Raw genomic sequence first — 57,671 nt, forward strand, 5'->3', positions numbered from 1 at the left:
TCAGGGCGATTGAGTTGTTCGCTGCAACCCCAAAAACACGAAAATTTAAATGTTGAATTGACCCTGATTTCCATATTTATCGCATAATTAAAGACGCTGGGGAATAAACCATTTATTCGAGATTCCCTTAAGTAATTGTCTTTGTCGGTTCAAATCAGACGAAAATCCCTCTTGAGTTTGCCACGGCTATGCAAAGCATGGGGGAAAATGTTTAATATATTCAACTAGCAGGAAATGGGCCCAATGCTTTAGATTTTCATATCATATCAAAAGATATTGGGTTCGATCCGCTCATTAAACATCTGAGAGGAAGAAAGTTCCGTGTTCTTAGAGAGAAAGACTTGGCAGAAATCCCAATTTTAAAAATATCGAATGCAACGAACGATGATGAAAGGAAAATTGCTATTGTTGAAAAATTATCTAGTAGGGGCCAATCTAAGCCTCGAAAGGTGAAGACGTTGAGCAATACGATTCATTCTTTGTTCACCCAAAAGTTAAAAGACGATGAATTAGCATCACTAATAGAAGTGATGAAAAAAAAATATATAATGGTAAATTAAGATCGGGTTTCTTGCAAGTTGCCGGTCAGCTTGTAATAGTGAGCTATAAATAAAGGTTAATAAGGATCAAACACTCCCATCCCGAGCAGTAAAAAAGGGGGCTTACAACTTATATTGTAAGCTCCCTTTTTTTGTATGTAAACAGGCTTATAATAGAATTGGGAAGGATCAAATCCCCGTATCCGCTGATTAATAGAGAGGTGTTTATGATGTGGAGAATATTGCTCTATGCTCTGATTGGGTATGTAACCGTGTTGGCGGTTGTTTTTCTCCTGCAGCGGAAGATGCTGTACCTCCCTAGTGATTATCGGCCTTCCGGCAATGAGCTTGGCCGGGACGGCCTGAGCTATTGGCCATCTCCTGATCAGTATCGTGGGTTTGTTGGTCAGTCTCGATCGGGAGAGGGTAAGGGAACCATTATTGTTTTTCATGGTAATGCCGGGACTGCCTACCATCGGAATTTTTACGTTAACGCATTATCGCAATACGGCATTCGGGTACTCCTGGCAGAATATCCAGGTTATGGGGGGAGAGTAGGGCAGCCCAGCGAAGATGTGCTTGTCAAGGATGCGATCACGACCATAGAACTCGCGTACCGACAATACGGGCAGCCCCTTTTTTTATGGGGTGAATCGCTTGGATGTGGAGTTGTCGCCGGTGCCGTCAGCAAAATACAAGTCCCCATACAGGGGGTAGTTCTTTTTTTGCCATGGGACACGCTACCGGACTTAGCACAAACCCATTACTGGTATTTTCCTGCCCGCTGGCTGGTGCATGATGCATATAACAATATTGAAAATTTGCGTCAATTTGAAGGTCGGATCGCTGTCGTGTTGGCGGAAAAAGATGAAGTAGTCCCTGTCCAGCATGGCATTAGACTGTATGAGTCGATTAACACGGACAAAAAACTATGGGTGTTTAAACAAACGACGCATAATGAAGTGCCTGTCCATGCCGGATTGCCATGGTGGCAAGAGGTGGTAGCCTATATAACAAAATAGTGAGGGGACTTTGCAATTAGAGGGGCGGTAGGTCGAATTCTTCAGTCGTGGCCAGTAATCTCATGCGGTCTTCCCTGAAGGGCGATTGAGGTTACGCTAACAAGCAGGCCTGTTTTCCTGTTCAAAGTCGTTCCACTGCACCGGTAAGCGGCACAAAGGCCACCGGAAGGATTTCATGGGTCGTGAATGCATCCTCATTGTTTTTCATTAAGAGTAGTAGTTGCTGAGGCATGTAGGGATGCCCGACCGGGATGACCAACCTTCCGCCCGGTTTGAGCTGCTCTTTGAGCGGAGGCGGGATGCGGTCGGCTGCGGCCGTGACAATGATGGAGTCAAACTGGGCCTGTTCAGGGAAACCCTGGTAACCGTCACCCTGGTGAACAGCAACATTATCATATCCCAGTCGTGCTAACCGTTCCGCTGCTTCAGCAGCAAGCGAGGGAATGATTTCGATGGTATATAGTTGTTTTACCAGTAGGGAAAGGACTGCCGCCTGGTAACCTGATCCTGCGCCGATTTCTAAAATCTTATGGTCCTTTTCCGGATGCAGCAAATCGGTCATCAGAGCAACTATGAATGGTTGTGAGATAGTCTGCGCTTTCCCTATGGGTAGTGGTGTGTTGTCATAGGCTGCGGCCCGCATGGAGGGAGGAACAAATTGTTCTCTGGGTACCTGCCGCATGGCTTCGATAACTCGAGGACGTATTTCTGACTGTCCGGTGAATTGTTTGGTTAACCGGCACTCTGCAGCAATGGTTCGCAGCATCTGCTCAACAGGATGTTCAGCCATTCTGATCTCCTCCTTGCCTTATAAAGATAATCATAATCTAGACAGGTTCTGCACATTTTTTGAAATAGAGATACTTGACGCGGTATAATGGTGGCTTGGTTACACTGTTCAGCCCTTTATCTCATTATAATAGGGTATTGAATCTGGTTGTGTCGCTCAATAATCAACCGGGAGGAGACATGTGGTGACCGCCCTTTTTAACTGGTATAATCGTAAATGATCAGCAGCACCCCAGCTCGCCACGATCTGCCCAGCCGGCATACAGATGTATCGAAGTCGGGGCTTACCTGCTAAATGGTTTAGCTTGTGAACATTTGGAGCACTGCTGAACAGTCACAGTTCGGGATGGATTGACAGTTTTTAGATCTTCGCTGAAAGCAACGTATAATCCACCTTTTGGGTCCAAGTGCATCACGATACTCAACAACAGGCAGCAGCATGTATAAAGGCGAAAAATTTAATTCTATTTCCCATCTGGCAGGTTCGATTGCGGCCATTATAGGTCTTGTGGTGTTGATTGTTACTACTGGTCGACAGGGGGAGGTGCTGCCAATTGTCAGCGTCACTATTTATGGCATCACCCTTGTTTTGCTCTATGTATTCTCAACCCTCAATCACAGCCTTCGAGGAAAGGCGAAATATATCTTTCAAAAATTAGATTTTCTTGCAATTTACCTCCTTATTGCGGGCACGTATACACCTTTTGCCTTAATTACTTTGCGGGGGGGATTAGGTTGGACCATTTTTGGTCTTGTGTGGGGGCTTGCAATCCTTGGGATAATATTGGAATTATTCCATCATGCAAAAAATAGAAGCAGATCAATAATTATTTACCTGGTTATGGGGTGGGTAATTTTATTAGCCATCAAACCATTAGTTTATACAATCGGCATTAGCGGCTTTTGTTGGCTATTATTGGGAGGCCTGTTCTATACCTGTGGGGTCTTTTTTTATGTCAACGAAGATCGAGTCAAACACTTCCATGGCATCTGGCATCTATGCGTTTTAGCAGGTAGCACCACGCAGTACTTTACCGTTTTTTACTATGTATTGTAGCTTTTCATAACCTTGGATAGAGAGCCTGAGTCCACTCAATCGGTCACCTTATTGTTGAACCGCAAAAAGCCTTTTTACAAATTCTGTGAAAAGGCTTTTTGTTTATGAATTATACGCCGGAGGAATATTTACCAGCGTTCTGTACCAACTATCTGACTCACATCCATACATTTTGCTTTTTCTTCTTCAGTGAGTTCTTCTTTGGTTTTGATTCCTTTTACATCTTTGACATAACAGGCATACTCTTTCCCGTCTTTGTCTCTTACCCAGATCATTGATTCGTATCCACCGCCATCACTTTTCATGTTTTGATAGTTTTCGTTGGTTTCGGACATTATATTCACCTTTTGTATAGGTTTTAAATGGTGGACCTGTTGGCGTCTGATTGGTAGCAGAAGTGTTTACCAGCGTTCAGTGCCAATAATCTGATTGACATCCATACAATGCTCTTGTTCTTGCTTGGTGAGCTCTTCTCGATCATTAAGGTTTCCGTTAAGTCCATCTACTGAGCAGACATATTCTTTTCCGTTTTTATCTTTGATCCAAGCGAGTGATTCGTATCCGGACATGATGTCCTCCGTTGATGTAAGGTTTAAGGCTTAGTATATCTCCTTTCTTGCTTTACAAAATAAACATCAATGGCTGGAAATCAATAAGGTGGAAAAGGGGGTTTAATGGTAGCAGAAACTATTAATTGTGCTTTTTTGACACAGCTCCTGTTCAAATTCATTGACATTATTTGGCAGTCAGTTGGTGTCCGCCATGCGGCCGAGAATATTGTAACAACAAGCATTGATGACCAGCGTTTTGAAAAATACGGCCAGTGGCGTATCCTTCGCTTGCGCTCTGTGTGTTTCTCCGGGCAAAAGAGAAAAAACGCTTGTTTTGTAACGTAGCACAGCTCGCATCCTACAACATGCTGTTGACGATAAACAAATTCCTCTGGCTAGCCGGGAGAGTGCATTATGATACGGAAGTAGAAAATTTTGAATTTCGCCACTCGGATCACTTATACATTATTTTATCATCCTCTTCTCGGGCTGCTTTTACAATGGTTTTTGCAAGATCTGTAAACACAAAATAATGAATCGGCAGAATAGCATACCAGTAGAGTCTGCCAAGAAGCCCCCGAGGGATAAAGTGGGCTGTTTGCACGAGCTGCTCAGGTTGAACGTCAAATTCTAGCCATGCCTGACCTGGTAATTTCATCTGCGCGTACAACAGGAGCCGTTTTCCTGGTTTAATATCTGCAACCTTCCAGAAATCAAGCGCATCGCCAACCCGTAATTCTTTATCCTGGCGACGCCCTCTATTCAGTCCGTAGCCACCGATAAGTTTGTCCATCAAACCGCGAAGGCGCCAGAGGATATCATATCGGAACCATCCATTTGGTCCGCCGATAGAGCATGCTGCTTGAAAAACCGATACCTGCTTTTCCCCATGTTGATAGCCAACAACACGTATGTCGCGTAAAATAGCCCCGGTTGGGTCATCAAAATCTTTAATATCACATGCTTTTTGGCCACTGCTGTCGCACCAGCGACTGATAACATAATTCTGCTCAAGTTCATCCATTGCGCGACGAACCGTTTCGCGAAAAGGAAGAGGGTGTATATCGCTGTAATATCGTGCTGCATTGTCATTTTGGAGGATGGTCTCACTTTTTAGCCCTTCAACCAGGGCTGCAGCCAGTTTGTATGGGATGGGTGTAAAAAGAATTAACCAGTAGGAAGATAACCGAGGAGAGAGCACCGGAACAGGGATAAGTTTTCTCTTTAGTCCCATTGTTGCTGCAGCCTGCTGCATCATTTGTTGAAAACTGAGCTGTTCTGAACCAATATCAACCACAAGGTCATCAGGATGTGTCAGCGAGATAGACGATTCCAGATAGGCTAGGACATCGTCTACACCAATGGGTTGGGTTTGGGTTCTTACCCACAGCGGGGTTATCATCAACGGCAGTTTCTGCGTTAAATTGCGGATAATTTCAAAACTGGCACTGCCTGAGCCAATGATAACACCTGCCCGCAGCCAGATGGTTTGGATACACTCCGGACGTGCGCTGAGGATTTCTCCGGTTTCGATACGACTGAGCAGGTGTTTGCTGGCATTTTGTTTAACCCCCAGGCCGCCCAAGTAGACGACCCTCCTTACTCCTGCTTCTATACATGCGTCGCGGAAATTTTCAGCACTTAAACGGTCAAGCTGCTGATAATCCTTGTCTGAGCCCATGGAGTGGATCAGGTAAAATGCAGTGTCAACTCCCTCCAGACTTTTTACCAGCAGGTCTTTTTCAAAGGTGCTTCCCTCCCAGACGTCGACCTGATCGGCAATGGATTGTTGGACTTTGGCGCGATTCCGTACCAAAATGCGTATATCATAATGTGCAGAAGCGAGCAGCAGCCTGGTGAGTCTTCTACCGATATACCCGGTGGCACCAGATATAAATATTTTTTTTGTGGGCGTAGTCTCAGGCATGGTTACGGAGTCTCAGCTCAATAGGATGAGGTTTTAGGTAGTATTGCTGTTGTAAATACTGTTCATCGTATTTCCTTACGTAGTGGTTCATCAGGGTTATCGGTACAATGAGGGGCACATGGTGTTCCTTGAAATTGTCAATGACCTCAAGAAGCTCCTGTTTTTCATCTTTAGAAAGCAGTTTTTTAAAGTGTCCCATTATGTGCAAGAGGACGTTCACATGCTTTTTGACCGTTGGCTTGAGCTTCATTGCCGCCATAAGGGAGGTTTGGTAAGCGGCAAGCAGGGAATCAGAATCAAGGCTACCTGCCTGAGCGACCACATGCCCGAGTTCTCGATAATGCTTTTCACTGTGTGCGCGGAGAAGCATTTTATGGTGCGTGTGAAAGTTGACGAAATTACCAGGGGTGGGGTCGGCAAGGGTATCGCGCCATCGTCGGTAGACAAAAACTGATTCTATGAAATTTTCACGGAGGATCATGTCATGGAGGCGACCTTCTTCCTCAACTGGCAGTAGAGGAAAATGGTCCATAAAGGCTCTGGCAAACATCCCAACGCCTACATTTTGAGGGCTGTTGTTTTTCCCATATACCTTAACCCGCTCCATCCCTGAAGAGGGCGATTTACTCTTAAAGATAAATCCGCAGAGGCCCTCTTTTTCCAGCTCTTGAACACGTTTTGCAGCCCATTTCAGCATTCTTTCTGTATGGTCAACTCCGGTTTTACTGGTCAGCAGACGAGGGGCTTCCGGATTACCGACAAGGCGCATAGATTCACGGGGGACCGGCAATCCGCATTCTACTTCCGGACAAATAGGGACAAAGTCAAAATAGTTGGACAGGGTGTCCGTTATGTATCGGTCCCGTTGATGACCACCATTATAACGAACTTCGTTGCCCAGAAGGCAGGAACTGATCCCAATCCGTATTTTTTCTTGCTCATTTGTCATCATCATTTTCTCCTTTGGTATGAAAACTCTCGATATCATACAGTAAACCACGAAAGAGGAAGAAACAAGAATTCCATTAACGAATACTGATTAACGTAAAAGGAAAAAAATGGGATATCGAAAATGTTTACTTCGAGATTTGTCGCCATTGTTGTGGGCAATGGATAAAAACAAGAGAATGAGCAAACTACGGGGCCCTTCCTTCAGATGTGAAAATTATTCACAACCATTTTATATTCGAATGTGGCGGTTCGGGCGTATATTGTAATAAAAAAGAGATGCCGGTGGAAAAAATGAGGGTTTGTCACTCCATGATATACCATGTATGGCAAAATAGACTGCACTGTGAGCAAGATTTGAATATCCACACCAACACTGCCAGTGTTACACACTGAAAAAATGGTGCATGAAGATAGCAGATAAAATACAAATTTTGGCAGATGCCGCAAAGTATGATGCATCATGCTCCTCAAGCGGGAGCAGCAGAACATCTGCGCCTGATGGAACCGGTAATGCGGCCATGAGCGGTATCTGCCATAGCTGGTCTGCAGATGGCAGGTGTATATCGTTGCTCAAAATTTTGATGTCCAATGCATGTGTATACGATTGTGGTTATTGCATTAACCGTCGATCCAACAATCTGGCCCGCGCCACATTTACCCCAGAAGAAATTGCTGATCTCACCATCAATTTTTATTTGCGCAACTATATTGAAGGGCTTTTTTTAAGCTCGGCAGTTTATGCGTCTCCGGATAAAACCATGGCGGATATGGTTGAGGTCTGCCGACTTTTACGTCAAAAGTATCGATTTAACGGCTATATTCATCTTAAAGTTATCCCAGGAGCTGCCAACGATTTGGTGCAACAGGCGGGTTTTCTAGCTGATAGGATGAGCGTCAACATAGAATTACCCTCAGAGGCATCACTCAAACGGCTTGCTCCTCAAAAGTCGAAACAGGGTATACTTGCCCCGATGAAGCAGATCGGCGAGAATTTTAACGGTTTTAAGCTTGAACGGAAAAAGACGAGAAATGCTCCACATTTCTGTCCGGCAGGACAAACTACCCAGATGATAGTCGGAGCATCAGCAGAGAGTGATTTGCAGATCCTTAATTTGACCGAAAATCTCTACAATAAAATGAGTTTAAAGCGAGTCTACTATTCAGCCTACATTGCTGTAAATGACGGCCCTTTGCTTCCTGCTGTATCAACAGCGCCTCCTCTTGTGCGGGAACATCGCCTTTATCAGGCTGACTGGCTACTCAGGTTCTATAAATTTCAAGCGCACGAGATTCTCTCCCCAGCCTTTCCCAATCTTGATGAGCGACTAGATCCAAAAGCGGCTTGGGCTCTGCGCAATTTTGACCTCTTTCCCATTGATATTAACCGTGCAAGTTATGAAGAGTTGCTTCGCGTTCCAGGTATCGGAATTACGTCAGCGAGACGTATTATCAAGACTCGCAGGGTCGCTGCCATTCGCGAACAAGACCTGAAGAAGATTGGCATGGTTTTTAAAAGGGCCAGATTCTTTATTACTTTAAATGGCAAGTACCTTGGAGATGCTGGTTTATCCCATCAACATATCGTTAGTGCAATGTGCAAGGCTGAGCCACCCAGCTCAAAGAAGTTGCAGTACAACAGTCGCCAGCTACGGCTCTTTTGAAATGAATCCGGTCGTTTACCTGCACGATGGCTCCTTTGAAGGGCTGTTGCACGCTGTTTCGGCAGCAGTAAAATCACAACAAAAAATTCACGGAATCTATGCTGAGCAATGCTATTCGCCACAGATTTTTGACTCACTCGTTCAAATACAGACTGACAGCCAGCAAGCCCTTCGACTTTTTGAATATTTAAAAAATCTTAAAGGAGCCGCAGCCCGTTTTGCGGTGAACGGTTTTTTGAGCGATGACCGTAAGGTTGGGTTCCACCTTTACCAAATGGTTCGGGAGTGTCTGGTACATGGGGCTAAAGCTACACGGCTCTACACCCATGATTCAATCAGGTACCTTGATAATCTGTCCCATAAAGTTAATGTTGAAGCCCATAGATTTACAGGCCTTATTCGTTTTCGAATACTTGAAGACGGCCTGCAATATGCTCCGTTTGCACCTGATTGCATGGTAATTGGCCACTGTGCTCTCCATTTTAAACAGCGGCTGAAAAATAGACGGTGGATTCTTCATGACATCCGCCGTAATCACGCCATGTATTGGGATGGTAATGTATTGCAATCAATTGATATTGACGATGACTTCACCAATCATGTACGACAACATGGGGAAATTCCGGAATCAAGATTGAGCGTAGAAGAACGACATTATCAGCAGCTTTGGAAAGTTTTCCATACAGCCATTGCAAATAGGGACAGAAATAACCTAGATCTCCAGCGGCAGTTTATGCCCAGGCGTTACTGGAAGTATCTTGTCGAGATGAGATAGTCCCACAACAACGTACGCGCAATGCGGTCAGCAGGAGGAACCGCTTGTAGTTGCTTTTTGTCTGATTGGTATTGCTAAGAAAGACCTTAGTCAACGCGAATTGTTCTTGGCCCGACAACTTTAATTCCCGGTACTTCGACGCTCAGGTACAGGTTGCTGTGGTATTTTTTTGCTGTTCCATTCTTCAGAGACATAGAGTGCACAATAACAGGCGCCGAACTCCTTAACATCCGGCTTACGGTATGCACATGGACAGATGATATCCCGGTCAGTTTCCCTGTTGCCTGATGCCAACCTGCAGGGACAAGACATATACCCATACCGATCTTTGTTGGTTAAAAGGCCTCTAAGGAGGTCAAAGGTTCGCTCTTTATCCTGATTAAAATAATATCCTTTGGGTTCATTGATCTTTTGTAATTGTTCGTAAAGAAGGTCTACCTCGGTACGTATACCGATGGTTTCTTTGATCTCCTGGATTTTGTACCCGGTTATAACTTTTTCTCCGATCAAGATGGTGGGAAAAGAACATTGTGGGTTGATCGATCGCAATTCATCGAGCAGATTTTGTTGAGCCTCGCCATCAAGCAGATCCGCATCCACAAATTCATGAGCGACCTCAAGAGACTCAAGCATTTTTTTTATAGCAGCACAATAGCTGCATGTTGTCAAGCTGTAGAGTTTAATTTTCTTTTCCTGCATAATTGTGCCTCAGTTGAATTGTTTACGGGTAACTGCTCACTGGCACCCCTGGGAGTCTCCCGTTGGTCGCGTACCTCTTTTGACGGTCACGATCCTCCCGTATTGGGCGGCTACCGGAGTCTTCGTTTACCTGCGAAAAAACGCGCCTGTCAAAATATGAAGCTCCTGGGAGATTTTACAAGTTTTGATAAAATAAATCAAATAGTTACCAACCCGTAATGGTTACGTTTACGGTTGACTTTGTTTGTGCGCATTTGTGGGGAGTTTTCCGAAATATGAGTGATCCTGTAAGCCGGCCACTATATCCCATTGCACGGGTATGATTATAATCGTCAGGACTGTTGCTGTACAGAGCCCTGTAACAAATGTCATGGCCATGCTTCCCCATACATTTGAATATTCCGGTATACCCAAGGCCATTGGCAAGAGTCCCAACGTGGTGGTTAATGTTGTGAGGAGAATCGGGCGAAGGCGAGTATTGGTAGCCAATAAAAGCGCCTGGCGCCTTTTGCGACTTTTTGCATAACAGGAATTAAGGAAGGCCACCAAGACAAGAGAGTCGTTCACCACCACACCGGTCACGCCTATGATAGCCACAAAGCTGTTAATGGTAAAGAGGGTGCGGGATAAAAAAGTACCAAAAATTACCCCTGTGAGGGCAAAGATAACGGCAGAAATAATAATCAACGGCTGCAGATATGATCTGAATTGGGCTGCTAGAATCAGATAAATAAGCAGGGTGGCGACAACAAAAGCAACAGACAGGGAGAGAAAAGATTTTTGAGTCGATTCGTGCTCTCCAGCAAAAATGAGTGTAGCACCGGGGTATTGGTGACGAATGGTATTGTAATATTCTTGGGTTTGATTGACCACCATAGCCGGAGAGTAGGGCGCAGCCGGTTGAATATTAGCAGTCAGGGTTATGGCTCGTTGTTGCTGGAACCGATTAAGAATCCCCGGTTCCTGGGTGTATTCAAATGAACAGAGATCGCGCAACCTGATAGAACCGCTGGGGTGGTCAATAACGGGTATGTCCAAGATGTTAGCCAGTTCAACTGTTTTCGGTTGAGCAACTTTGACGAGCACATCAACCTGTTCTTCAGGTAGTTTCATGGTGCCGACAATTTGCCCGTTGACAATGGTCGCAGCAAGACGGGCAATTTTAGTGTGGTCCAGGCCCAGCTCCGCAGCTTTTTCACGGCGTACCTGTATTCGGAAAATTTTATTACTTTTCCCCTGGTCATTTTTCAAATCCATGAGCCAGGGAGCGACGCTCTTCTCGCTCTTCAGGTAGGAGTTAATACGCTGCGCAAGCAGCGAAACATTCTGGTCATTGGTGCCGAGGATGCGGATGCTGATGTCTTTGCCGGTTGGTGGGCCGTCTTTTTCAGGACGGACGACCATGGTGAAATGTTCTGGTATGTGGGGACGGAGCATGTCTCTGATGTATTGCAGGTGAGCAATAACGTCATTTTCCGGGAAATCCGCAAATTTTCTTTGCCCTGATGACGGCAAGGTCACTGCAACATGGCCCAGCGTACTTCCGTACTGTGGGGTGAAATCGTCATCGATATAGTAGCCGGCAAACCCTAGAGCAGACTCTGTCATGCCGCGGCCTTCATCGTGGAGTATTTTGGCGATTTTTTTGAGGAGTTTGTTGGTTTCAAAAATCGGGGTTCCGGAAGGTCCAAAAAGTTCGACGTAGTAGAGGGAATAGTTGTCAGGGAAGAACTGGATACGAACAAGATTCGATTTACCTTGAAAAGAGAGCGCGAAAATAGTCACTGCAGCCACAAAAAAGAGAAGCAGCAGGCATTGTGAGGTGAAACGAAAGCGAAGCGCCAGGAGAATGAGTCTGTTGAGCAGGGAGCGGGTTGCGCGCATTATCGGTCCCTCAGAACTTTTCCATGGTGATTCGATATGGTCTTGGTTGGCCGTTTTCTCAGTTGGGGTTCGATGGCCGAATTCAAGGTAATGGCAGGGAAGAATAATCAGGCATTCGAGCAGGGACGCGAGCAATGCAAAAACAATGGTCTTGGGGATGATCGCAAAAAAATCGCCGACCATGCCGGTCATTAACAGCATAGGTAAAAAAGCGGCAACCGTTGTCAGCGTTGCAGAGACCACAGGTAAAAAGACCTCAGAGGTTCCTTTGATGATGGCATCATTTACAGACCGGCCCATCTGAATATGACGATAAATATTTTCAACAACCACTATTGCATCATCAACGATAATTCCAGAAACCAGTACAAAGGCAAAAAGAGAAACCTCGTTTACTGAGTTTCCTGTAATGGCCATGAAAATCAGGGTAACAAGGAACGCGAAAGGGATACCTATGGTTGTTAGCGCAGCATTACGAAATCCCATAAATATCCAGATCATAGCACAGACCAAAACCGTACCAACCAACAGGTTCACTCCCAATACGCGCATGGAATCTTTTATTCGGGTGCTTGAGTCCTGGGTAACGGTAAGGGTAACCTCCTCTGTTGCATACAACGGCTGGAGCTGCTTTATCATCTTTTTTACTTGCTTGGCAATCTGCAGCGCATTGCCGTTATCACTTTTTAGGACCTGCAGCGTCACGCATTCTTCCCCATTGGTTGACGCCAGTATATAGGGCTCCCGGGAGGTGAGAAATGCATCCTCTATAATATCGCCGATACGTATGAAAGAGCCGTCTGCATCAGTTCGAACAATTGTGTCAATAACATGGCTACTGGTTTTAAACTGTTCGTCAACCCGGATGGTAAATTCCCCACCGCCTGTGAGTACGTGACCAGCGGGAATAGAGACATTAGCCAGGCCCAGGGCACTGGTAACTTCTGCAAAGGTAATTCCGTATCGATTGAGCTTGTCGGCATCAAGGAGAATATGAAACTCTCTTGTGTATGCTCCCTGCAGCTTGACTTTGCTGACGCCTGGAATAAGGGAAAGAGGAATTTTAATTTCTTCTGCAACCAGCTTGAGGGTCGCGTTTGTGTGCAGTCCGGATATGTTGACACTGACGGTAGGAAACCAATCGCCTACATCAAGGAAGTTAAATACCGGAGGGTCTGCCAGTTCGGGGAGTTTTTTTGCGGTTGCCAGGACTTTGATACGTACGTCATCAAAGCGTTTGAGATAATCACTGTCATCAGTAAATTTAATAACAATGTTTGAGCGCTCCCGATAGCTTCCCGATCGGATATATTCGATATCTTCAAGATCTTGCAGGGCTGTTTCTATTTCTTTGGTAATGAGCGTCTCTACTTCTTCCGGAGAACCACCGGGAAAGAAGGTGTTGATATACATTTTACCAAAATGGATGTTGGGATAACGGTCGACCGGTACTTTGAGCAGTGTAAGTGCACCAACGACAATAAGCAGAACAAACAGCAGGTTGACAACGACTTTCTGTTTCAGGGTAAACCGGATAAAGTTATCCATGCTTGTTTTACCTTTGGCATCTGAAAAAATACAGGTATGGAGGGGTGAGCTGTATCACGGCTTAAAATCTGGTGGTATGGTTTTGAGCAGTTTGTCTTGTGTGCTCAGGTCTTTAGCAGAAATGATGGCGGATAAACCATCTTGCGAGGTCCCAAGAAATATTACTTTTTCTCTTTTCCCGTCGGATCTGACCACCCAGTGTGCATCGTAACGTTGGATTATTGCTGAAAGCGGCAGGAGAAAAACGTTGCTTTTCTCTTGCAGGTTGAGATGGAGTTGAACCCGTAGCCCGCCGCGAAGAATCTCTGGAGTAATCACTTCAGAGGTTTCGAGGATCAATTCGACCGGAATTTTTTTTATTTTTGCATCAAATCCCGGTGAGATTCGATATATTTTTCCGCTGACAGTAGTGTTTAAGTCTGGCAGCAAAAGTGGAATATCTTGAGTCTGTCGTAACGACTCCAGTTCGTTGATGCTCAACGCGAGGGGGACAATAACCTGCCGGTAGTCTCCAAGCCGTGCTATTGATTGTCCCGACTGGACAAATTCTCCAGGTTCAACCAACCGTTCAAGAACCTTCCAACCTGGAGGTGCTTGTATAATATATCGTGTCTGCTGCTCTTCAAGACGGCGCTGTTCATTACGGAGATTTTCCAAGGCGATTTGGTGCAATTCCGCATTAAGGCTTACCTCGTCAAGGGTAGCCTGGGGCACTGATTTCTGTCCGTGTAAAGTGGTATACCGCTCCAACGTCTTTCTTTCGTTGGCGAGCTGTAGTTGTATTTTTTCTTGAGCCAGTTTGTTTGCGCGGAGATCAAGGACTAAGAAGGTTGAATCAATAGCTGCCAGTTGTCCTGATGGGGGGATGTTGTCTCCTTTATCGACAAAGACTTTGAGGCATTTTCCTGCCACCTCGCTGCTTACTGTCATTATTTGCTTGGCCCTGGTAAAACCGGTAAGGAGAATTTTTCGTTGATATGGCCGGGGATGTATAATGTCGTCTGCCAACGCCATTGTGGGCAGGTGAAGAAAAAGGACGAGCAGCCCCACAAGCATGTCGAGCGCATTTGGACTTCTTGGTGGTAGCTGGGGAGGTATCATGACGAATGTCCTGGACTGTACTTTTCCTATAAAATTGTGTTCACGGGAGCTGAGATATTGCTCTTGCTTATAGAGAGAAGAATGAGGCGCTTGCCATCTGTGTACCAGATTGTGATGCCTTTGGTTTCAATGATAGAATCTATTCTCTGCAAATTGTCATTTTTTTGTATGGGGTACAATAATAAGTTCCTCTGTTGGGAATCCCATAGCCTGAGCTTGAGCTATCAGTTGTGAGAGAACATGTTTATCAAGAGTGGGCTGTCTTGAAAGTATCCAGAGATACTCCTTGTTTGGACCGCAGACAAGAGCGTATTGATAGGTTTCTTTGTCTATATCAAGTATAATATATGATCCGTAAAAAGGGCCGAAAAAACTCACCTTGAGGTGTCCAATATTTGGGGATTGGACGAACTTAGCCACTCCTTCAGCGGTTTTCCATTTACCCTTTTGCACTGAGTACCCGCGATTTACAACCCGGATCGTATCGTTGGGCGCCATGCTGTATTCCGCACTCACATCGGTGAGGCCGCGTTCAAAAGAGTGATCCAGCCTGGCAATTTCATACCATGTGCCCAGGTATCGGTTGACCTCAAAGTTCTGGATGGGAGCTAGATTGCCTGGTATTCCTGTACAGCCGCCAAGGAATAAACAAAAAAGGAGTTGCAGTTTCTTTTTCAAAGGAAAACCTTGAGTGGAAATTAGTGATAAGAAACGTAACTCTTCAGCAACACGCCGACTATTAAGATCTGCCCGCCCAGGATAGCGATATACCGAAGTCGGGGCTTATCTGCTAATCAGTCAGCTTGTAAACATTTGGAGCACTCTTGAAAAGTTACAGTACGAGGTAAATTGACAGCTTTTATACCTTCGATGAATAATTACTAAGAAACAATAAAAATCAAAATACATTAACGCTTGTTTACGTGTAAGTAAATCTTTGGTTACGTTTTCATGAACCTCAGAAATAGCAGAGTTTTTTAATCGAAACCTCGGTGGTTACAAGACAACAACTACCTTAAACCGGGATCTCGTTTAATCATTTATTGCAGTTCTCCTCTTTTTTTGTTTGCACTCATCATCTCTTGGCGGCAAGGTCACTACAAATGAGGGTTGCCCACAGCCGCAGCATCGTTTTGAAGGTTTGATCGTACGGCAAACGTTCTCCGTATCTTACTTGATTGAATACAAAAAAAGCGGTTTCCCCTGTTTTGAGAAACCGCTTTTTGTAGAAAATCTGTTAAGAAGGGAGGCTACTTCATGCTAAAACTCCATAAAATACCTGCACATATGGCTGAGCCGATTACACCGGAGGAGTTGCAGGCCATAGCATGCATTAACAGGTAGTTGGTCGGGTCGGATTTCAATCCCATCATGTGGACTTCACGAGCAGATCCGGGAACCGCGGAAACGCCTGAGGCTCCGAGCAGCGGATTGATTTTTTGTTTGAGAAACAGGTTCATTATTTTGGCAAAGATGACTCCGGATGCGGTGGCGATACTAAAAGCGACTGCGCCGAGGATAAAAATACCAATTGATTTAGGATTGAGAAAAACATCACCCTGGGTACTTGCACCAACCGTAAAACCCAAAAAGATTGTTGCGGTATCTATGACAGCTGTGCGGGCAGTCTGGGCCAGGCGTTCTACCACACCACTTTCTTTCATCAGGTTACCGAAGAAGAACGGGCCAAGCAATGGAATGGATGCAGGTGCGAGAAAGCAGCACAGGATGATACCCACCACAGGAAAGATCAGGCGTTCCTTTTTGGAAACCTCGCGAAGGTCCGGCATGCGAATGACCCGCTCTTTGTGGGTTGTGAGCAGTTTCATTATCGGCGGCTGGATAATGGGTATCAGAGCCATATACGAATAGGCAGCAATCGCTATGGGACCGATAAGTTCAGGAGCGAGCTTAGCTGTCAGAAAGATGGAAGTTGGACCGTCTGCACCACCAATAATAGCAATGGACGAGGCTTCATTGGGGGCGAATCCAAGTGCCAACGCACTTAACAGGGTAAAGAAAATGCCCATCTGAGCAGCCGCTCCCAAAAGCATCAATTTGGGATTGCTGAGTAAAAATGAAAAGTCGGTCATGGCACCAAGCCCCAAGAAAACTATTGAGGGGTAGACACCTGAAGTAACACCAAAGTACAGATAATGGAGAACACTGTTTGCCTCATAAATACCGATGCCGAAACCTTTGAAAAAAGGAATGTTGCCGACAATAACTCCAAAGCCAATGGGCAATAGCAGCAGTGGTTCGTATTCTTTGGCGATGGCAAGATAAACAAAGACAATGCCGATTACCAGCATGATGATATTGCGATAATCAGCAAGGAAAAATCCGGTGTTGCTAAAAAATTGTAAAAACAGTTCCAGAAGCTCCATATATTCGTTCCTCCCTTAAACAGATACAGAAAAAGAAAAAATTTACCCTACCAAGCGGAAAAAGCCATCGCCTAAGGATTCGAGTGTGCCGGAATCACGGAGACACCGAATCGAAAGATGGGGGTGGTGCAGATGATATTTTTTAGCAAGCGCATAAAGGTCGGCAAGTTGGAACTGTTCATCAAGTTCCTCGATTAAAGGTCGATATAATTCCAGCGTAACTTCGATGTTAGCGGGGCAATTTTCAGCAGAAGCTGATTCTTTTAAATTTTCTTCGGGAATCTCAACCACAGGAGCTTTATTTTTCTTCTCCAATAAGCCGATGACTTTATGTAGTTGAGAAATAATAAGGGACAGGATGGCAAGACCGGATATTACAATCGTTGCACCCACTACTGCCATAGCCCATCCATTATGGTGTGTAATAGCTTCAAAACCAGTCAAGCGAGACCTCCTTTTGTGAACGGATTGTTAGCATTTTTCCAGAGAAGGAAGAATGTTTTTAGGAATGGAATGTCATTATTTACATAAAAACCAATATATTGTCAATTCATTAGCAATTTACTGCAAAGGTGTAGAATGAAGAATAGCCCCGCGGCAGAGATCCGGGACCAGTCAATTAGTCAGATATATTAAAGAGCATTGACGAGTTGCTGCATATCTTTGCGTAACTGCTGATAACGCTCTTTACTCAATCTGATGGCGACAGCCTCATTTCAACTCGGCGAAGGTGTTCGGAAGGAATCAGGGCACCATCGTTATAAAAAGTATGCGTGTGGAGTTCAATCATTTTTATACCTATGATGCTCATAGTATCAAAATGGTTAATAGGAAAAGTTCTTTTAGCCGCCAATAGAAGGTGTTGTCAAGTGATTAGCCCTTTCAAGGAGTGTTTACCGGCATGATTGATCGTTACATGCGCGATATCACCGGGGGCGAGGGTATCCCGGGGTTGAACGAAATGAACAATATGATTTGTCGAGGTGCGCCCCTTGCACTCTTTTGCAGTAACGGTTTCCACCATTACTTCCACTTTGTGACCTAAGTAATCATTATTCCGAGCAAGACTGATTTCATCCTGCAGGTTTTGGAAAATCCTCAATCGCTCGCTTTTTACCTCTTCAGGCACTTTATCAGGAAAATCGGCTGATCGAGTGAAGGGACGATCCGAATATTTAAAGGAAAAAGAACCGTGATATTGGACAGTTTTGAGTAAGTCGACGGTTTGTTCGAAATCGGCATCTGTTTCTCCTGGAAAACCAATGATCATATCGGTAGCAAGAGCGATTTCAGGACGATAGGAACGGAGAGTTTCAACTTTTTGAAGGTATTCTTCAATGGTATATTTCCGGTTCATCAGTGCCAAAATGCGATTTGAGCCTGATTGAACAGGAAGGTGAAAATGGGGACACAGATTTTCGAGCTCTGCAAAACAGCGCATAAGATCTTCGGAAAGATCCTTGGGGTTGGAGGTGGTGAATCTGAGTCGTCCGAGTCCTTTAACTGCAGCAACCTGGCGCAATAATTGGGCAAAGGAAACAGGTGTGTCCGCAACAGCATTAGTCATGCCATAGGAATTAACGTTTTGCCCGAGAAGGGTTATCTCTTTTACTCCCTGGTCTACTAGAATCTCTACTTCTTCTACAATGTCAGTTACAGGACGACTGATTTCCCTTCCTCTGGTGTAGGGCACCACACAATAGCTACAGTAGTTGTTACACCCCTGCATAATGGTAACAAAACGTTTTAACCCGCTCTCAGCAGACGCTTTGGGGGTGGTTTTATTGGTCAGAAGTTGCTGGAAGGGAGGGATAGAGAAGGTATTGTCAAGATCTGTAGCCTTTTCATGCACTGTCTGTCCCTCATTGAGTCGATAAAGGATTTCGGGCAGTTGGTAGATTTGCTGGGTACCGACAATAAAATCAACATGGGGCATTCGCTTAAAGATTTGGTCGCCTTCCTGCTGGGCAACGCAACCAGCAACACCAATACGAAGGGTGGGATGCTGTTTTTTTGTGTCGCGGAGTTGACCTAGAAGGCTGAATACTTTTTGCTCGGCTTTTGCACGTATACTGCAAGTGTTAAGAATAATAACATCGGCATGATCCGGCGCATCCACGGCAAGATAGCCATCCTGGGCTAGAAGCTGCTCAATGATTTCAGAATCCCGTATGTTCATCTGGCAGCCAAAGGTTTTTATATAGAGTCTTTTTTCCATGAATAATCAGCCAAGAGGAGCAACATGTGTTGGAGTAGGGAAGGGCGTTACCTCTCCTGCAACAGCGTTGAGCAGGGCGAACAACTGTGCAAGAGAAGAGTGGGTTGTCCAGATTTTGATTAACCCTTCAGATACTGATAGGGTTGATAGTGTCGCAAGCCCATCATACCCTTCAATAATAAATTTTAACCAGCCAATTTTTTCTTTGCGTACACGAAGATATATAGTGTAAGTGGTGGCGTTAAAAACTTCTTTTTTCAACTAGATGTCCTACACAGTTAAGGTTGAGTCAATGTCTCCGGATAATGCATCCTTGTGTTTTTCCAGCAGTGGTTGTACTTCTTCCTGAAGGTATTCTTCTGTCTGTTCAGCAGCTCGTCCTGTAAATTCCTGATAGTTGCCAAGCAGGTCATCCAGCTCTTTTTGACCAAAAGGAACGCGGTCATCGTTCCCAAGCCGCTGTAGCAGATCATTGGCAACACCATGATTTTTCACAGCAGCGCCGGCTTCAACAGAATATTCGCGTATGATTTCGTGCATTTCCTGGCGACTTTCGCCACGCTCGACACAGGCCATAAGAATTTTTTCTGTCGCCATAAACGGAAGTTCTTCGCGAAGATATTTTTCAATTTGTTTCGGATATACAACCATATCATTAGTAATATTAATATATAGCTTTAAAATGGCATCGGTCAATAAGAATGCCTGGGCTATATCCATTCGGCGAATTGCAGAATCATCCAAGGTCCTTTCAAACCATTGGTTAGCAGCGGTTGCCCCGAAATTAGCCGGTAGTCCCATGAGCTTTCGTGCAAGTCCGGTCATTCTTTCAGAGCGCATGGGGTTTCTCTTGTAGGCCATGGCTGAGCTGCCAACCTGCTTACTCGCAAAGGGTTCTTCTTGAACTTTGAGGTTAGAGAGCAACCGTAGGTCGACTGCGAATTTATGAGCAGAACTACCAATGCCGGCAAGAGTTTCACTGGTTTTCATATCCAATTTTCGGGGATAGGTTTGCCCGGTGACTGAAAAAACATTATCAAAATGAAGTTTCTCGGCAACCCGTCTATCCAACTCGCGTACCTTTTCATGGTCGCCATTAAAGAGTTCAATAAAAGTGGCTTGCGTGCCGACTGTGCCTTTGGCACCGCGTGCCTTGATTTGTTTTTCAAGGTGTTCAATATATTCCAGATCCATAATAAGGTCCTGGATATAGAGCGTGTTTCTTTTACCAACAGTGGTCGGTTGGGCTGGTTGATAGTGGGTATAACCCAAGGTGGCTGTTGCTTTTTGTTGTAGGCTGAAAGTGGCAAGATTCTGAATAACACGCAAAAGGGATTGCTTTATCAGGCCAAGAGCCAGCTTCTGCACCATAAGATCGGTGTTGCAGACTACAAACTGTGATGTTGCTCCCAGATGAATAATGGGCTCAGCCAGAGGGCATTGCCGGCCGTAGGCAAAGACATGAGCCATAACGTCGTGGCGGATTTCTTTTTCTTTTTCAATAGCAACATCAAAGTTGATGTTGTCAACATTTGCTTTGAGCTCATTAATCATTTCCTCCGTCACAGCTGCTAAACCGAGTTCATGTTGTGCTTCGGCAAGTGCAATCCAGCATTTTCTCCAGTGAGTAAATTTAAAGCGCTCACTAAAAAGTTCCTGCATGGCTTTGCTGGTGTATCGGGAAACAAGTGGCTCTTGGTAAATGTCTCTGTTCATGGCGTTCCTGGGGTTATTAATATTTTAAAGGCGTTGTGCAGAGCCTTGTTTATCTATGTTTAACTTGAAATGTTCAATCATATCAGGCAGACATGATTTCTAGAATGTTACAATGTCGCATAATATATATTATGTTAAATTTTTGTCTAGTTGGGTTTGCATACATCAACTAACTGTATTTCTTTACGCTGTACCCCTCTGTAGGAGGATCGTTTGAGTTTAAAAATAATATCTACAGGCCCTTCTTTTACAGTGGTAATTTTCTCTGCCAGATAAAAACCAATGCCATTGACTGCATTGTTAGATGCGGTTGGAAGAGAGAATTTTAAATGTCCGCTTACATCTTTCACGTTTTTCAGGTAAACCTGTTTAAGGGCGAAAAGGGGTTCTGGATTTGCCTCTCCAAAAGGTTGGAAAAGTTGCAATTTGGCGAGCAATGTATCCGATGTGAGGTCTTCTGAAGTGAGCTCATAGTCTACGTAGATCTGTCGCGCACTCAACGAACTGTCCTTTTCCGTACAACAATCGTCAAAGGCTGCCCTGAAAGCTGGAAATGCTTCCTGATGTAAGGTCACGCCAATAGCCATGGGGTGGCCTCCAAATTGCTCAAGATATTTACTGCATAATCCTAATTTCTGGTAAATATTTATCCCTTCAATAGATCTCCCCGATCCTTTGAGGATACAGTTGTCGCTGTCGCCTGGATGTTCCATGGTAACAACAATGGCTGGACAATCAAATTTATCGACAATACGCGAAGCAACAATGCCGAGAATTCCAGGATGGCAGGATTTGTGAAAAATGGTAAGGGCGAATGCGCCCTCTTTTTTTAGTGTTTCACATTCTGAAAAAATTTCTTCTAAAACACCACGTTCAAGTTTTTTACGCGTCGAGTTAAGTTTTTCAAGCTTGCTCGCGGATCTTTTTGCCACCGCCATTTCGTCTGTGAGCAGCAGCTTAATCGCATGCTCCGTCTTGCCCATTCTTCCGGCAGCGTTAATACGGGGTGCCAATTTAAAGGAGACGTCTTCGGCTTGGATGAGGTCGGCCTGGTACATGCCGCACTGTTCAGCAAGGGTGAAAATACCAACTCGTCTTTTTTGGTTCAGCACTTCAAGGCCGGCTCGTACCAGAATTCTGTTTGTCCCTTCAAGTGGCATAACGTCTGCTATCGTGCCAAGAGCGACGAGGTCCAGATATTGTTTGAGGTTGGGTATGGCAGCGGAATTTTTCCAAAAGTTTTTTTCAATCAGTGCCCTGCGTACAGCTGCAACGAAAAAGAAGGCCACCCCTACTCCAGACAGTTCTTTGAAAGGAAAACAGCACTGGCTTTGTTTAGGATTTATAACTGCCGCTGCATCAGGAAGAATGTCTGCCGGCTCGTGGTGATCGGTAATGATGACTTCCAACCCTTTTTCTCTAGCATATTCTACGGTGTCATGCGCGGTGATGCCGCAATCTACAGTGATCAGCAGGGTTGGTTCATCGCCTATTTGTGCTTGTATGTTGTCGACGGAATTCGTTGTAAAACCGTAATGGTCAGTGAGTCGGTTGGGAATATAATAGGTTGCCTCCAGGCCAATTCCCTGAAAGAATTTCACCAGTAATGCGGTAGCCGTTACGCCATCTACATCGTAGTCGCCATGGATGATTATGTGTTTTGATTGTTCACATGCCCTTACGATACATGCAACTGCATCTGCCATGCCCAGCATTTGCTCTGGTTTGGGCAGGTGGGCAAAGTCCGGATAAAGGAAATTCTCTATTTTTTCCTCTGCTTTAAAACCACGGTTATAAAGAATAGTTGCAAGAGGAAGCGGTAGGTTAAATTTGCCTGCTAACTGGCTGTATTCCCTGTCGTTACTCTGTGGCGGGCTGGCGCTCTTATGCAATGATAGGTTGTCCGGCAAAATGTTACCTCTGCGCTTTTTGTATCATGCGCTGAATATCAGCAAGAACAGCAGCGTCATTATCTTGTTCATACCACTGTAGTTGCCTCTGTTTTTGAAACCATGTCATTTGCCGTTTTGCATACCTTCTGGTATCGCGGACAAGCTCTTTGATTGTTTCTTCAAGTGGCTGTGAACCGTTGAGATATTGAACCGCATGTCGGTAGCCAATTGCCTGCATAGACGTAAGCTGGTCGTTAAAGCCCATTTTTTGGAGCTTTTTCACTTCTTCCATAAGGCCGGTCTTCATCATTATCCCTGCCCTTTTTTCAATCCGTTCGTACAGCCGTGAGCGCTCACAGGTCAATCCAATGACAAGCAGGTGCTGAAAAGATATTGGTGGCTGCTGCTGTTGTTGAGATTCCAGATGTAGGGACCATGGAATACCGGTACTGTGAAATATCTCCAGCCCTCTTAGGAGGCGCTGTGTGTCATTGATATGTATTCGCTCAGCTGCCACTGCATCTATCTGTAATAGTTCGGCATATGCTGCTTCCCTCCCCTTCTCTTCATATCGCTTGCGAACTTCCAGTCGAACGGATTCCTGTACTGGAACATCCGTGAACAAACCATTGAGGAGCGAAGAAAGATAGAGACCGGTTCCACCGGTGATTAAAGGAACCTTGCCTCGTGCAGCGATATCGTTTATGGCATCCAATGCATCATTGACAAACCGTGCTGCATTATATTGCTCGTCTGGATCGCAGATATCAATGAGATAATGTGGTACCTGTGTACGTTCTTCGAGTGATGCCTTGGCCGTACCTACATCCATGTAGCGGTAGACCTGCATCGAATCCATGGAGATAATTTCACAGTGGAACTGCTCAGCTATCCTGAGTGAAAGTGCTGTTTTGCCAATAGCTGTCGGACCGACAAGAACAATTACAGGTGTTGAGATGATTTGTTGTTTTTGTCTCATTGTCCAAAATCAAGAAGAGGCTTCAGCCTCTGTAAAGTTTTCTCGCCGATACCGGGAATAGCCTGTAACTCGTGGATAGAAGTAAAGTTACCAGACTGCATCCTATGGGTGTAAATCTCTCGCGCAAGGCTGGGTCCTATACCTGGTAAAAGTTCTAACTCTTTCATTGTAGCCTTGTTTAAAGGGAACCCAAAGTTGAAAAAGCGACTTAACAATGCCGGAGAAACGGGCTGATTGGCGGTCGCCGTTGCAGAGCCTGTAGGGTGTCCGGCATTGCGTTGCAGCGATTGAACATCGGTGATTGGTTCCAATTCGGTGCCGGCTGCGAGGCGTTGTACATAGAGGTGTTGCCCTTCAAGGATGTATAGATTTTTCTGTGTTGGCGCGATTTGTTGCTGATTGAGCCAAGGAGTTATGAAAAGCAGGCCCCCTAAAACTGCAAGGACAAGCACACGCTTGTCCTTGCAGTGGGCATAGGGAGTGTTTATGCCATCCTCACTATCGCTTTGTCTTGTCATCCTTGAGCAATTTGTAATTAATGCTATCAACAAGTGCTTGCCAGCTGGCTTCAATGATGTTGACGGAAACACCAACGGTTCCCCAGCGGTTCGCGGCATCCGTGCTGTCAACAAGCACGCGTACTTGAGCGCCGGTACCGTATTCTCCCGTCAATACCCGCACTTTGTAGTCAACCAGTTCCATGTCGTTTAAACTGGGATAAAAGCGGGTCAATGCTTTTCGAAGCGCCTTGTCCAAAGCATTGACCGGCCCATCGCCCAAAGCGGCTGTGTGTACCTCACTTCCACCGACATGTAACCTGATAGTGGCTTCGGTAACAGGCGGTCTGCCCATACTGTATCTGTGGTTCATAACCCTGAAGGCTTCGAGCTTAAAAAATTTGCGCTGCAGCCCCAGGGTGCGCCGCATTAAAAGTTCAAAACTTGCCTCAGCCGCCTCATACTGGTATCCCTGATTTTCACGTTCTTTCAATTCGTTAATGATGGAGGACATCAGTGGATCGTCCGGTTCCAGAGAAATACCGTATTTTTTGGCCTTGGACATGATGTTTGCCCGGCCTGCCTGATCCGAAATCAGGACCCTGCGAATATTGCCTACTTTCTCTGGTTCTATATGCTCGTAGGTTAATGGGTTTCTTTGGACGGCACTAACGTGAATGCCTCCCTTGTGGGCAAAAGCTGATTCGCCGACATAGGGCTGATATTGATCATGGGGTAGATTGGCAAGTTCGTTCACCAGGCGCGACGTGGTGCAGAGTTGGTCGATATTATTTTTTACTTCGCATTCCATTCCCATCTTAAAAACCAGCGCAGGAATAATAGAGGTCAAATTGCTGTTACCGCAACGTTCGCCAAAACCGTTGATAGTTCCCTGCACTTGATCAAGGCCGAGATTAATGCTGATCAATGCGTTAGCAACCGCTGTTTCAGAATCGTTATGAGAATGAATGCCAAGCTTGACCTGTGATCCCAGATCAGCAAGATATTCTTTTACTTTGCTGATGATAGCAGGGATTTCATGGGGCAAAGTCCCCCCGTTGGTATCGCAAAGGACAATGGTTTCCGCACCGCCTCTAACAGCACTGCCTATGGTCGCCAGACAGTACTCGGCATTGTTCTTAAAACCGTCGAAAAAATGTTCGGCATCATAGATGAGGTGCTGGACCTGGGGTCGTAAAAAAGCTAGAGAATCTTCGATAATCCGGAGGTTGTCCTCCAGCCTGATTCGCAAGGCTTCGGTCACATGAATATCCCAGCTTTTCCCGAAAATAGTGATAGCAGGGGTTTTGGCATCAACAAGTGCCAGCAGGTTTTGATCCTGTTCCGCTTTGTTGTGAAAGTGCCGCGTTGAGCCGAAGGCAGTTAATTTTGCATGCCTGAGTTCAACACCCTGCATTTTACGAAAAAAATCTATGGCAAGCGGATTGGAGCCCGGCCATCCACCCTCAATAAAATCGATACCCAAACGGTCAAGCTGTTTGGATATCTTTACTTTATCATCCACTGAAAGGTTGAAATTTTCGGCCTGGGTTCCATCCCTCAAGGTCGTATCGTAAATTTCTATGGATCTACTCATATACTAGTTGGTTTCCTCAAGCGGCATGTTGTCTTTATCAAGGGCAAACGCATCGTGCAGCGCGCGAACGGCAAGCTCTGTGTATTTCTCGTCGATAATACAAGATACCTTGATTTCAGAAGTGGAGACCATCATCATGTTTATCCCTTCTTTCGACAGGATGTGGAACATTGTTGAAGCAATTCCGGAATGATTCCTCATGCCAACGCCGACAATGGACACCTTGGCGATGTGTTGATCACCGGTAACGCAACCAGCACCAATATCTTGGGCAATTTCGGTGACGATTTCCATGGCCCGTTCATAATCATTGCGCATAACAGTGAAAGTCATGTCTGTCAGGTGACCGTCACGGGTATTCTGGATAATCATGTCGACGAGGATTTCCGCGTCAGAAATCGGAAGGAAGACTTGTGAGGCAGTTCCAGGACGATCCGGCACCTTCTTGATAGTAATTCGAGCTTCATTTTTGTTATATGTAATGCCGGAAACAAGCAAAGATTCCATAATTTTATCCTCATCAACCACCCAGGTGCCAATAGTATCAGTAAAAGTAGATCGAACATGAACCGGAACCTTGTACTTTTTTGCAAGGCCCACAGCTCTGATGTCAAGAACCTTGGCCCCAAGGCTGGCAAGTTCTAACATTTCATCATAGCAGATTTGATTAATTTTTCGTGCTTTAGTGCAGATGTTCGGGTCAGTTGTATAGACCCCCTCAACATCAGTGAATATTTCACAGGCATCGGCTTCCAGGGCTGCAGCCAGGGCAACAGCGGTCGTGTCTGATCCACCGCGGCCAAGTGTTGTGATGTTACCGTGGTCATCCACTCCCTGAAACCCGGCAATAGTAACAATTTTACCACTGTTAAGGTGTTCATTTATCAGGTGAGAATCAATATTTTTTATGCGTGCTTTGGTATGGGTAGAATCGGTGTGGATCGAGACCTGATCGCCTAGCAGTGCTACGGCGTCCACTCCCCTTTCTTTAACAGCCATTGCAAGCAGAGCAATCGTTACCTGCTCCCCTGTTGACAATAACATGTCCATTTCTCTGGAACTGGGGCGATTCTGGACAGCTTGTGCAAGTCCTGTTAATTTATCTGTTTCTCCGGACATTGCCGAGAGAACGACAACCATTTGGTTGCCTTTTTTATGCTCGGCAATAACTCTGTCAGCCACTGCCTGAATTTTTTCAACGGACCCCACCGAGGTGCCGCCGAATTTTTGAACTATGAGCGCCATATATCTACCTGTGCATCAGAAATATTCCAACTGTTAAAACTTGATGATGACGGCGTAACACTACCTTGCCGATGCAAGGTAGTGTTACTACGTAACCACATATCGAGATGTTGGGTGGATTTTTGTAAATTTAAAAAATCCTGAAAAACGGTGTCTTCAAGATACTACGAAGGCTTGCCTCTATAATAGATGTAACCCCATACAATGAGCAAATAGTGGGCAGAAACCTTCTGGATAAACAGATGTTTTTTGTGAGCAAACTGTTTTTATACCACACTCCAAGGCCGTACCTTAAAAGCAACACATGAATGTAAGACGATTTTTTAAATTTGCAACCTCAATCATTATCATGTACAAACGTGTCCTTAACTGTTACCGCCAACCTTGCCGGAAGGGATTATGAAACCGCTGCATATCGTTCTTGTCGAACCAGAAATACCGCCAAACACTGGATCTATAGCCAGATTGTGTGGGGCAACCGATGCCGTGCTTGATCTTATCCACCCCTTAGGATTCAGCGTCGATGATAAGCATCTTAAGCGAGCAGGGCTTGATTATTGGGAATATGTGTCTATTAACCATTGGCCTGACTTGAATACATTTCTTGAACAACAAGATGAAAGTGAGCTGTTTTTTCTTACGACCAAGGTACAGCGAAGCTACACGCAAGCTGTTTTTTCAGAAGGGGCAAAACTGATTTTCGGGAAGGAAACGAAAGGCGTTCCGGAAGAAATTCTTGCACTGTACCATGACCGTTGTTATACAATTCCGATGAGTAATTCCCGGATTCGCAGTCTCAACTTAGCAATGACCGCCGGAATAGTTTTGTACGAAGCAATACGTCAAATTCACCACCAGTAAGATTTACCAGTACTCCAATTGCACTTACTGCACTCTTTCTGTTCGTCATCATTTTTAATAAGGAGAACACTATGCCTGAGAGAATATATAATTTCAGCCCAGGGCCGGCTACCCTGCCCTATTCCGTACTGCAGGAAGCAGCTACTGATATTGTCAATTACAATGACAAGGGGATTGGCCTTATCGAATTGAGTCATCGCTCAAAAGAGTTTATGGCCATTGCTGATGAGACCGACCGTCTGATACGACAACTTTTGGGAGTGCCGGATAATTACAAGGTACTTTTTCTGCAGGGTGGTGCCTCTTCCCAGTTTTTTATGATTCCCATGAACCTGCTTGGGCCTGGGAAAAAAGCAACGTATCTGAATACAGGCACCTGGTCCAAAAAAGCAATCAAAGAGGCGAAACTCTTCGGAGATATAGAGGTTGCCTATTCGAGCGAAGACCAATCGTTTAATCGTGTGCCCACAGATGGTGAATACAGTGTGAGCGAGCAGAGTGAGTACCTCTACTTTGTCACTAATAACACCATTTACGGTACCCAGTTTCCTCATATGCCGGACAAAGATACTTTGCTGATTGCAGATATGTCATCAGATATTTTTTCTCGACCTGTTGATGTTTCTAAATTCGGAATTATTTTTGCCGGTGCTCAAAAAAACATGGGACCTGCCGGAGTTACCTTGGTGATTATTCGAGAAGATCTGCTGGACCGTGCAGCAGAAACCGTACCGACCATGCTCAAATACAAAACCCATGCAGACAAGGACTCCATGTTTAACACACCTCCTTGTTTTCCTATTTACTGTGTTGGCAGGGTTATGAATTGGTTGAAGGAGCTTGGTGGGATTCCGGGTATTGAAAAAATCAACCAGGAAAAGGCTGCTCTGTTATATTCAGCCATTGACAGCACGGATTTTTATCGAGGACACGCTGAAAAAGATTCAAGATCTCTGATGAATGTCGCCTTTAATCTGCCAACTCCGGAACTGGAGGCGCAGTTTATTGCTGAAGCTGCTGCTGTTGGTCTGGATGGCTTAAAAGGACACCGCTCCATAGGCGGATGCCGGGCATCTATTTACAATGCCTTTCCACGGGAAGGTGTTGAGAAACTTGTTGATTTTATGGCGGATTTTGCCAAAAATAACGGATAGCAAAAAGAAAGGCTGTACCCCGGAGAAAAAACCGCGGTACAGCCTCCTTCCCCGTTGTTCTCCCACCCTCTGTCAGAGGTCTCTTGGCCTGTTTGTTGAAAAAATCACCAGGTCTCTCTGTTACTAAAGAACGTTTATCATGGATTATCAGGGCGATATTATACGTCCCCCCAGCGAAGCAAATTCCATTATCCTGCAGGTAACTACGGGGTGCTCTCATAATCACTGCACATTTTGTGGAGCATATCGTGAGAAAAGCTATGGGGTTAAGCAATGGTCAACTATTCAACATGATCTGGAATTTGCCGCCAGATGGTGTACCCGGCAAAAAACAATGTTTCTTGCTGATGGTGATGCCCTTGCCTTGCCCCATGAATTGATGGTGCAGCTTCTTACCTCTATTCGGCAAATGCTGCCTTGGGTAAGGCGTGTTGCATCTTATGCTAACTGTCATAATATAGAGGGAAAAAGCGATCTGCAGCTTTGCCGATATAAAGAGCTGGGTCTGAGTCGCATTTATATGGGGCTGGAAAGCGGTCATGATTCTACATTGCGCAAAATCGGTAAAGGCGTTGATGGCGCACAGATGGTAACGGCAGGTAGACGTGTCCGGACTGCCGGGATGTTTCTTTCTGTTACCTGTCTGCTTGGTATTGCTGGAATTGAGGCTTCCTTGGATCATGCTCAAGCAACGGCAGCAGTTCTTAACCAAATGGAACCAAGCCAGATAGCCGTTCTTACACTGATGATACTGGACAATACGCCGCTGTTTAGAGAGTTGCAGGCTCGCCGTTTTCAACCACTTGATCAGGGGCAATTGTTTCATGAATTGCGAATGATGCTTTCCGCAATCGAGCTTAAACGAGCTCAGTTTCAGGCAAATCACGCGTCAAATTATTTTTCCCTCAGTGGTCGTCTGCCTAAAGACAAAGAAGCTATGCTTGCGACTATCGATAGCGCCCTCAATGGGACACTTAACCTTAAAGATGAAAGTTTTCGTTTGTTATAAAAAGCCATGTGTGCACATCAAGAAAAAACAGATTTGAAAAACCTTACCCAGGAACAACTGGTAAACTTTGTTGAATCACTCGAGCAACCTGCATTTCGTGGGCGCCAACTACTAGCTTGGATTTACAAAGCCGGGATAACAGAGTTTGAACAGATGACGGATCTGGCGAAAAAATTCCGCAAGGTTCTTGAACACGCTGCTCGCATGAGTAGGTTCGACCAGGCAGTCATTGAAATATCCCGTGACGGCTCGGTCAAGTTCGGCTTTCGCCTGGAGGATGGCCATGTTATTGAGTCTGTCCTGATTCCGGAAGAAGACCGGAACACACTGTGTGTCTCCACTCAGGTGGGGTGTGCCATGGGCTGTACCTTTTGTTTAACCGGGAAAATGGGGTTTTCCAGAAATCTTTCCACTGCCGAAATTGTCAACCAGGTATGTGCTGTTCGAGACTGGATGGAGCATAATGACAGAGGAAAGTTGTCCAACCTGGTTTTTATGGGTATGGGGGAGCCGCTGGCAAACTTTGATAATTTGCTTGATTCAATATCGATTTTGACTGAGCAACGTGGACTTGATTTTTCAGAACGTCGGATAACCGTTTCTACCTGTGGGTTGATTCCGCAGATGCTGCAACTTGGCACAGCTACTAATGTGAACCTGGCGATATCGCTTCATGCCGTCGATGACACGACCAGGAGTTCGGTCATGCCTGTTAACAAAAAATACCCGATTGCAGACTTGATTGAGGCTTGCAGGAAATATCCGCAGAAAAAACGCAAACGAATTATGTTTGAGTACACTTTGGTGCCGGGTGTGAACGATACCGATGCAGATGCCCATAAGCTTGCAGAATTGCTTGTGGCGATTCCGTGTAAAATAAACTTGTTGGCAATTAACAGTGGAGAAGAAAACAGTGCATTAAAGGTGAGCCGCCAGCGGATACTTCGTTTTCAAGCAATATTGAGGGAGCATGATTTTACGGTTTTTATACGTCAGAGTCGTGGCGATGATATTTCAGCAGCCTGCGGGCAGTTGGCCGGTAAGGAATGGGATGAAAATCGATCAACCCTCCTTTAGGCTGTTGCTATAGCTCAATAGCAATGTTGCGAGATTCGAGCACGCTCTTGTTACGCATGGTGGATATTTTTGCTTTAAAATTCCCTTCTGCATGGTAAGCACGGACAAGAGCCCATGCGCATACAATAATTGCCCGCACTATTTTCTCCTTTGGTGCGTCAGATGAAAATTTTACAGTACCTCTGCTATACTCAAAATATCCCATAAAAGGGTCAAGGTAGGGATAGGTGTCGAGTTGGGATTGAATGTACTCATTAAGGAGCTTCACAGGGTTTTTTTCACCCTTCTCCTGCATGGTCTGGATGAAAAAAAAGAGCAATTCCTCCAATGCAGGTCGTAATTCCGAAGAGACCGGATTAACTACCCTTGGCTCTGCTTTTTTGACCGTTGACCTGGCAGGGGTTTGTTTTGCCTCTACTGAGGTGTTTTCCTTAATGTATGAGCCAAAAGTAAAGCTTCCCTCTCCTGCCTGTACCCTGCTTAACAGAATATTATAATTTTCATCGGATTTGCTCATCCCGCCTTTGGCCCAGGAATAGGAACCGCCTATTCTTGCACCTTCATGGAAAAAAAGCAGACCACTGTCTGGTTTGTTGGTGATTTTTACATCTATAAATCCGGAAAAGTTTTTTTGGCGAAGTCGAAATATGAGATCCGGCAGAGGGATTTCTGATGATTTCAGTGCTGATTTAGCCCTTTGAAAAGGCTGCATATGCCCCCAGAAGAAGATAGCATTGGGGTCAAGGTAATAGATGTTAACAATGAAACTGCTTTGCAGAAAAATTTCACTGATGACAGCAAGGTCTGAAAATGACTGCGCTTTTTTTTTGTTTTCTTGTAAAAGACAACGAATTATTTCGCTTTCATCAAAATAGATCAGAATTTCCCGAGAGACCGCTTTCCCATGAATACAACCAGAGCCGATTTCACCTTGGAGGTGTTCGGCCAGCTTTTCCAGATTAAGGTAATAACTGTTTAACCCTTTAAGAAAAGGTTTTTCTTTGGGAAGTAACATGTTTTACATCAAGCCGTATTGTAGTAGAGGACCTGGCAAACATGAAAGATTCATTAGTTGTAGAAGTCCACAAAAGGATTATCTGCCATTGAGTAAGGATTTTAGTCAGGTGAAGGCCGTCAAGCTTACCTACACTCATTAATAAATCTTTTTTGAAAAATAAATTCAAGCTATGTCGTTAAAAAATAACAGATTATATCTCGTGGCCGCTTGTTGCTAGGAATATTTGTTTTTTTAGAGATGTATCTTTATTTTGGGTACGAGAGTATGCATCCTTGTGAATAAGGTAGAGCTATGTTTCAGGTTATCTCACATTACTTGCGGCTTATCCTGTAGCTGGTAAAAATATTTGAGTCTGTTTGTTTATGCGTCTTTGGAAAGCGCTTCCACCGAAGGGCGCTCTGTATTGTTTTTTGTTGGTAATTTTGCGACAACAATTATATGGCCGCATTCATAACAGGCGAATCTTGCACGATCACTTTTCATTTTAGATTCGTCTATATTGTATTTTTTTGAACATTCTTCGCAAATCGCAAGCATTGTCTGTCGCTCCGCATGTAAAAAAAAGTTGAAGCACCTTAGAGAGTGTTTTCTTCGTTCTAAATAATAGTCGCACAAACCAACCTGCTTTGTATTAGCATGTAAAGCAGGTTGGTCTTCGTTTATGCGTTTAAAAAAGCATCGTGCAATCCCGCGGCATCATCCTCTTAGTTTCTTAAGCGCCCACGCCATGTTTATTCCCAGATCGCGCATGGTGTTGATACCTTCGGTGTCGTCTGAAACCTCACCTTTTTCTCTGCCAACGCCTATATTCCAGTAAGAAGAACCCACAATAATCATTTGACTGATGGTGAAAAAGTGATTCATCGTATCAAAGGCATGGATGGCTCCACCACGTCTCTGGGTCACTACGGCTGCACCGATTTTCCGTTTGAACAAATCACCGTTTGCTCTGGCCGTCATGCCGGTTCTATCGATCAACGCCTTCATTTCTGTACTGATATCAGCAAAATAGGTTGGAGAACCAAGGATGATACCATCAGCTTCATCCATTTTTTGAATACACGAGTTGATGCAGTCGATATCGACGATACATTTTTTATTCTTTAGCTTAAAACATTGATAACAGGCAATACAGCCGTGCGGATGCTCACCGGAAAGCTGAATTAATTCTGTTTGAATACCTTCTTTTTCCAGTTCTTCAAAAATGGTATTGATCATCACAGCAGTATTACCGTTTTTCCGAGCACTGCCATTAAAAGCCACGACTTTCATATTATACCTCATCATCGTCGGTGATTATAGAACGAGGGAGCCCCAGAACGTCAATTTTTTCTGCTTCCTCAATGCCACGTTGCAATGCTTTTGAGTTGAGCTTTTCAGTCCCTTTCGGCACCCTTTGCAGCAACGCCTTCTCAAGGTTTTCCAGGTTTACTTTTTGGCATAGTCTGCCGACAGCCCCCAAGGCGACCATATTGGCCACCACTTCTTTGCCGAGTTCATTTTTGGCAATGTCGGTAAATGGAATCCCTATTATTCTGCTGGTAGGGTACTGTTCAACGAGGGTTGAGTCAACTAGAAGCAAGCCATCGGCATTGAGATCGTAAAAGTATGCATCGCATGCTGCCTGATTCATGGCTAACAGGAAATCAAGATTTAACGATTTCGGGTAATCAATAGGTGTCTCACTGATAACCACTTCAGCCTTTGATTTACCTCCCCGCGCTTCCGGTCCGTAACTTTGAGTCTGGCATACGTATTTGCCATCATAAACGCCAACCGCTTCGGAGAAGACCACCGCAGCAGTAATAAGTCCCTGGCCGCCGGAACCGCTGAAACGCAGCTCATATCTATCGGTTATAGTTTTGAGTGCATTCATATCTTACCCTTTGTTTTGCTGGCCCGCTCACGGACTTTCTTATACTCTTCGGTTGAAATCGGCATTTCTCTGTCTGTAAGAACCCCAATAGTGGTCTTTCCTTCCAGTTCTTCGGGTGAAAGTTTTTCAGCCTTGCTGACCGTAATTGAATTTTCCTTGAAACTGGTGAGCATGTCAACGGCCCCACCGAGTTTATTGCGCCGTCCATATTGAACATGGCAGTTGGAGATAACTTCAACAACAGCGAAGCCTCTTTTCCGCATGGCTTGCTCGATGAGTCGGTCCATTAGCTCACCGTGATAAACCGTTGCTCTGGCAACAAATGAGGCGCCGGCGGTTACAGCAAGCTCAGCAATGGAAAAATCGTGCTCAATATGACCATAGACAGAGGTTGTCGAGGTAGACCCAAAAGGTGTTGTCGGCGAATATTGACCACCGGTCATACCATAAATGGAATTATTAATAATTATGGCGGTAAGATTAAGGTTGCGGCGGGCTGCATGGATAAAGTGATTGCCGCCAATGGCTGTAGCATCACCGTCACCCATAATAGCAACTACGTTCAAATCAGGTTTTGCCAGTTTTACCCCGGTGGCAAAGGTCAGTGCTCTACCGTGAGTGGTATGCAGCGTATTAAAATCCAGGTAGGTAGGCATGCGTCCGGAACAGCCAATACCAGAGGCGAGAACAACATCATCTTTGCTAATCTCCATTCTGTAGATGGCTCTAAGTAATGCGGCCATGACAATACCATTGCCGCAACCAGGACACCATACATGGGGAAATTTTTTATTGTGGCGTAGATACTCGTGTCGTATCTTTTGTGCAGTAACTGCCATAATAAGGTCTCCTTAAAGCTTGATCAGCTGTGCGTAAATTTCATTGGGAGTGATGAACTGGCCATCGATCCGGTTATGTTTGGCAACAACACATTTATTTTGATTTACGCGTTGCACCTCACGGCTGATTTGTCCCATGTTCATCTCCGGTACCAAGACGGCTCGGCACTGTTCCAGCAGTGGGCTAACGTGACTTCGTGGGAACGGGAAAAGGGTGATAAGCTGCAGCAGGCCAACTTTTACGCCCTGTTTGCGAGCATCTTCTACGGCTTTAAGTGCTGATCTGGCTACAGAACCATAGGCTATGACTGCAATCTCCGCATCTTCCAGCATGAAGCCCTTGGTCATCATTATTTCAGAAAAACCGCGCGTGATTTTCTTGGTAAGCCTATTTTGAAATTGTTGGACTTCGTTGGGCTTTTGGGTCGGAAAACCATACTCATCATGAACAAGTCCGGTCACATGGTGACGGTAACCATCACCAAAAGCAGCCATATGGGGAACCCCCCTGTTATCACCTTCGTAAGGTTTGTACCAGTCGGGCGGAACGCTTGGTCGGATACGATCTACAACCCTGATACTCTTCTGGTCAGGCAGTTGGACACACTCCCTTGTGTGGGCAACTACTTCGTCTGAAAGCAGCACTACCGGTACCCGATATTGTTCAGAAAGATTAAAAGCCTTGATGGTAATGGAAAAGGAGTCGCTCACGGAAGAAACAGCCATTACAATGATAGGGTGATCTCCATGGGTGCCCCACCTTGCCATCTGTACATCTCCCTGGGAAGGACAGGTTGGCAGCCCAGTTGATGGACCACCACGCATAACGTTAACAACCACGCAGGGAACTTCGGCAATGCAGGCATAGCCAAGATTTTCCTGCATAAGAGAAAAACCGGGACCCGAGGTGGCTGTCATGGTTTTTTCTCCTGCAAGCGAGGCACCTATGATTGCTCCCATGCTGGCGATTTCATCCTCCATCTGCACAAATGTACCCCCAACCTGGGGCAGCATGGTTGCAAGCATTTCAGAAATTTCAGTCGCCGGAGTAATAGGATAGCCGGCAAAAAAACGACAGCCGGCAGCAAGCGCACCGTAGGCAATAGCCTCGTTACCCTGGAGCAGAAGCCGTTTATTTTCTTGGTTAAACATCGTCTTTCCTCCTTTTGGGGCGTCGATCAGAGACTGTGATGGCAAAGTCAGGACAATGTATCTCGCAGAAGCGGCAACCTATGCACTTGTCAGGCTCTTCAATCATCGGTTTACCCGATTTGTCTGGAGTAATAATTTTTTTTGGACAAAACGCAATACAGATGCCACATGCCTTACACCAGTCATGGTAAAAAGCAATGTCATACAATTTCTTTTTTTTAGGCGGTTCTTTTTTTGCGCTTGTATTCTCTGTAACGTTTTGTTTTTCTACTTTTTCTTTCATGTTATTCAGTTGAAAGTAAATGAGGAAAGAATGAATAGTAAAAGTGATAAGCACTTAAGCAAGGCATCACTTGGTTCTCCCCCCCGCAATACAGGTTCTGCTTAAAAAAATCAAGAAATTCTCCTCCTTTTTTCACGGGGTTGCAAAAAGTCACAAATATATAAGAATAGCTTGTAAACCAACTAAGAATTCTATATAAAAATAGTTTGTTGCAACATAGTTAGGCGGTATCCACCACGACTAATTCAATGGAGGTATGAATGAAAAGAGGACTGTTTCTATCAATTGCCGTAGCAGCAGGTGTATTTATGACTGTTACTTTAGCACAGGCGAAAACTCAGTTTGTCACCATCGGTACCGGTGGCATAACAGGCGTTTACTACCCCACAGGTGGCGCTATTGCTAAGATGGTCAACAAAAAGAAGAAAGAATACGGTCTCCGGGCTACTGTCGAATCTACGGGCGGTTCCGTATTTAATGTCAATGCGGTCATGAATGGTGACCTTGAGTTCGGCGTTGTTCAGTCTGATCGTCAGTATCAGGCCATGGAAGGTCTTGCCGAGTGGAAGGAAAAGGGTCCCCAGAAAGACCTACGCGCTGTTTTTTCCATTCATCCCGAATCCGTTACCCTCGCGGCAGCTGTTGACGCTGGAGCAAAAGATATCAGAGACCTCAAAGGGAAACGTGTTAACTTAGGTAACCCCGGTTCAGGCCAACGACAGAATGCTATTGATGCATTTACTGCTGTCGGCATCGATCCTGAAAAAGATATCACCGCTGAAGGTATTAAAGCTTCTGAGGCTCCAGGTATACTCCAAGACGGCCGTATTGATGCATTCTTTTATACTGTAGGTCATCCAAGCGGAGCATTTAAAGAGGCTACCTCTGGTGCACGAAAGGTACGTTTTGTTTCTATTACCGGTATTGATAATTTGCTTAAAAAATATCCTTACTATGCTAAGTCTGTTATTCCAATCGCCATGTATCCAGGAGCCCAGAATGATGCAGATGTTCCTACTTTTGGCGTAAAAGCCACTTTGGTTACTTCTGCTAAAGTACCAGATGACGTTGTGTATGCAATTACTAAAGAAGTATTTGATAATTTTGAAGAATTCAAAAAACTGCACCCTGCGTACTCCACTCTGACCAAGGAAGCAATGCTTGAGGGGCTTTCTGCACCTATTCATCCTGGTGCGATGAAATATTACAAAGAAGCAGGTTTGATGAAATAAAAGTCAAGTCTGGTTGTTGTATCCCGGGCAACGGCAATAAGCTGTTGCCCGGTTTTTTCCGGCTGGATCCAGCTGGTCCAGTCCTGGAAACACTAGTTTCCATTCCCCCTGTTTGCCCGTAGTACTCCGGATCATCCGGTTGCCCTCTTCCGGATTGGCTCCTTCCTGATATCCGGCAGGAAATGATCACATTTTTTACTGTTATACGCCCCACCAACAGGAGGTAGTTGATGAGCAAAATCCGTATTGAAAAAGTTGAAGACGGGTTTGAAGAAGCCCGACGATTGGCTGAAGAAGAAGAAGGTATAGGGCGCAAGCCCGATGGCTGGCAAAAATACCTCATCCCCACCATAGCCATAGCCTGGAGTCTGTTTCAGCTTTCCCTTCCCAAATGGTTGTTAATTGATTCCACCTATATTCGCGCAATTCACCTTGGCTTTGCCATTACGCTGGTTTTTCTCAATTACCCTCTTCTGAAAAAGCCCTATTTCGGACTGAAATATTTTGCCGAGCATAAAAAAATTCCACTACTGGATATGGCGCTGGCCCTTTTTGCCGCCTATTGTGCACTTTACCTGATGATCCATTATGAAGAACTGGTGACCCGCTATGGTTCGCCATCCACCATGGATATTGTCATTGGTCTTGCCCTTGTCGGAGTCTTGCTTGAGGCTGCACGGCGGACCATCGGTCCTGCTCTGCCGGTTATTGCCACCTGCTTTATTATTTACTCCTTTCTTGGCCCCTATATGCCGGATCTAATCGCCTTTAAGGGGACATCCCTGGACCGTTTTGTCGGCCAGATGACCATGTCCACCGAAGGGATATACGGTATCCCCCTTGATGTGTCGGCGACCATTGTTTTTCTGTTTGTCTTGTTCGGTGCAATGCTGGATAAAGCCGGTGCTGGGCATTATTTTATACAGCTTGCCCTTAGTCTGCTTGGTCGATTTAAAGGTGGTCCTGCCAAAGCTGCTATTATGGGCTCTGGTTTAACTGGTTTAGTGTCAGGTTCATCGATAGCCAACATTGTTACCACCGGGACATTTACGATCCCAATGATGAAAAAAGTCGGCTATCCTGCAACAAAAGCAGCTGCAGTCGAAGTTGCCGCCTCCACTGACGGTCAATTGGCACCACCCATTATGGGGGCCGCGGCATTTATCATCGCCGAGTACGTAAATGTTCCCTATATCGAAGTAGTCAAAGCAGCAGCCGTTCCTGCTTTTGCCTCGTATGCCGCACTCTTTTTTATATCCCATATCGAGGCATCTAAACTGGGTATTCGCGGGATGCCTAAAAGTGAACTCCCGCCTTTCTTTAAAACGTTGATCAGCGGTGTACATTATTTGATTCCGCTTGCCATGCTGCTGTATGAATTGATCGTTGTCAGGCATTCTCCTGAGCTTGCGGCTTTCAATGCCATCATGGTTATGTTTGTTATTATGCTGGTTCAGGAACCATTTATAGCCTATAAAGATAAAACGCCAATTCTCCCGGCATTCAAACAATCAATAATAAACATTCTTGAAGCGCTCGCTTCGGGAGCCAGAAATATGGTTGCCGTGGCTCTTGCAACCGCTGCTGCTGGTATTATTGTCGGCGTTGTTGCCCTTGGTCTTGGCAATCTCATTACCGAAATCATTGATGTGCTTTCCATGGGTAATGTAGTGCTGATGCTTTGTATTACTGCCTTTGCCAGTTTGATTATTGGTATGGGACTGCCCACCACGGCGACCTATATCGTCATGGCGTCGCTCACCGCCCCGGCAATCGTCAGTGTAGGCGGCATGCAAGGGTTTATTGTCCCCCTTATGGCAGCGCATTTATTCTGTTTTTATTTCGGTATTCTTGCTGACGACACCCCGCCGGTTGGTCTTGCAGCCTATGCTGCGGCAGCCATTGCCAAGTCACCACCGATCCAGACGGGTATCCAGGGGTTTATGTATGATATAAGGACCGCCATTCTCCCCTTCATGTTTATTTTTAACACTGACCTGATCCTGCATAATGTCTTTTCATGGAGTCAAGGAATTTTAATCTTTGTCATGACTTGTATCGGTAACTTTGCCTTTGCCTCGGCAACACAAGGATGGTTTATAGCTCGAAACAGGTATTGGGAAATTCCTCTTTTTCTTTCTGTGACCTTTATCCTCATGCGGCCTGACCAAATTGCTATATGGCTGGGAATGCCCCATGACCAACGATACTGGACCTACCCTATCGGTTTGGCGCTATATGGGGTACTGTACCTGATGCAGCGTCCGCGGGTTTCGCATGATGAAGCCCAGGTTGCTGCAGCGGCACAACAAAGGCGACCTGTACTCTAAAACTTTTTTTCAACATTGGAGCAAACCCTTATGGCTGAAATAAAAAAAATACTTGTTCCACTGGCATTCTCGGATTTTTCCAAGGGTATTCTTGAATATGCTGCCGGACTCGCAAAAGCACTTGATGCAGAACTCATCCTGATCAATGTCATTAATGAAAGGGATCTGGAAGCGGTCCAGACCATCTCTTCTTTTGGCTACGATGTAGACGAGGAACATTATATTCAGGGAATAGAGAAACAGCGGATTGAGGCTTTAGAGGAGATGCTGGCGGGCATTGATGTAGATGAAGAGCGGGTACGCTTTGTTTTTAAGGTTGGACGACCTGCCACGGTATTATTGAAAGTTGCTGTACAAGAGAATGTTGATATGATTGTTATGGGGGTAAAGGCCAAATCAGAACTGATGCATGCCTTTACCGGATCGGTGGCGGAAAAACTGTTTCGTCGCTCCCCTATTACCATTGTTTCCTATCGTGGGGAACGAATTGCTGAAAAATTGCGAAAACGAATCACTCAATAAGCAGTTTTTAGGGGTTAACAATCTCTCCGGCCACTTGAAGGGTATGCTCTTCAAGTGGCCTTTTTTTATAGCATTAATGGTAACATCTCAACCATACCTGAACAGCTAGAGCTCGGAGGTAAAGCAAGGAGATTTGTCATTCGTTGAATGGTTCCTTTTGTTTAGTTTTCTTCTGTACATCCGGCCTGATGATAACATTGTGGTTTTTCTGCTTGCACTTTTAAAATGTAATATTACATTTAATGAAACGTCTACAATGCATGAGGATAACCATTTATGTCCCAACAACGTCCCCTCACCCCAAAGCAGCGGCAATTTCTGGATTATCTGCAACTGCAACTTGATCAGTCTGGTCACACTCCGAGCCTGAGGCAGGCTGCCAGTGATCTGCATATCAGCCATACAGCAGTGGCGAGTATGCTGCAAACCCTTCAGGAAAAAGGCTGGATTAAGCGCGAAGGACGATATAGCAGGTCGGTAACCTTGATCAATGGAGCGGCGGGAAGTGACCACTCCCTGAGCCGTTCGATACCGATCATTGGCAGAGTTGCTGCCGGTATGCCACTGTACGCTCAGCAAGAGTGGGCTGGATACGTATGTGTTGATAGAACCATTTATCGGGGCGACAACCTGTTTGCTCTCCACGTGCAGGGTGATTCCATGGAGAAAGTCGGTATTCTCGATGGGGATCTGGCGATCTGCGAACCCAGGCAGTTTGCGGAAAACGGGGAAATTGTTGTCGCCCTGATTGGTAACGAAGAAGCTACGATCAAACGTTTTTTTTATAGAGGGGACCATATCGAGCTGGTGCCGGAAAATGACAAGTATAAACCTATGCGTTACGGATTGGGTACAGTCCTTATTCAGGGGCTTTTGGTAGGTATTCACCGTGGCCCGGAACAAATGGCCGGCTTATAATGTCAGTGCCGGATGTTCGTATTGGTACCTGTGGTTTTTCCTACCCCGAATGGATAGAAGCAGGCGTTTATCCCGCAGGGACAAAGTCTGCCCATATGTTGACGTTATACAGCAAATTGTTTCCAGTGGTAGAGCTCAATTATACATGGTACCAGATGCCCAGGGTTGAATCCTTGGAACGTATGGCAAGTCGAGTGCCGCCCTCCTTTTTTTTTACCGCAAAACTCACTCGTACTATGACCCATGAAATCAGTGACGAGTGGCAACAGCAAGCTCGGCTTTATTGTCAGGGGGTAGAACCCCTACTTAACAACGGTAACCTTCTTGCTATCCTATTACAGTTCCCTCCCTCTTTTACTCGTACCCGTACAAACCGCCTGTATCTTGCTGAGCTTTTTGAGCAGTTGCATTCTTTGCCCCTTGCCGTTGAATTTCGTCATTATTCCTGGGCTCATGACCTGGTATTTAAAGGTTTGGAACAACGGAAAATCACTCTTGTTACTATCGACGCTCCTCCCCTTCCCAATCTTTTTCCCTGTCTTGGGATTGTTACCAATCCTGATCTTTTTTATATTCGTCTCCATGGCCGTAATGCAGGAGGGTGGTATTCCGGCAATATGCAGCAGCAGTTTAACTACAGTTATACTTTTCAGGAACTGGATTGTCTCAAGCACGAGGTTATCCTTCCTTGTCGGAATGCCTCCAATCAGGGGCTGATTTTTTTCAATAACCATGTCGCCGGCCAAGCCGTTCATAATGCCCGGCAGCTAGGCAATCTGGTGCACTGATTTTTTCCTCTGTCTTTGTTTTATTGTACAGGCAGTCTTTACATTGTCTATACTTTACTGTACTTTGCAAGGATGGAAAAAAAAGTTATTCACCTGAATATTGCTGATTTCAGTGTTGCAGTGGAGCGTCTGATTGACAGCACACTGCGTAGCAGGCCACTTATCATCGCACCACAGGCCTCACGGTCGCTTGTCTACGATATGAGCGAAGAGGCTTACCAGGAGGGGGTGCGTAAAGGGATGCTGCTCAGCACCGCCAGAAAACGCTGTCGGGGGGCAGTTGTGCTCCCCCCGCAACAGGAAAAGTACCGAAAAATGCTTGTAGAGTGTTTCAATCGGGCTCGGCATTTTACCCCTTTGGTCGAATGTTCCAACGGCAACGGTCACCTGTATCTTGATGTTACCGGGACCCATCGCCTTTTTGGTCCGCCACCTGATATTGGCTGGCGCCTGCGTAAGATTTTGCTCCAAGACTTGGGGCTTGATCCTATATGGTCAGTAGCTCCCAATAAACTGACCGCAAAGGTGGCGAGCCGTCTGGTTAAGCCGGTGGGGGAATATATTGTTGCCGCCGGAGAAGAGGAATCTTTTCTTGCGCCCTTGCCTGTTGCCCTGCTCCCTGGTGTCGCCCCGGCAGATCTGTGCCGGTTACGGAATTTGCATATCATCAAGGTGTATCAGGTCGCAGCTCTGAGCGTAGAGGATTTGAGCATTATTTGCGGTAGTCGTTCCAGGGCACTGTATCAGGCTGTCCGTGGTATCGATCAGACACCTGTGCAGCCACCGACCGCCAGTGCTGCAGGCGGAAGTTTTTCCCATACCTTTTCCCCTGATACGAATCAAGTCACCGTTGTCCGTGCCGCATTGGCAACCCTGGTATCTCAGGCAGGGTACAGTTTACGACGTAGGCAGCTTGCCTGCCGAAGAGTCGGAGTGGAACTGTTGTATACCGATGGCGTAAAGGTTGTTCGTCAGGCTGTCACAAAAAGCCCTGCTGCAGATGATTCTTCCCTGGAGCAACTTGCCCTTACCGCATTGTATCGGGCGTGGCATAGACGGGTACGACTACGACAGTTGGCTCTGTCCTGTAGTCGAAATTGCAGGCCGGTTCAGCAGCTTTCTCTTTTTGAAAATGTAAGCCATAAAAAACAGAAAGATAAAGAGATCAGCAGCGCATGCGATGTGATTTGTCAACGTTATGGGGCAGGTGCGGTCAAGCGCGGCATCCAATTTGCTCAACAGGCTGTATCCCATACTATTCAGTAGGGCTAGTTCCATGTTTCCACCCTCTGTTGCCCTTGGTGTACACTCCCATTATTCCATGAGGGAAGGCACCGCCTCCATGGCCGAACTATGTCGCCAGGCACGGCAAATCGGATACAGGACAATAGCTGTAACCGATATGAATAATGTGTATGGGCTTTGGACTTATCTAAGCGCCTGCCAGGAACACGGACTTCGACCAATTATCGGAGCTGAGATACGTACCCGGCAGGGTCGTTTTTTTTGTCTGGTGAAAAATCAGGATGGATTTCGAAACCTTTGCCGCCTCCTTACCTGCTACCATAACAAGCAACCTTTTCAACCGGAACAGGCACTGGAGCAATATCATCAGGGTTTGGTGATTTTGCCGACGTCTATTTCTCTGCTCTACCATTGCCATGCACTGGGTGCTGATACAGCGGCAGCCCTTGTCACTAAGCCCGATCAACACAATAGCGTTTTGCGTAGAGCAGCCATGGGGAGGAGTATCCCGGCAGTTGCCGTTGCTGATGCTTTTTTTTTAGCCCCGGAAGATTATAAGCTGCATCAACTGCTCAGAGCCATCAATAATAATGTATCCATCAGTAGATTATCGCCCCGGGATACGGTTGGTACTGATAAATACATGCCCTCTCCTGCTGCATTTGCGCACTGCTTTAGCCAGTGGCCGGAGGCTGTGGAGAACGTGCGGCATATTGTTGAAAAATGCGTTTTCAGCAGGCCTTCGACCCAGCTTGTTTTACCGCCATGTAGCCATGGTGATGCAGATACGCGATTGCACCAGTTAGCGCATGAGGGGGCGATTAAACGTTATGGCTCTCCCCTCCCCGCCCAAGTTTTCTCTCGTCTGCAGCACGAACTGCAGGTGATTGGCGATATGCATTTCTCTTCTTATTTTCTAGTCGTTAAAGATATTGTCGGCTCGGTTGCCAGGACCTGCGGCCGAGGGTCAGGTGCTGCATCCCTGGTTGCCTACTGCCTGTTTATTACCAATGTCTGCCCGGTAAAGCATAACCTTTACTTTGCCAGGTTTCTGAATCCAGGTCGAAGTGATCCGCCGGATATTGACGTTGATTTTTCCTGGGATGAACGCGACGCTATTTTAGAAGGTGTACTTGGTGAATTCGGCGTTCATGCTGCTATGGTTTCCAACCACGTTTTCCTGCAGCCGCGAATGGCTATTCGTGAAACAGCCAAGGTTTTTGGCCTGCCTGGATGTGAAATTTCAAGAGTTACTAAAAAATTACCTTGGATGGGGCGAGCTCATCGTCTGCAAAACGGTTTCCTCCCCTATCTGGAAAGTCTACCACAGCTCCGGGACGTACATTTTACAGGGCCCTGGCCCCGTATTCTTGCCATGGCTGAAAAAATAAGTGGTACTCCGCGGCATCTTTCTGTTCATCCAGGCGGAGTTGTCATCACCCCAGAGCCGATCTCCGGATATGTACCGGTTGAGTATGCGCCCAAAGGGGTTCCTATTATTCAATGGGAAAAAGATGGTGCCGAAACAGCCGGACTGGTCAAGATAGATTTACTTGGTAATCGCAGTCTCGGGGTAATCCGGGATGCTATTGATAATATCCGTTCTCACCATGAGCCTTTTGACGAGGCCGGCTGGCAACCGGAAGATGATCCTTTAACCCAAAAAAGTATTGCCCAGGGGAAAACCATGGGCTGTTTTTATATCGAAAGCCCTGCCACCCGCCTGCTACAAAAAAAAGCTAGAGTCGGCGATTTTGAACACTTGGTTATCCACTCCTCTATCATTCGCCCTGCAGCCAATGAATTTATTCGGGAATACCTGCGTCGTCTTCATGGTGGTTCATGGGAGCCTCTCCATCCTTTAGTGGGCAATGTGCTGGATGGAAGCTACGGGATTATGGTCTACCAGGAGGATGTCTCCAGAGTAGCTGTGCAGTTTGGATTTAACGATAGCGATGCCGATCGTTTGCGCAAGATCATGTCCAAAAAGGACAAGCAGAAAAAGCTGGCAGACTTTAAAGCCCGTTTTTTTGCCAAGGCAGCAGAGCGTAAGGTTGCCGAAGCAACAGCAACCCGGATCTGGAAGATGATGATGAGTTTTGACGGCTATTCTTTTTGTAAACCCCATTCCGCAAGCTATGCCAAGGTATCCTTTCAGGCGGCATATCTTAAAGTCCATCATCCTGCCGAATTCATGGCTGCGGTTATTTCCAATCAGGGCGGATTTTATTCGACCTTTGCTTACGTCTCCGAGGCCAGGCGCATGGGATTGACAGTAGTGCCGCCGGATGTCAATACAAGTCCCATTGATTGGACAGGCCGAAAAGAACGGTTACAGGTCGGCCTGATGGCTGTGCAGGGAATGTCGCAAAAAACGCTAAAAGCTCTGGTGGCAAGGCGTGCGGAGCATCAGTTTGCCTCGGTCATGGATTTTTTGTCCCGGGTCGAGCCGGCAGGTGATGAAGCACTGGCTCTTATCCATTGCGGTGCCTTGGATACACTGGAGCCCCATCAAGGTGAACAGAACCGGGGAGCCCTTTGCTGGCTGCTTGCTAAATGGCAGAAAAACAGAAAAAAACGGGTTCTGTCTCTTTTTACACCATTGGTGAGGCCCCCTGATTTACCCAAGGGTGATTCTCTGGAGCGGTTACGCAACGAGTACCGGGTACTTGGGTTTCTATGCGGCTGTCATCCCATTGTTCTGTTTGATCGGCATCGCCGTCAGCAGCAAACTGTTTATGCGCAGGATATTGAGCGATACGCGGCATCACATCAAGCGCAAACCCGTAAGCCTCGTATTCGTTTTCTGGGGTGGATGATCGCTGGTAAGGTGGTTGGTACCAAAAAGGGAGACCCCATGGAATTTATAAGTTTTGAAGATGAAACCGGACAGGTGGAGTGTACTTTTTTCCCAAAAGTCTATGATCGGTTCTGCCATTTGCTGCACAGCAAAGGGCCATTGCTGCTGGAAGGGTATGTTGACCAGGAGTTCGGCGTCTGCACGCTGACCGTGGAGCGGGTTGCTGATCGAAGTACCCAATTTCACCTATATCCAATAGGTGCTTGCCGTCCAAGATAATCTGGAAGAATAGAATGTTACCTTTAAGCCTTTTAGGCTAGAGATATTTATGGGTAATTTCTTATCTGTGGTCACCCTTTCCAGTGATGATATATTTGAAATATCGTGATCGAACCTAGACTTCTCAATTCTCAACTTCCCCCTATAAGCTTTAGTACCATTAGTCAAAGTGAGTATCCACTACTCTGCATCGAGGGCAGTCACCTTCGTTCAGAAGACATAAAATTTGTAAGTAGTTAAAGGGAATCGTATAACCGTTAGAGTGCTGAATACACTGTAATGAAACAACTATTTATTTGTACCACTCAGTAGTATGGAAATATTCCAGCTGGGTACAGATATTCAAAGCATTATAAAACATATAACCTTGAACGGCATACTTCGTTTGACATGTATTTATTCAAGAAGAAAATTTGCTAGAGACTTTTTTTGTGAAACTGTAACTATTCAGAATAGCAGTCTTAACGCTTTAAAGCTATTTCGGTTAAACCCAGGAGAGTTTGACTTGGTGATTACCGATTTATCGATGCCGAATATGACAGGAGTTCAATTGGCAGAAGAGTTTTTGAAAATTCGGCCAGATATCCCTCTTATTATTTGTAGTGGCTTAAACGAGAAGAACAACCAAGAAAAAGCAAAGTTGGTTGGCGTAACACGATTTATGGCAAAGCCAATTACTTTTTCTGAATTATCTCAGCAGGTAAGCATTGCACTAGAGGGTAAGTGATCAGCTTGCATCTGTGTTCATCATTGCTGTGCTTATTTTTCCGACAATGCCTTGATTTGAAGAAAAAATTGCTCAATCCGACAGGCTCCTATGATACCTAGTTCTTATCAAAGCTGTCCGAAAACATAAAACCTTGCTGAATATACGTGTTGAATGAGTACCATATTCTACACAAATAGAGGGGCTAATTGGTAATGAAATTTTTGTTGAAATGTAGACTGGGCTGCCAACTGTTCCGTTAATGTTTTTTTCGTTTGGCGATTTTTTTACTGTATTTCTTTTTTTTAGATTGCCGCTTGGCTTCGGCCAGTCGTTTAGCGCTTTTTTGAATACACTGCTCCTGGGACGAAGCATTCTCGCTCCGTTGGCTGGGTGTCCTGTGGATGTATGTCCCATCTGCCTGCATATCCCAGGCACCGCGTTTATCAGCAAGTTGCAGGTCTATGATTTCTCGGAGTTGCTTGCACAGTGCCGGCGCCTCTACAGGCGTTATCACCTCAACCCTTCTTTCCAGGTTGCGTTTCATCAGGTCAGCCGAACCAATGAAATATTTATCGTCCCCTTTGTGTTTGAAGTAGTAGATGCGGGAATGTTCTAAAAAACGACCGACAATGGAAACTACTCTAATATTATCGGAAAGGCCGGGAATGCCGGGCCTGAGCAGGCAGGAGTCACGCACAAGTAAGTCGACTTGTACCCCTGCCTGAGAAGCAAGATAGAGAGCCTTTATAATGTCTGAATCGGTCAGTGCATTGGTCTTCAGCTGGATCAAACCGGGATTTTTATCGGAATGCAGTTGAATCTCCTGATGAATGTATTCCAGTAGTTTTGCTTTCAGTACTTTGGGCGATGGAAGAAGCTTGGTGTAATTACGCAGAGGCGCATACCCCATGGTCAAGTAGTTGAACAGCTCGGTCAGGTCATTGCCGATATCCGAATCACAAGTCAGTATTCCCAGGTCGCTGTATAATCTGGCGGTCTCTGCGTGGTAGTTGCCGGTTCCTATGTGGGCGTATCGTTTAATACCGTTAAAGTCCTGGCGTACGACAAAAATAACCTTGGAATGTGTTTTTAGGCCAACAACACCGTAAGTAACATGTATGCCTGCTTTTTCCAGGAATGTTGCCCACCGGATATTTGCAGACTCATCAAATCTAGCCATGAGCTCCACCACCACCGCAACCTGTTTGCCGTTGTGCGCAGCATCCAGAAGGTACTTTATAATTCTGGAATCTGCAGATGTTCTATACAGGGTCATCTTTATTGCCAGTACTTTGGGGTCGGTGCTGGCCTCTTTTAAAAATCGTTCCACAGACGAACTGAACGATTCATAGGGATGCTGTAGTAAAAAGGGCCCCTCTTCCCTTATAAGGTGGAAGATATTGGGTGAATCGCCGGCAAGGCGAAAATGATCCAAAGGCAGGTGGGGCGGGAAATGTAAATGGGGCTTATGGATAGCTCCTATTTGAAACAGATCCCGTTTGTCCATAATGCCGTCTACTTCAAAAACATCCTTGCGTGAATCTATACCAAGCTCTGCTGCCAACATGCCTCGGTGTTGCCGGGTCATGTTGCTGCTGACCTCAAGACGGACAATTTCTGCAAACTTTCGGTCTTGCAGTGCCGATTCAATCATGGCCAGCAGGTCGGATGCCAGGTCAAGAGTATTTTCAGTGATGGCGTTCCTGGTGACCCTGAAAAATTCACAGGTGTCAATAATCATACCAGGAAAGATAGTTTTGAGATTGTTGGCGACCAGGTCTTCGAAACGAACATACACATCTGTCCCTTCGTCAATTTCTATAAACCGAGGGATACCGATTTCGGTAGGGATCTTTATGCGATTGAGGTAGATGTGGTCTTCGTTCTGGTGATGGGTCGCAACCAGTAAATTAAGAGACAGGTTCGATATAAAAGGGAACGGGTGGGCAGGATCCATGCCCTGCGGCGTCAGAAGCGGGTAAATGCTCTCCAGAAAAAAAACATCTAGTTTCTTACATTGTTCGCTGTCCAAACTTTGGTATTCAACTATATGGATACTTTCCTTTGCAAGCAACTGCAGGAGTTCACTCTCTAAGGTCTGCTGCTGGTGGAGTATATCGCGAACAACAGCATAGGATTCATCGATCTGCTGCTGGGGAGTTCTTCCATCATCGGAAAGTTGCTTTAACTCGGCTCCCACCTGTTGTTTGAGACCACCGATCCGCTTCATGAAAAACTCGTCAAAATTATTGCTGATGATGGCTAGAAACTTCACCCTTTCCAGGAGGGGGGTGCTATCATCCTGGCCTTCATGCAATACCCGCCGGTTAAATTCCAGCCATGTCAATTCACGATTCAGGAACCACTGGTAACTATCAAGATCAAATGCCGCCTCTTCTTTTTTGCTCGCTGTGTTATTTGCGTCGGCACTTTTTTTTGGTTTGGTAGGTAATACCTTGGGATCATTGGTAGCCATTTTTTTCCTTAAGCTCGCATTTAATACTACATGTGCAACATCTATTGGTCAGGGTAACGTCTGTCTTATTTTTCACCTTCCTTTTCGTTTCCAGGTGGAAAGTGATTGAGTATGTCTGCGACATAGGTATCAATGTTCTTCTGCATTTTTTCCTGGTTTTTGTAGTTCTTGACCAGTCCCGTGCCAGCGCCCCGCCAGATAAGTTCATTATTTTTGGCTGTAACAATATCAATTATAAGCGTGCCTTCGGTGTAATAGTTAACGTCAATCCGATTGTGGTACCCATCGGTTCCCCACCATGGACCGTACATTGGTGAAGCGTAATAGCCGCCTGCACCGCCCCAGTTTGTAACCCTCATTTTTTCCTGAATGCCGGCGTGGGCAATAACGTAGATATCGGGTTCAGTCGCTGTAGCTTTTTTATAGCCTTTGGCAACAAGATGTTTTTCTATCGACGCGAGAACACGTTTTTTCAGCAGGGGGTTGGCTTCAAGCGCATCGTCTTTCGCATTAGCCTGCCGCCAGGCAAAGGTCTCGATTGTTGCAAAGTCAGCCTCTTGGTCGTAGTCATAATTAACACTAACGGTACTGCAACTGACCATTATCAGGGCCGATATAAGCAAAAGGCAAAAAATATGCGGTTTCATGTACGCTCTCCCCATAGTTGCACTGCTTTACAGTTGATTGTGACTTATTGTACTTTGTACTTCCGGTAAATGAAAGGTATCGCCTCAGAATTACACGCTGTTTAAGGACGGCAGGTGTTAAGTGTTGTCTGGTCCGGATGCTGCTTTATCAGGCAATACCTGCATTTTATCATTTTCATCTTCCGCTAAGATATAGCCGAGGCCGCAACAGGCAGGACATTCCTCGCGGGTAAGGAGAAACCGGCTTTCTCCCTGGAAAAAACCGATTTCGCCGGTACCTCCACATGTTGGACAAACTTCTTTTTTTTCTTGCTTCATAGCTGGTATTCTCCAATAACTACAGGCATATTGAAACAGAGCCTGTATGGGAGTCTTTGCTCATCTTAAAGGTGTCTTGAAAAATTGTTTTTTTCCCAATCCCTGCGTTATAGTAAAAATCCAGTCAACCATAAGATTATGCGCCAACTGTCTGTTTGGCGGCCTGTAAGGTGTTTTTCATCAGCATGGTAATGGTCATGGGACCCACGCCGCCGGGTACAGGAGTGATTGCAGCGGCTTTTTTCCGTACCGATTCAAAATCAACGTCACCGACGAGCAGGGCTTTGCCTTCAGCAGTCTCCCCTACCCTGTTTACCCCGACATCTATCACCACAACTCCATCTTTTACGTCATCGCCGGAAATCATCTTTGCCACTCCGGCAGCAACAATTAAAATATCTGCTCGCCTGGTGTGGAAACCGAGATCTTTTGTACGGGTATGACAGAGGGTGACGGTTGCATTGCCGCTATCACGTTTTTGCAGCATCAGGTTGGCCACTGGTTTACCAACAATGTTGGAGCGACCGACGATAACCACCTCCGCGCCTGAGGTTTCGTAGCCGGAGCGGGCAAGCAGCTCCAGTATCCCGTGGGGAGTACAGGGCAGAAAGCACTGTTCGCCAAGGACCATCTTGCCTACATTGACAGGATGAAAACCATCCACGTCTTTTTCCGGATCAATGGCAAACAGGACATTTGCCTCGTTGATATGCTTCGGGAGTGGCAACTGGACAAGAATACCATGGATCTGTGGATCATTATTATACTGGGCAACGGTTTGCAGCAATGTCTCTTCGGGAGTATCAGCAGGCAGGCTTACCTGTTTGGAATAGATGCCAAGCACGCCGGCGGTTTTGTTTTTGGCTGCCACATAGGAGCGGGAAGCAGGATCATCCCCCACCAGGATAGTTACCAAGCCGGGAATAATGTTATGGCTTTCTTTTAAGGCGGTAACCTCTTCTGCTATTTCCTGACGAATGGTCTTGGCTATTTCAGAACCACGAATTATTTTTGCACTCATATTTCTCTTGTAAGGTAAATAAGTAATTAAAAAGTGTAACTATTCAGCAGCCCCCAACTCTCCACAGTCTGCCCGTACAGCATACTGATGTATCGAAGTCGGGACGTATCCGCTACATCGGTCAACTTAAGAACGTTTCGAACATTGCTCTACAGTTACAGTTCGGAGTAGATTGACAGTTTTCAGGTCTTCACTGAATAGCAACCTGAAAGTAATATAATCATTTATAATCTTCTCTGACTCTGATCGCTGTAATATTTTTCAACCTTTTTGAGTTGATGCTTAGGCTGGGGTTCTCGTAAGTTCAGGCGGCGTCTTGCTCAAGATTTCCGGCTATGCATTATATTATTACTCCAGGTGATCCAACTCAACATAAAGAAATTCTTGGTTGAGGTGCAAAAAAGGCAATAAGGGGACAATATTCAAGAGAAAATCTACCTGACCCGGAGGATGAGTTTTTTGGTTATCGACGAAAAAACAGTCTGTTTTTTTAGCGCTACCGTATTTTCTATAAATATCAACATTTTAAGTCGAAAATAAAAAAGCTCATGAGAAATTCGGGCTGAGCCCCGACTGCAGCAAGTGGCACAATGCAGTCTGTCGCAGGGACGTATCCTGATTTTTAACAGCCATGGCAAGAGCCTTTCTGGTACCAACAAGGACTACCAGCTCTTTCCCTCTGGTAACACCTGTGTAAAGGAGATTGCGAAACAGCATCTTGAAATGCTGGGTCAACACCGGAATGATCACAGCGTCGAACTCAGAGCCCTGTGACTTATGGATAGTAATGGCATAAGCCAGATCCAGTTCAGTGATCTGTTCCCGGTTGTACTCAACAACCCTGCTATCAGGGTAAAAGACCACAGATAGCTTCAAGTTGGTGTTGTCCACGCTTTCTATCTTCCCTATATCGCCATTAAAGACATTCAGATCGTAATTGTTGCGCCGGTGGATGACCCTATCTCCGACACGGAAAATTCGCTCGCCGACAGTCAGTTCTGCTTTGTTTTCTGTGGGTGGATTAATGGTTTTCTGCAGCACCAGGTTAAGATTGCCGGTACCAAGCGAGCCGCGAATCATGGGAGAAAGAACCTGGATTTCTGTTTTCTTTCCCATGTATTTGGGAATCCAGTTGAGGTAGAGCTGCTGCACCACGTCTTGGGCTGTTAGTCCGTAATAAAGGGATGACCAGGGATGGGTCTTTTGGGCCAGGGTAAGTAGCGTATCGGCACCTGCATCGGCGGTAGCAAGAGCTCCAAGATCGACATGGCTGAAAGGGGAAGGCACGGGGAGCGCACAGTAGGTCGTGCCGCTCTCATCGATTTCAATATCAAAAGGAGATTGGTCAAATGCTGCTTCGCGGTTATCAATATCATGATAATGTTGTTTTACCTTTGCCGTAAATTTAAGCTGCTGCTGTGTTGCTTCGTCTGAATCGACAAAAAAACAGTCTGTTGTACGCCAAACTTCAGGTTTTTTAAAAGGTGAATCCAGTCTTGGTACCCTTCCCTTGTTTATTTCGTGCGCCGTTGTAATTATATGGGATTGCTTAGCTTGTCTAAAGATAGCGGTGAGTTGAAAACAGGGAATAATACGGGAGTTGATCATGTCCTTGAGGACATTGCCGGCTCCAACGGCGGGAAGTTGGTCAGCGTCACCGATAAAAAGGATAGCCGTGTTTTTGCTGACGGCTCGCAAGAGCGAAGCCGTCAAGGTAATGTCAAGCATAGAACATTCATCGATAATGAGAAAATCTGTTTTAAGCGGGTTGTCCTCATTTTTGTTAAATCCCGTTCCCTGGAATTCCAGTAATCTGTGAACCGTCTTTGCCTCCTGGCCAATGACTTCTCCCATTCGTTGGGCTGCCCGACCGGTAGGTGCTGTCAGCATCACAGTTTTTCCCATGGCCAATACTAAAGCTACGATCGCTTTGGTGGTGGTTGTTTTGCCACAACCCGGCCCGCCGGTAAGAATGGAGCACTGCTGGTTGGCAATAGAACAGACCGCCTCGGACTGTTCAGGGCTGAGTGCAAGCTGGACCTGCTGCGTATAGCGCTCAACCCACTGCCGAATGCGTTGCTCACTTTCTCCCAGTGTGGCTACTGCCGCCAGCAGTCTGGTTGCGGTATATTCTTCATCATAATAAATCGATTTTGCGTAATAACAGGACGAAAGTTCCTCATTTTCTCCCAGTGCTAAACGACGCACGCGCAATTGGCCTTGATGTTCCATAGCATCCAGGTGCTCAGGAATGACGGCAGCAAGCTCAAGTGTCAGGAGTTTGTTTACCCGTTCCGTGACCTGCTTTTTGGAAAGAAAGCAGTCCCCGGAATCACGCGACGCTGAAAGTACATGCCTGATGGCTGCAATGATTCGAACGTGTGAATTTTCTGCAAATCCCAGAGCAAGCGCTACTTTGTCGGCTGTGAAAAATCCGATACCGTAAAAGTCGATAGCCAAGCGATAAGGGTTCTTCTGGACAATGGAGATTGCTTCATCTCCGTATTGTTTATAGATACGCACGGCAAAAAGAGTTGAAATACCGTAAGACTGAAGAAACATCATCACGTCGCGGATCGCCTTATGCTCAGTCCATGCTTTTTCTATGGACGCAAGCTTTTTAGCGGCGATGCCCGGCACATTCACCAGTTGCTCGATATCATTTTCAAACACTTCCAGAGTATTTTCACCAAAATGACGAACAATTCTTTTTGCGGTCTTAGGCCCGACCCCTTTAATCAGGCCGGAGCCCAAATATTTTTCCACTGCACTGGTGGTGGCTGGTTTGAGTTCAGTGGCAAAAGCTGCCTTGAACTGTTTTCCAAATCGCGGGTGAAGGGTCCACGCGCCCGTAAATGCCATGGTTGCCCCGGCAAAAACCCTGGTTTGATGGACGGTCACCGTCACCAACTCCCCGTAGGCCTGAAAAGGACTTACCTTGAGCACAGACCACCCATTGGATTCATTGTGGTAGGTGATCCGTTCCACTACCCCTTTGAGTTTTTCTTGAATACGTTCGTGTTGCAAATAGTGCTCTCTTCAGTCCCTGGTTGTCTGTGTGCTGGAATTGTGGTAATATACAGTACTTTTTATTAGAATTAGGTCTTTCTTTAGAAGCTTTCCAGAGGATGATCGATAGGTGCATTCTTTAAGCAAACCACCTATATGGATATCATGATAGAAGTTCATGCTCTATTGAGCAAGTTGTAAAAGGAATATTCATGCATCAACTACAAGGTAAGATACTTGAAGCACTCGACGATATTCGACCTGCCTTGCAAAAGGATGGGGGAGATGTTGAGTTTGTAGATGTGGACTTGGACAATATCGTCACTGTACGCCTCACAGGAGCCTGTCAAAATTGCCCTATGTCCGAGGTAACGTTGAAGGAGGGTATTGAAAAATTTTTAAAGAGCGAGATTCCTGCGATCAAGTCAGTACAGGCAGTAACCAAGGATTAAGGCAAAATGAGTTTTCTAGAAGGATTGCTGTGGCTTACCCTTAATGTGTACCACGAAGCACGAAGTGAGCCTGAAATCGGCCAAATGGCCGTAGCCCATGTAACTCTTAACCGGGCCATAGCAAAACAAAAAAGTGTGGGCGAGATCGTTACCGCACCCTATCAGTTCAGTTGGACTTTTCAAAAACAGTCCTACCTGCCCACCGAGTTTAAAGCGCTACAACAAAGTGCCAGTATTGCACTCAAAGCGTTAACTACCCCTGATTTTACACAAGGAGCAACTTTTTACCATCATACCAGGGTTCATCCCCACTGGGCCGATGACATGACCTTTATTGCCCAATACGGATCACATAAGTTTTACAGCAACTGATTATGTGCAAGGCCAGTTATCCTTTTGAATAACTCTATTTTTCGACGATTAAAGCCTCTTTTTGCTATAGTGTTACTTCCCAGAATTCCTGATGAAAATTTTGCCCGTACTTGCTTAACGCTCTAACAGGACCTGCAATGCGGAAGCCTAGATCTGCATATAGTTTTCTCGCATTTGTGAGGCAGCTGTATGTTTCCAGGCGAACCTTTTTTACACCGCCTGTTTCAGCGTGTTGGATTGCAAAGTGCATCAACTCTTTTGCTATGCCTTTTTCTCGGTAGGCAGGGAGAACCAGCAAAAAATTAATAAACGCCACCCTTTCATCGACCTTGGAGATGGCAAGTGATCCTGCGTTGTTACTGTTGATTTCCTTGAGCCAGATACGTGTAAATGGATCATCTCTATCGCAAATTGAAACTGCTTTACGGCTAATGTCTATTTCAAAATGCATATCAAAATGAAATTCTTGCGCATAAAGCAAACCATGTTGTGATATAATCCAGCCAATATCCCCTGGGCTGATCGGTCTGATCTGTCCTGTTGCACCCGTTGTTTGAGTATTCTTACATGATCTGTTCATCGCTGATCTTCTCTACCGTCAGCCTTGATATGTGTTAGCTGCTTGTAGGTTGTCAAAATCCAAGAGCCTGTCGCTTGGTTCTTCTGCCGTGGACGTGAGCTTGTGGGTGTAATTGCGGGATAAACGATCTGCCGGCGTCTATGAATTGTGGAAACAGGGCTGTAAAAAAACGATAGCTTTAGGGTTGCTTATGCCAACCCAAAGTCCTTCCTTGAATACAGAGGAAAATTCTTTGTTGGTTTGCGATGAAGGGGGGAAATCTTTACCTTTTGAAGGCAGTGGAGACCGCCAAGCCCTGACACCGATATAAATTAAATACATGCAGCCAATTATTTTCATTATGGTAAATAAAGCTGAAGAGGCTAGGATAATAGCACCTAACCCGAAAGCGGAGATTGTTGCCATAACGACCATGGCAATGAAATTGCCTAAAATGCCCGCAACAGATATTTTAACCCCATATTTAATAGTGTTTTTGATTGTTAAAACAACTGCAGGGCCTGGAATGGCAACAATCGTAACCGCCAATATAACGTAAACAAGATATTCATTAATCACTTGGTGTAGATCCTTATGGGTGCAAAACTCGGTGTTTTGAAAATATCCTTGATATTCTCGTCACAAAAAAACTACAATAATATTAATCGTTCTGGAAGCTTTTTTATTTTCAATACATCGAGGCGCCATGTTTTCTCATGGTTAAAAAAACATTGGTTGCAGACCTTTAGAAAATTTCAAAATGCTTAGTTTTCCAGGGTTCATACTATTGAGCCAATTAGGTGAGCTGTAAATTGATTTAGTTTTAATAATTATTATCGACAGGAAAATACTTTTTTGATAATCATTATCAATAACAATTAATTATTAATGAAATGGGAATTGAACAGCAAAAAATAGAGCCAGAGAAAAGACTAGAGCAGATGGTAAGGCGACTCAAGGATAATGATCACCGTATCACCCCTCAGAGGTATGCTGTTTTAAAAGCCTTATCCGACAGCAAAGACCATCCTTCAGCAGAAAGCATCTATGAAACACTTGTTGCTCATTACCCAACCATGAGCTTGGCGACAGTGTACAAGACGCTGAATCTGCTCAAACAAAAAGGTGAAGTGCTTGAATTAGAGTTTAGTGAATTAGGTAACCGCTACGACGCAAATAAACCCTATCCCCACCCGCATGTTATCTGCACGGAATGCGGGAAGATTGTTGATCCATCAATGTTTGATTTAAAAGAAATAACAGAAAAGATGGTGCAGGAAACAGGATTTAAAATCGAAAGCCATAGACTTGATTTTTACGGACTTTGTCTTAATTGTCAAAAGAAGTAGTTTTTTTGCCCTTTTGCGGATAACCGTTATTAGTAGACACCCTGTGTCACGTAGTGGCACTTGTCGTAATAGTTTTGGATAACAAATGGCCCGTGAGTGAATTCTCGTTATTATTATTTTCGATAACAATGCTTAAACAGGCATTTAAATCTTTTTTATTGTTAGGTTCTGTAAGATATGATGCCCCTGGAGCATAGCAAATTATGCTTACCAGCAATAGTGTTAAAGTATAGATCCGATATGGAAACAGGGGTGCTAAGGCGATGAGTATTAACGTGGATGAACTTGCGCAAACTCTGTGCTTCATCCTATACCACCAACTGATTATTGGTTAAACCATC

The 57,671-nt window shown here is 45.4% G+C and carries 53 protein-coding genes; 20 read left to right on the forward strand and 33 right to left on the reverse strand.

The annotated features are described in order from the left end of the window. The first annotated feature begins 766 nt into the window (after positions 1-766). Positions 767-1,561 carry an alpha/beta hydrolase gene (locus JWH17_RS03910; protein WP_205221264.1) on the forward strand — a complete coding sequence of 265 codons (795 nt, stop codon included), beginning with the start codon at positions 767-769 and terminating at the stop codon, positions 1,559-1,561. Positions 1,562-1,682: 121 nt separating this feature from the next. On the opposite strand, the gene JWH17_RS03915 is transcribed toward JWH17_RS03910, so the two are convergent. Then, positions 1,683-2,351 carry a protein-L-isoaspartate(D-aspartate) O-methyltransferase gene (locus JWH17_RS03915; RefSeq protein WP_205221265.1) on the reverse strand — a complete coding sequence of 223 codons (669 nt, stop codon included), beginning with the start codon at positions 2,349-2,351 and terminating at the stop codon, positions 1,683-1,685. 438 nt (positions 2,352-2,789) lie between these two features. Between JWH17_RS03915 and trhA the strand changes: the two genes are divergently transcribed. After that, positions 2,790-3,407 (forward strand): PAQR family membrane homeostasis protein TrhA, encoded by a 618-nt coding sequence (gene trhA, locus JWH17_RS03920; protein WP_205221266.1) that lies wholly within the window; start codon positions 2,790-2,792, stop codon positions 3,405-3,407. Positions 3,408-3,535: 128 nt separating this feature from the next. Here the strand turns inward: trhA and JWH17_RS03925 are convergent, their stop codons facing one another. Together JWH17_RS03925 and JWH17_RS03930 are read right to left on the reverse strand one after the other, a co-directional pair. Next, positions 3,536-3,742, reverse strand: coding sequence for a hypothetical protein (locus JWH17_RS03925; RefSeq protein WP_205221267.1), 207 nt, complete (start codon positions 3,740-3,742; stop codon positions 3,536-3,538). Between the two features lie 66 nt (positions 3,743-3,808). After that, positions 3,809-3,976 (reverse strand): hypothetical protein, encoded by a 168-nt coding sequence (locus JWH17_RS03930; RefSeq protein ID WP_205221268.1) that lies wholly within the window; start codon positions 3,974-3,976, stop codon positions 3,809-3,811. 105 nt (positions 3,977-4,081) lie between these two features. Here JWH17_RS03930 and JWH17_RS03935 point away from each other — a divergent pair, with 105 nt between their 5' ends. After that, positions 4,082-4,303 (forward strand): hypothetical protein, encoded by a 222-nt coding sequence (locus JWH17_RS03935; RefSeq protein ID WP_205221269.1) that lies wholly within the window; start codon positions 4,082-4,084, stop codon positions 4,301-4,303. A gap of 109 nt (positions 4,304-4,412) precedes the next feature. Here JWH17_RS03935 and JWH17_RS03940 read toward each other — a convergent pair whose 3' ends face one another. Together JWH17_RS03940 and JWH17_RS03945 are read right to left on the reverse strand one after the other, a co-directional pair. Continuing rightward, the gene (locus tag JWH17_RS03940) at positions 4,413-5,885 is read right to left on the reverse strand and encodes an SDR family oxidoreductase (RefSeq protein ID WP_205221270.1); all 1,473 of its coding nucleotides are present in this window, start codon (positions 5,883-5,885) and stop codon (positions 4,413-4,415) included. Further along, entirely contained in the window at positions 5,878-6,840 is a 963-nt protein-coding gene (locus JWH17_RS03945) for a YbgA family protein (protein WP_332468366.1), read from the reverse strand. Before JWH17_RS03945 ends, JWH17_RS03940 begins: the two co-directional genes overlap by 8 nt. A gap of 400 nt (positions 6,841-7,240) precedes the next feature. Here JWH17_RS03945 and JWH17_RS03950 point away from each other — a divergent pair, with 400 nt between their 5' ends. Together JWH17_RS03950 and JWH17_RS03955 are read left to right on the forward strand one after the other, a co-directional pair. Continuing rightward, positions 7,241-8,497 (forward strand): putative DNA modification/repair radical SAM protein, encoded by a 1,257-nt coding sequence (locus JWH17_RS03950; RefSeq protein ID WP_205221271.1) that lies wholly within the window; start codon positions 7,241-7,243, stop codon positions 8,495-8,497. A gap of 1 nt (position 8,498) precedes the next feature. After that, positions 8,499-9,272, forward strand: coding sequence for a TIGR03915 family putative DNA repair protein (locus JWH17_RS03955; RefSeq protein ID WP_205221272.1), 774 nt, complete (start codon positions 8,499-8,501; stop codon positions 9,270-9,272). Positions 9,273-9,392: 120 nt separating this feature from the next. Here the strand turns inward: JWH17_RS03955 and JWH17_RS24300 are convergent, their stop codons facing one another. The 14 genes from JWH17_RS24300 to JWH17_RS04025 all read right to left on the reverse strand — a co-directional run bounded on the left by JWH17_RS24300 (position 9,393) and on the right by JWH17_RS04025 (position 27,035). Further along, positions 9,393-9,971 carry a ferredoxin-thioredoxin reductase catalytic domain-containing protein gene (locus JWH17_RS24300; RefSeq protein ID WP_205221273.1) on the reverse strand — a complete coding sequence of 193 codons (579 nt, stop codon included), beginning with the start codon at positions 9,969-9,971 and terminating at the stop codon, positions 9,393-9,395. A 228-nt stretch (positions 9,972-10,199) separates the two neighbouring features. Next, complete coding sequence (locus JWH17_RS03965; protein ID WP_205221274.1) at positions 10,200-13,403, reverse strand: efflux RND transporter permease subunit; 3,204 nt, start codon at positions 13,401-13,403, stop codon at positions 10,200-10,202. A 54-nt stretch (positions 13,404-13,457) separates the two neighbouring features. Further along, positions 13,458-14,504 carry an efflux RND transporter periplasmic adaptor subunit gene (locus JWH17_RS03970; protein ID WP_205221275.1) on the reverse strand — a complete coding sequence of 349 codons (1,047 nt, stop codon included), beginning with the start codon at positions 14,502-14,504 and terminating at the stop codon, positions 13,458-13,460. Between the two features lie 156 nt (positions 14,505-14,660). Continuing rightward, a complete protein-coding gene (locus JWH17_RS03975) occupies positions 14,661-15,182 on the reverse strand; it encodes a lipocalin family protein (RefSeq protein WP_205221276.1) in 522 nt (173 codons plus the stop codon). Positions 15,183-15,754: 572 nt separating this feature from the next. Beyond that, positions 15,755-16,891, reverse strand: a complete 1,137-nt coding sequence (locus JWH17_RS03980) for a sodium ion-translocating decarboxylase subunit beta (RefSeq protein WP_205221277.1) — start codon at positions 16,889-16,891, stop codon at positions 15,755-15,757. A 42-nt stretch (positions 16,892-16,933) separates the two neighbouring features. After that, entirely contained in the window at positions 16,934-17,335 is a 402-nt protein-coding gene (locus JWH17_RS03985) for an OadG family protein (RefSeq protein ID WP_232370884.1), read from the reverse strand. 421 nt (positions 17,336-17,756) lie between these two features. Further along, the gene (gene miaB, locus JWH17_RS03990) at positions 17,757-19,109 is read right to left on the reverse strand and encodes a tRNA (N6-isopentenyl adenosine(37)-C2)-methylthiotransferase MiaB (protein ID WP_205221278.1); all 1,353 of its coding nucleotides are present in this window, start codon (positions 19,107-19,109) and stop codon (positions 17,757-17,759) included. Between the two features lie 6 nt (positions 19,110-19,115). Next, positions 19,116-19,370, reverse strand: a complete 255-nt coding sequence (locus JWH17_RS03995; RefSeq protein ID WP_205221279.1) for a DUF4911 domain-containing protein — start codon at positions 19,368-19,370, stop codon at positions 19,116-19,118. A gap of 9 nt (positions 19,371-19,379) precedes the next feature. After that, a complete protein-coding gene (purB, locus tag JWH17_RS04000) occupies positions 19,380-20,825 on the reverse strand; it encodes an adenylosuccinate lyase (RefSeq protein WP_205221280.1) in 1,446 nt (481 codons plus the stop codon). A 146-nt stretch (positions 20,826-20,971) separates the two neighbouring features. Continuing rightward, a complete protein-coding gene (recJ, locus tag JWH17_RS04005) occupies positions 20,972-22,735 on the reverse strand; it encodes a single-stranded-DNA-specific exonuclease RecJ (protein ID WP_205221281.1) in 1,764 nt (587 codons plus the stop codon). A 4-nt stretch (positions 22,736-22,739) separates the two neighbouring features. Next, positions 22,740-23,696 (reverse strand): tRNA (adenosine(37)-N6)-dimethylallyltransferase MiaA, encoded by a 957-nt coding sequence (gene miaA / locus JWH17_RS04010; protein ID WP_205221282.1) that lies wholly within the window; start codon positions 23,694-23,696, stop codon positions 22,740-22,742. After that, on the reverse strand, positions 23,693-24,214 hold the full coding sequence (locus JWH17_RS04015) for a ComEA family DNA-binding protein (protein WP_205221283.1): 522 nt from the start codon (positions 24,212-24,214) through the stop codon (positions 23,693-23,695). The genes miaA and JWH17_RS04015 overlap by 4 nt, the downstream gene beginning before the upstream one ends. Then, a complete protein-coding gene (gene cimA / locus JWH17_RS04020) occupies positions 24,195-25,790 on the reverse strand; it encodes a citramalate synthase (RefSeq protein WP_205221284.1) in 1,596 nt (531 codons plus the stop codon). Before cimA ends, JWH17_RS04015 begins: the two co-directional genes overlap by 20 nt. Before the next feature lie 3 nt (positions 25,791-25,793). Then, a complete protein-coding gene (locus JWH17_RS04025) occupies positions 25,794-27,035 on the reverse strand; it encodes an aspartate kinase (RefSeq protein ID WP_205221285.1) in 1,242 nt (413 codons plus the stop codon). A 399-nt stretch (positions 27,036-27,434) separates the two neighbouring features. Between JWH17_RS04025 and JWH17_RS04030 the strand changes: the two genes are divergently transcribed. From JWH17_RS04030 to rlmN, 4 genes are all read left to right on the forward strand, one after another. Beyond that, the gene (locus JWH17_RS04030; protein WP_205221286.1) at positions 27,435-27,896 is read left to right on the forward strand and encodes a tRNA (cytidine(34)-2'-O)-methyltransferase; all 462 of its coding nucleotides are present in this window, start codon (positions 27,435-27,437) and stop codon (positions 27,894-27,896) included. Between the two features lie 71 nt (positions 27,897-27,967). Next, on the forward strand, positions 27,968-29,050 hold the full coding sequence (gene serC / locus JWH17_RS04035; RefSeq protein WP_205221287.1) for a 3-phosphoserine/phosphohydroxythreonine transaminase: 1,083 nt from the start codon (positions 27,968-27,970) through the stop codon (positions 29,048-29,050). A 139-nt stretch (positions 29,051-29,189) separates the two neighbouring features. Further along, entirely contained in the window at positions 29,190-30,059 is an 870-nt protein-coding gene (locus JWH17_RS04040) for a radical SAM protein (RefSeq protein WP_205221288.1), read from the forward strand. A gap of 6 nt (positions 30,060-30,065) precedes the next feature. After that, positions 30,066-31,136 carry a dual-specificity RNA methyltransferase RlmN gene (gene rlmN, locus JWH17_RS04045; RefSeq protein ID WP_205221289.1) on the forward strand — a complete coding sequence of 357 codons (1,071 nt, stop codon included), beginning with the start codon at positions 30,066-30,068 and terminating at the stop codon, positions 31,134-31,136. 7 nt (positions 31,137-31,143) lie between these two features. On the opposite strand, the gene JWH17_RS04050 is transcribed toward rlmN, so the two are convergent. The 7 genes from JWH17_RS04050 to JWH17_RS04080 form a co-directional block, all read right to left on the reverse strand. Beyond that, positions 31,144-32,151, reverse strand: coding sequence for a hypothetical protein (locus JWH17_RS04050; protein ID WP_205221290.1), 1,008 nt, complete (start codon positions 32,149-32,151; stop codon positions 31,144-31,146). Between the two features lie 363 nt (positions 32,152-32,514). Continuing rightward, positions 32,515-32,691 (reverse strand): zinc-ribbon domain-containing protein, encoded by a 177-nt coding sequence (locus tag JWH17_RS24005; protein WP_205221291.1) that lies wholly within the window; start codon positions 32,689-32,691, stop codon positions 32,515-32,517. A 159-nt stretch (positions 32,692-32,850) separates the two neighbouring features. After that, complete coding sequence (locus JWH17_RS04060) at positions 32,851-33,426, reverse strand: flavodoxin family protein (RefSeq protein WP_205221292.1); 576 nt, start codon at positions 33,424-33,426, stop codon at positions 32,851-32,853. 1 nt (position 33,427) lies between these two features. Next, entirely contained in the window at positions 33,428-34,030 is a 603-nt protein-coding gene (locus JWH17_RS04065; protein ID WP_205221293.1) for a 2-oxoacid:acceptor oxidoreductase family protein, read from the reverse strand. Then, positions 34,027-34,869 carry a 2-oxoacid:ferredoxin oxidoreductase subunit beta gene (locus tag JWH17_RS04070; RefSeq protein ID WP_205221294.1) on the reverse strand — a complete coding sequence of 281 codons (843 nt, stop codon included), beginning with the start codon at positions 34,867-34,869 and terminating at the stop codon, positions 34,027-34,029. Before JWH17_RS04070 ends, JWH17_RS04065 begins: the two co-directional genes overlap by 4 nt. Before the next feature lie 12 nt (positions 34,870-34,881). Then, complete coding sequence (locus JWH17_RS04075; RefSeq protein WP_205221295.1) at positions 34,882-36,021, reverse strand: 2-oxoacid:acceptor oxidoreductase subunit alpha; 1,140 nt, start codon at positions 36,019-36,021, stop codon at positions 34,882-34,884. Next, positions 36,014-36,304, reverse strand: a complete 291-nt coding sequence (locus tag JWH17_RS04080; protein WP_205221296.1) for a 4Fe-4S dicluster domain-containing protein — start codon at positions 36,302-36,304, stop codon at positions 36,014-36,016. Before JWH17_RS04080 ends, JWH17_RS04075 begins: the two co-directional genes overlap by 8 nt. Before the next feature lie 260 nt (positions 36,305-36,564). Between JWH17_RS04080 and JWH17_RS04085 the strand changes: the two genes are divergently transcribed. The 8 genes from JWH17_RS04085 (at position 36,565) to JWH17_RS04120 (ending at position 47,145) form a co-directional block, all read left to right on the forward strand. Next, complete coding sequence (locus JWH17_RS04085; protein ID WP_205221297.1) at positions 36,565-37,536, forward strand: TAXI family TRAP transporter solute-binding subunit; 972 nt, start codon at positions 36,565-36,567, stop codon at positions 37,534-37,536. A 230-nt stretch (positions 37,537-37,766) separates the two neighbouring features. Beyond that, positions 37,767-39,866: a TRAP transporter permease gene (locus JWH17_RS04090; RefSeq protein ID WP_205221298.1), complete on the forward strand. Its 2,100-nt coding sequence runs from the start codon at positions 37,767-37,769 to the stop codon at positions 39,864-39,866. 30 nt (positions 39,867-39,896) lie between these two features. Next, positions 39,897-40,388, forward strand: a complete 492-nt coding sequence (locus tag JWH17_RS04095; protein WP_205221299.1) for a universal stress protein — start codon at positions 39,897-39,899, stop codon at positions 40,386-40,388. A 276-nt stretch (positions 40,389-40,664) separates the two neighbouring features. Further along, complete coding sequence (gene lexA, locus JWH17_RS04100) at positions 40,665-41,306, forward strand: transcriptional repressor LexA (RefSeq protein WP_205221300.1); 642 nt, start codon at positions 40,665-40,667, stop codon at positions 41,304-41,306. Beyond that, positions 41,306-42,094: a DUF72 domain-containing protein gene (locus JWH17_RS04105; RefSeq protein WP_205221301.1), complete on the forward strand. Its 789-nt coding sequence runs from the start codon at positions 41,306-41,308 to the stop codon at positions 42,092-42,094. The genes lexA and JWH17_RS04105 overlap by 1 nt, the downstream gene beginning before the upstream one ends. Positions 42,095-42,166: 72 nt before the next feature. Further along, positions 42,167-43,360 (forward strand): DNA polymerase Y family protein, encoded by a 1,194-nt coding sequence (locus tag JWH17_RS04110; RefSeq protein ID WP_205221302.1) that lies wholly within the window; start codon positions 42,167-42,169, stop codon positions 43,358-43,360. Between the two features lie 10 nt (positions 43,361-43,370). Further along, the gene (locus JWH17_RS04115; protein WP_205221303.1) at positions 43,371-46,418 is read left to right on the forward strand and encodes a DNA polymerase III subunit alpha; all 3,048 of its coding nucleotides are present in this window, start codon (positions 43,371-43,373) and stop codon (positions 46,416-46,418) included. A gap of 313 nt (positions 46,419-46,731) precedes the next feature. After that, positions 46,732-47,145, forward strand: a complete 414-nt coding sequence (locus JWH17_RS04120) for a response regulator (protein ID WP_205221304.1) — start codon at positions 46,732-46,734, stop codon at positions 47,143-47,145. A gap of 238 nt (positions 47,146-47,383) precedes the next feature. Here the strand turns inward: JWH17_RS04120 and ppk1 are convergent, their stop codons facing one another. The 5 genes from ppk1 to recD2 all read right to left on the reverse strand — a co-directional run bounded on the left by ppk1 (position 47,384) and on the right by recD2 (position 54,616). Further along, positions 47,384-49,603, reverse strand: coding sequence for a polyphosphate kinase 1 (ppk1, locus tag JWH17_RS04125; RefSeq protein WP_205221305.1), 2,220 nt, complete (start codon positions 49,601-49,603; stop codon positions 47,384-47,386). 65 nt (positions 49,604-49,668) lie between these two features. Further along, on the reverse strand, positions 49,669-50,250 hold the full coding sequence (locus JWH17_RS04130; protein WP_205221306.1) for a DUF4136 domain-containing protein: 582 nt from the start codon (positions 50,248-50,250) through the stop codon (positions 49,669-49,671). A gap of 117 nt (positions 50,251-50,367) precedes the next feature. Next, positions 50,368-50,568 (reverse strand): hypothetical protein, encoded by a 201-nt coding sequence (locus tag JWH17_RS04135; RefSeq protein ID WP_205221307.1) that lies wholly within the window; start codon positions 50,566-50,568, stop codon positions 50,368-50,370. A 136-nt stretch (positions 50,569-50,704) separates the two neighbouring features. Then, the gene (locus tag JWH17_RS04140; RefSeq protein WP_205221308.1) at positions 50,705-51,589 is read right to left on the reverse strand and encodes a bifunctional 5,10-methylenetetrahydrofolate dehydrogenase/5,10-methenyltetrahydrofolate cyclohydrolase; all 885 of its coding nucleotides are present in this window, start codon (positions 51,587-51,589) and stop codon (positions 50,705-50,707) included. 546 nt (positions 51,590-52,135) lie between these two features. After that, the gene (gene recD2, locus JWH17_RS04145) at positions 52,136-54,616 is read right to left on the reverse strand and encodes an SF1B family DNA helicase RecD2 (RefSeq protein WP_232370886.1); all 2,481 of its coding nucleotides are present in this window, start codon (positions 54,614-54,616) and stop codon (positions 52,136-52,138) included. A 194-nt stretch (positions 54,617-54,810) separates the two neighbouring features. Between recD2 and JWH17_RS04150 the strand changes: the two genes are divergently transcribed. After that, a complete protein-coding gene (locus JWH17_RS04150; protein WP_205221309.1) occupies positions 54,811-55,050 on the forward strand; it encodes a NifU family protein in 240 nt (79 codons plus the stop codon). A 6-nt stretch (positions 55,051-55,056) separates the two neighbouring features. Beyond that, entirely contained in the window at positions 55,057-55,422 is a 366-nt protein-coding gene (locus tag JWH17_RS04155; protein ID WP_205221310.1) for a cell wall hydrolase, read from the forward strand. A 64-nt stretch (positions 55,423-55,486) separates the two neighbouring features. Here the strand turns inward: JWH17_RS04155 and JWH17_RS04160 are convergent, their stop codons facing one another. Together JWH17_RS04160 and JWH17_RS04165 are read right to left on the reverse strand one after the other, a co-directional pair. Continuing rightward, the gene (locus JWH17_RS04160) at positions 55,487-56,002 is read right to left on the reverse strand and encodes a GNAT family N-acetyltransferase (protein ID WP_205221311.1); all 516 of its coding nucleotides are present in this window, start codon (positions 56,000-56,002) and stop codon (positions 55,487-55,489) included. Positions 56,003-56,140: 138 nt separating this feature from the next. Next, on the reverse strand, positions 56,141-56,560 hold the full coding sequence (locus JWH17_RS04165) for a LysE family translocator (protein WP_205221312.1): 420 nt from the start codon (positions 56,558-56,560) through the stop codon (positions 56,141-56,143). Between the two features lie 314 nt (positions 56,561-56,874). Here JWH17_RS04165 and JWH17_RS04170 point away from each other — a divergent pair, with 314 nt between their 5' ends. Beyond that, positions 56,875-57,330 carry a Fur family transcriptional regulator gene (locus JWH17_RS04170; protein ID WP_205221313.1) on the forward strand — a complete coding sequence of 152 codons (456 nt, stop codon included), beginning with the start codon at positions 56,875-56,877 and terminating at the stop codon, positions 57,328-57,330. Positions 57,331-57,671 lie beyond the last annotated feature (341 nt).

This window comes from Desulfogranum marinum, assembly GCF_016918565.1.
Classification (GTDB): domain Bacteria; phylum Desulfobacterota; class Desulfobulbia; order Desulfobulbales; family Desulfobulbaceae; genus Desulfogranum; species Desulfogranum marinum.

What these genes read in the sequence shown, in the direction of transcription:
- JWH17_RS03910 (WP_205221264.1), top strand. Translation starts at nt 767, where the DNA reads ATGATGTGGAGAATATTGCTCTATGCTCTGATTGGGTATGTAACCGTG.
- JWH17_RS03915 (WP_205221265.1), bottom strand. Translation starts at nt 2,351, where the DNA reads ATGGCTGAACATCCTGTTGAGCAGATGCTGCGAACCATTGCTGCAGAG.
- trhA (WP_205221266.1), top strand. Translation starts at nt 2,790, where the DNA reads ATGTATAAAGGCGAAAAATTTAATTCTATTTCCCATCTGGCAGGTTCG.
- JWH17_RS03925 (WP_205221267.1), bottom strand. Translation starts at nt 3,742, where the DNA reads ATGTCCGAAACCAACGAAAACTATCAAAACATGAAAAGTGATGGCGGT.
- JWH17_RS03930 (WP_205221268.1), bottom strand. Translation starts at nt 3,976, where the DNA reads ATGTCCGGATACGAATCACTCGCTTGGATCAAAGATAAAAACGGAAAA.
- JWH17_RS03935 (WP_205221269.1), top strand. Translation starts at nt 4,082, where the DNA reads ATGGTAGCAGAAACTATTAATTGTGCTTTTTTGACACAGCTCCTGTTC.
- JWH17_RS03940 (WP_205221270.1), bottom strand. Translation starts at nt 5,885, where the DNA reads ATGCCTGAGACTACGCCCACAAAAAAAATATTTATATCTGGTGCCACC.
- JWH17_RS03945 (WP_332468366.1), bottom strand. Translation starts at nt 6,840, where the DNA reads ATGATGATGACAAATGAGCAAGAAAAAATACGGATTGGGATCAGTTCC.
- JWH17_RS03950 (WP_205221271.1), top strand. Translation starts at nt 7,241, where the DNA reads ATGAAGATAGCAGATAAAATACAAATTTTGGCAGATGCCGCAAAGTAT.
- JWH17_RS03955 (WP_205221272.1), top strand. Translation starts at nt 8,499, where the DNA reads ATGAATCCGGTCGTTTACCTGCACGATGGCTCCTTTGAAGGGCTGTTG.
- JWH17_RS24300 (WP_205221273.1), bottom strand. Translation starts at nt 9,971, where the DNA reads ATGCAGGAAAAGAAAATTAAACTCTACAGCTTGACAACATGCAGCTAT.
- JWH17_RS03965 (WP_205221274.1), bottom strand. Translation starts at nt 13,403, where the DNA reads ATGGATAACTTTATCCGGTTTACCCTGAAACAGAAAGTCGTTGTCAAC.
- JWH17_RS03970 (WP_205221275.1), bottom strand. Translation starts at nt 14,504, where the DNA reads ATGATACCTCCCCAGCTACCACCAAGAAGTCCAAATGCGCTCGACATG.
- JWH17_RS03980 (WP_205221277.1), bottom strand. Translation starts at nt 16,891, where the DNA reads ATGGAGCTTCTGGAACTGTTTTTACAATTTTTTAGCAACACCGGATTT.
- miaB (WP_205221278.1), bottom strand. Translation starts at nt 19,109, where the DNA reads ATGGAAAAAAGACTCTATATAAAAACCTTTGGCTGCCAGATGAACATA.
- purB (WP_205221280.1), bottom strand. Translation starts at nt 20,825, where the DNA reads ATGAACAGAGACATTTACCAAGAGCCACTTGTTTCCCGATACACCAGC.
- miaA (WP_205221282.1), bottom strand. Translation starts at nt 23,696, where the DNA reads ATGAGACAAAAACAACAAATCATCTCAACACCTGTAATTGTTCTTGTC.
- JWH17_RS04015 (WP_205221283.1), bottom strand. Translation starts at nt 24,214, where the DNA reads ATGACAAGACAAAGCGATAGTGAGGATGGCATAAACACTCCCTATGCC.
- cimA (WP_205221284.1), bottom strand. Translation starts at nt 25,790, where the DNA reads ATGAGTAGATCCATAGAAATTTACGATACGACCTTGAGGGATGGAACC.
- JWH17_RS04025 (WP_205221285.1), bottom strand. Translation starts at nt 27,035, where the DNA reads ATGGCGCTCATAGTTCAAAAATTCGGCGGCACCTCGGTGGGGTCCGTT.
- JWH17_RS04030 (WP_205221286.1), top strand. Translation starts at nt 27,435, where the DNA reads ATGAAACCGCTGCATATCGTTCTTGTCGAACCAGAAATACCGCCAAAC.
- serC (WP_205221287.1), top strand. Translation starts at nt 27,968, where the DNA reads ATGCCTGAGAGAATATATAATTTCAGCCCAGGGCCGGCTACCCTGCCC.
- JWH17_RS04040 (WP_205221288.1), top strand. Translation starts at nt 29,190, where the DNA reads ATGGATTATCAGGGCGATATTATACGTCCCCCCAGCGAAGCAAATTCC.
- rlmN (WP_205221289.1), top strand. Translation starts at nt 30,066, where the DNA reads ATGTGTGCACATCAAGAAAAAACAGATTTGAAAAACCTTACCCAGGAA.
- JWH17_RS04050 (WP_205221290.1), bottom strand. Translation starts at nt 32,151, where the DNA reads ATGTTACTTCCCAAAGAAAAACCTTTTCTTAAAGGGTTAAACAGTTAT.
- JWH17_RS24005 (WP_205221291.1), bottom strand. Translation starts at nt 32,691, where the DNA reads ATGCTTGCGATTTGCGAAGAATGTTCAAAAAAATACAATATAGACGAA.
- JWH17_RS04060 (WP_205221292.1), bottom strand. Translation starts at nt 33,426, where the DNA reads ATGAAAGTCGTGGCTTTTAATGGCAGTGCTCGGAAAAACGGTAATACT.
- JWH17_RS04065 (WP_205221293.1), bottom strand. Translation starts at nt 34,030, where the DNA reads ATGAATGCACTCAAAACTATAACCGATAGATATGAGCTGCGTTTCAGC.
- JWH17_RS04070 (WP_205221294.1), bottom strand. Translation starts at nt 34,869, where the DNA reads ATGGCAGTTACTGCACAAAAGATACGACACGAGTATCTACGCCACAAT.
- JWH17_RS04075 (WP_205221295.1), bottom strand. Translation starts at nt 36,021, where the DNA reads ATGTTTAACCAAGAAAATAAACGGCTTCTGCTCCAGGGTAACGAGGCT.
- JWH17_RS04080 (WP_205221296.1), bottom strand. Translation starts at nt 36,304, where the DNA reads ATGAAAGAAAAAGTAGAAAAACAAAACGTTACAGAGAATACAAGCGCA.
- JWH17_RS04085 (WP_205221297.1), top strand. Translation starts at nt 36,565, where the DNA reads ATGAAAAGAGGACTGTTTCTATCAATTGCCGTAGCAGCAGGTGTATTT.
- JWH17_RS04090 (WP_205221298.1), top strand. Translation starts at nt 37,767, where the DNA reads ATGAGCAAAATCCGTATTGAAAAAGTTGAAGACGGGTTTGAAGAAGCC.
- JWH17_RS04095 (WP_205221299.1), top strand. Translation starts at nt 39,897, where the DNA reads ATGGCTGAAATAAAAAAAATACTTGTTCCACTGGCATTCTCGGATTTT.
- lexA (WP_205221300.1), top strand. Translation starts at nt 40,665, where the DNA reads ATGTCCCAACAACGTCCCCTCACCCCAAAGCAGCGGCAATTTCTGGAT.
- JWH17_RS04105 (WP_205221301.1), top strand. Translation starts at nt 41,306, where the DNA reads ATGTCAGTGCCGGATGTTCGTATTGGTACCTGTGGTTTTTCCTACCCC.
- JWH17_RS04110 (WP_205221302.1), top strand. Translation starts at nt 42,167, where the DNA reads ATGGAAAAAAAAGTTATTCACCTGAATATTGCTGATTTCAGTGTTGCA.
- JWH17_RS04115 (WP_205221303.1), top strand. Translation starts at nt 43,371, where the DNA reads ATGTTTCCACCCTCTGTTGCCCTTGGTGTACACTCCCATTATTCCATG.
- JWH17_RS04120 (WP_205221304.1), top strand. Translation starts at nt 46,732, where the DNA reads ATGGAAATATTCCAGCTGGGTACAGATATTCAAAGCATTATAAAACAT.
- ppk1 (WP_205221305.1), bottom strand. Translation starts at nt 49,603, where the DNA reads ATGGCTACCAATGATCCCAAGGTATTACCTACCAAACCAAAAAAAAGT.
- JWH17_RS04130 (WP_205221306.1), bottom strand. Translation starts at nt 50,250, where the DNA reads ATGAAACCGCATATTTTTTGCCTTTTGCTTATATCGGCCCTGATAATG.
- JWH17_RS04135 (WP_205221307.1), bottom strand. Translation starts at nt 50,568, where the DNA reads ATGAAGCAAGAAAAAAAAGAAGTTTGTCCAACATGTGGAGGTACCGGC.
- JWH17_RS04140 (WP_205221308.1), bottom strand. Translation starts at nt 51,589, where the DNA reads ATGAGTGCAAAAATAATTCGTGGTTCTGAAATAGCCAAGACCATTCGT.
- JWH17_RS04150 (WP_205221309.1), top strand. Translation starts at nt 54,811, where the DNA reads ATGCATCAACTACAAGGTAAGATACTTGAAGCACTCGACGATATTCGA.
- JWH17_RS04155 (WP_205221310.1), top strand. Translation starts at nt 55,057, where the DNA reads ATGAGTTTTCTAGAAGGATTGCTGTGGCTTACCCTTAATGTGTACCAC.
- JWH17_RS04160 (WP_205221311.1), bottom strand. Translation starts at nt 56,002, where the DNA reads ATGAACAGATCATGTAAGAATACTCAAACAACGGGTGCAACAGGACAG.
- JWH17_RS04170 (WP_205221313.1), top strand. Translation starts at nt 56,875, where the DNA reads ATGGGAATTGAACAGCAAAAAATAGAGCCAGAGAAAAGACTAGAGCAG.